Source organism: Klebsiella sp. CN_Kp104, from assembly GCF_040064515.1.
Lineage (GTDB): Bacteria > Pseudomonadota > Gammaproteobacteria > Enterobacterales > Enterobacteriaceae > Klebsiella > Klebsiella aerogenes.
Map to the genome: position 1 here is coordinate 115344 of NZ_JBEAII010000003.1, position 57671 is coordinate 173014.

A 57671-nucleotide genomic window follows, 5' to 3' on the forward strand; every position below is an offset into this window, starting at 1 on the left:
TTGCCGGGTTTCAAGTGCCTGTTGTTTGGTTTTTCGTGCCATAGGTTGATGACTTTACAGAGGTTGCGTTTACATACATTTGTGAATGTATGTACCATAGCATGACCATAATAGAAAGACTGTAGTGGGTTTGTGGACGTTTGAGCCACTAAAAAATTTGAAATTGGACACTCGAGGTTTACATATGAACAAAAACAGAGGGTTAACGCCTCTGGCGGTCGTTCTGATGCTCTCAGGCAGCTTAGCGCTAACAGGATGTGACGATAAACCGGCTCAACAAGGAGCCCAGCAAATGCCGGAAGTCGGTATTGTCACGCTCAAATCCGCACCTCTACAAATCACCACTGAACTTCCTGGTCGTACCAATGCTTATCGTGTCGCAGAAGTCCGTCCTCAGGTAAGTGGCATTATTCTGAAACGTAACTTCACTGAAGGCAGCGATATTCAGGCGGGGGTGTCTCTTTATCAGATCGATCCGGCAACCTATCAGGCAAGCTATGAAAGCGCTAAAGGCGACTTAGCGAAAGCCCAGGCCGCCGCAAACATCGCTCAGTTGACGGTCAAACGTTATCAGAAACTGGTTGGCACCAAATACATCAGCCAACAAGAATATGACTCAGCCGTTGCCGACGCTCAGCAAAGCAACGCCGCCGTCGTCGCGGCGAAAGCCGCAGTTGAAACCGCGCGTATCAACCTGGCTTATACCAAAGTGACGTCGCCAATCAGTGGACGCATCGGTAAATCCGCGGTCACCGAAGGCGCGCTGGTGCAAAACGGGCAATCTACCGCGCTGGCTACCGTTCAGCAGCTAGACCCTATCTATGTTGACGTTACCCAATCGAGCAACGATTTCCTGCGTCTGAAACAGGAACTGGCGAACGGTAAACTGAAGCAAGAAAACGGTAAGGCGAAGGTCGAACTGGTCACCAATGACGGTCTGAAATATCCGCAAGAGGGTACGCTGGAATTCTCCGACGTCACCGTTGACCAGACCACCGGTTCTATCACGCTGCGCGCTATCTTCCCGAACCCGGACCACACTCTGCTGCCAGGGATGTTTGTTCGCGCACGTCTGGAAGAAGGTATTAACCCGGATGCGCTGCTGGTTCCGCAACAGGGCGTTACCCGTACCCCGCGCGGCGATGCCAGCGTGATGGTGGTCGGCGAAGGCGACAAAGTTGAAGTGCGCCAGGTCACCGCGACTCAGGCTATCGGCGACAAGTGGTTAGTGACCGAAGGTCTGAAATCAGGCGATCGCGTGATCGTCGCTGGCCTGCAAAAAGTCAAACCAGGCGTACAGGTAAAAGCGCAGGAAGTAGCTTCAGACAACCAACAGCAAACCGCCGGCAACGCGAACGCTCAGTCTGAACAAACCAAGTCTTAACTTAAACAGGAGCCGTTAAGACATGCCTAATTTCTTTATCGATCGCCCCATATTTGCATGGGTGATCGCCATAATCATCATGTTGGCAGGGGGGCTTTCGATTATGAAACTCCCCGTGGCGCAATATCCAACGATTGCGCCGCCAGCAGTGACGATCTCGGCCACCTATCCGGGGGCTGATGCGAAAACGGTGCAGGACACCGTGACACAGGTTATCGAACAGAACATGAACGGTATCGATAACCTGATGTACATGTCCTCGAACAGTGACTCCACCGGTACGGTGCAGATCACCCTGACCTTCCAGTCCGGTACCGACGCAGATATCGCCCAGGTACAGGTGCAGAATAAGCTGCAGCTGGCGATGCCGCTGCTGCCGCAGGAAGTACAACAACAGGGCGTGAGCGTGGAGAAATCCTCCAGTAGCTTCCTGATGGTTGTCGGGGTTATCAACACTAACGGCACCATGACGCAGGAGGATATTTCCGACTACGTGGGCGCCAATATGAAGGATGCCATCAGCCGTACCTCCGGCGTCGGCGACGTTCAGCTGTTCGGTTCCCAGTACGCGATGCGTATCTGGATGGACCCGACGAAGCTAAACAACTTCCAGTTAACTCCGGTAGATGTCATCAACGCCATTAAAGCGCAGAACGCCCAGGTCGCGGCAGGTCAGTTAGGCGGTACGCCGCCGGTGAAAGGCCAGCAGTTGAACGCCTCGATCATCGCCCAAACGCGTCTGACTTCCGCTGATGAATTCAGCAAGATTCTGCTGAAAGTCAATCAGGATGGTTCACAGGTTCGTCTGCGCGACGTGGCGAAAGTTGAACTCGGCGGCGAAAACTACGACATCATCGCGAAGTTCAACGGCCAACCGGCTTCTGGTCTGGGGATTAAACTGGCCACCGGCGCTAACGCCCTGGATACCGCCAACGCCATCCGCGCAGAGCTGGCGAAGATGGAACCGTACTTCCCGTCAGGCCTGAAAATCGTCTACCCGTACGATACTACCCCGTTCGTGAAAATCTCTATTCATGAAGTGGTAAAAACGCTGGTGGAAGCGATCATCCTGGTGTTCCTGGTCATGTATCTGTTCCTGCAGAACTTCCGCGCCACGCTGATCCCGACCATTGCAGTACCGGTGGTATTGCTTGGGACATTCGCCATCCTGGCGGTGTTTGGCTTCTCGATAAACACCCTGACGATGTTCGGGATGGTGCTGGCCATCGGCTTGCTGGTGGATGACGCCATCGTGGTAGTAGAAAACGTCGAGCGCGTGATGGCGGAGGAAGGATTGCCGCCGAAAGAAGCAACCCGTAAGTCGATGGGTCAGATTCAGGGCGCGTTGGTCGGTATTGCGATGGTACTGTCGGCGGTATTTATCCCGATGGCCTTCTTCGGCGGTTCAACCGGCGCGATTTATCGCCAGTTCTCGATCACTATCGTTTCCGCGATGGCGCTGTCGGTACTGGTAGCGCTGATTCTGACGCCAGCGCTGTGCGCCACCATGCTGAAGCCGATTCAGAAAGGCGGCCATGGCGAGCACAAAGGCTTCTTTGGCTGGTTTAACCGCATGTTCGATAAGAGCACGCACCACTACACCGACAGCGTAGGCAACATTCTGCGTAGTACCGGTCGTTACCTGGTGCTGTATCTGATTATTGTCGTCGGTATGGCTTACCTGTTCGTTCGTCTGCCAAGCTCCTTCCTGCCGGACGAAGACCAGGGCGTGTTCCTGAGTATGGCGCAGCTTCCGGCGGGTGCGAGTCAGGAACGTACGCAGAAAGTCCTCGACGAGATGACTGACTACTACCTGACCAAAGAGAAGAACAACGTTGAATCGGTGTTCGCGGTTAACGGTTTTGGTTTTGCTGGTCGCGGTCAGAACACCGGTATCGCCTTCGTGTCGTTAAAAGACTGGAGCGAACGCCCGGGTTCAGAAAACAAAGTTGAAGCGATTACCGGCCGCGCGATGGCCCGTTTCTCGCAGATTAAAGATGCGATGGTCTTCGCGTTTAACCTGCCGGCGATCGTCGAACTGGGTACCGCTACCGGCTTTGACTTCCAGCTCATCGATCAGGGTGGTTTAGGGCATGAGAAATTAACTCAGGCGCGTAACCAGCTGTTTGGTATGGTTGCTCAGCATCCCGATCTGCTGGTTGGCGTGCGTCCTAACGGCCTGGAAGATACGCCGCAGTTCAAGATCGATATCGATCAGGAAAAAGCGCAGGCGCTGGGCGTTTCAATTAGCGACATCAACACCACCCTCGGCGCAGCGTGGGGCGGCAGCTACGTCAACGACTTCATCGACCGCGGTCGCGTGAAGAAAGTGTACGTCATGTCTGAAGCGAAATACCGTATGCTGCCAGAGGATATCGGCAACTGGTATGTACGCGGCAGCGATGGCCAAATGGTGCCGTTCTCCGCCTTCTCCACTTCCCATTGGGAATATGGTTCACCGCGTCTGGAACGTTACAACGGTCTGCCGTCAATGGAAATCCTCGGTCAGGCAGCGCCGGGCCGCAGTACGGGTGAAGCGATGGCGATGATGGAACAGCTGGCAAGCAAACTGCCTTCAGGCGTCGGTTACGACTGGACCGGTATGTCCTATCAGGAACGCCTGTCAGGCAACCAGGCCCCGGCGCTGTATGCTATCTCGCTTATCGTCGTCTTCCTGTGTCTGGCAGCATTGTACGAGAGCTGGTCGATTCCGTTCTCCGTCATGCTGGTGGTACCGTTGGGTGTTGTTGGCGCGCTGTTAGCGGCAACCTTCCGCGGGCTGACTAACGACGTTTACTTCCAGGTCGGCCTGCTGACGACCATCGGCCTGTCGGCGAAGAACGCGATACTTATCGTTGAATTCGCCAAAGACCTGATGGAAAAAGAAGGCAAAGGCCTGATTGAAGCGACGCTGGAAGCAGTACGTATGCGTCTGCGTCCAATCCTGATGACCTCTCTGGCGTTTATCCTCGGGGTAATGCCGCTGGTTATCAGCTCTGGCGCAGGCTCCGGCGCACAGAACGCCGTAGGTACCGGCGTAATGGGCGGGATGGTGACCGCGACGGTTCTGGCTATCTTCTTCGTGCCGGTGTTCTTCGTGGTGGTTCGTCGCCGCTTCAGTAAGAAAACTGAAGATATTGAGCATAACCATCCGGTTGAGCATCATTAATCTTGCTTAAGCTAAGGGCCGCATTTGCGGCCCTTTTTCTTTAGGGGTATTTAAACGCACACATTGTTATTGTTTATTTTACGTTCTGACATATAATATACATTGATGAACGTTGTTCTATTTTTATTAAGATTTCGGTTACCGGTTTTGCCATCAGGCCTCATTCAGAATATTCTTAATTACCAACAATCTCCCGACAACCTTCTCGCTGCAGGCAGGCGTCAATCAGATAAACTTATGATATATAAGGCTGACCTTCCAGTTTCGCCAAACATAAAAGGAATCAGTATAATAGGTCCTGTTTTTTTAAGATAAATTAACCGTATTTATTGTAATTTTTCGTAATAGCACGGTGAAATGTTTTTGAGACTGGATTATAGTTAAATCACAGGATTACAATGTTTGAGCCTGGTCTTCATCCCACAACGGTGTTTGTTAGTCGTCGTTTAAACCACTTACAAGGGGATGTGTTATGGACGAGTACTCGCCAAAAAGACATGATATCGCGCAGCTAAGATTTCTCTGCGAAACGTTGTATCATGACTGCCTTGCAAACCTGGAAGAAAGCAACCGCGGCTGGGTTAACGATCCCACCTCGGCGGTGAATCTTCAATTAAATGAATTGATCGAGCACATAGCAACTTACGCGCTTAATTATAAAATTAAGTACGCTGAGGATAATAAGCTGATTTCTCAGCTTGACGAATACCTGGATGACACTTTTATGCTGTTCAGTAGCTATGGCATAAACACAAGCGATCTCCAAAAATGGCGCAAATCCGGCAATCGGTTATTCCGATGCTTTGTGAACGCCAGCCGGGAGAACCCGGCAAGTCTTTCTTGTTAGAATTATTACATTCAAAAGGTGAAATGATGTCTGGTAAACCATTAACTAAAACAGACTATTTGATGCGTTTACGCCGCTGTCAGACAATTGATACGCTGGAGCGCGTAATTGAAAAGAATAAATATGAACTTTCCGACAATGAATTGGCGGTATTTTACTCAGCAGCCGACCATCGTCTTGCTGAATTGACCATGAATAAGCTATACGACAAAATCCCAACTTCAGTATGGAAATTTATCCGCTAGTTCATTTTCTGTCATTAATACAACAGCGCCTAAACAGGGATTACTCGGGATATTAAACGCCTGAGTCCCGTATTGCTGCATATGAAACCGGTTTCGCTTTATACTGTTTTTTCTTTAACCAGGAGAAGACCATGAGCGAAGAAAAAAGGAAAATGATCGCCGGCGAACCTTACCTTGCTGGAGACGCCACGCTAAAAGCAGACCGCCTGTATGCCAGGCAGGTACTGCACCGCTATAACCACTCAGCACCGGATGAACGCGAATCGCGCGCCGCTCTGCTGGCTGAACTATTTGGTAAGCCCACTGACGCGTATATCGAACCCACTTTCCGCTGCGATTACGGCTATAACATCAGCCTCGGCGCCAATTTTTACGCGAACTTTGACTGCGTGATGCTCGATGTTTGCCCGATCCGAATTGGCGATAACTGTATGCTGGCGCCGGGCGTTCATATCTATACCGCGACCCATCCGCTGGACCCAACGGAACGCAACAGCGGTATCGAGTATGGTAAACCGGTAACGATCGGCCACAACGTATGGATTGGCGGCCGGGCGGTCATCAACCCTGGAGTGACCATTGGCGACAATGCGGTTATTGCCTCCGGCGCAGTGGTGGTGAAAGACGTGCCGGCCAATGCGGTAGTTGGCGGTAATCCTGCCCAAATCATCAAGCTGCTATTAACCGAAAAATAGTAACTGTTATGCTTTTCTGTAACCAATCTGTTACTTTAACCCCGGTCTCCAGCAACATAAAATAACTGTCAGACTGAGCCGTAGAGCCTGAAATGCCGGGCTCTACGAAGAATTCGGGGACTAAAATGACAGAAATACAGCGCCTGCTAACCAATACCATCGAGGAACTGAACGAAAAAGAAAAGCGCGATAATCGCCCGCGTTTTAGTATCAGTTTTATTCGCAACCATCCATGGCTATTTGTCGCTATGTACGCCGCCTTTTTGGCTACTCTCATCGTCATGCTGCGCTCTGAGACGCTGGTGGATTCCGTGTGGCTGCTGATCGTTCTGTTTGTTCTGCTGAACGGTTTTTTCTTCTTTGACGTCTACCCGCGCTACCGTTATGAAGATATCGATGTGCTCGATTTTCGCGTCTGTTATAACGGTGAATGGTATAACACCCGTTTCGTCCCTGAACAGCTGATTGACGGCATTCTGCAATCGCCACAGGTCGCCCATGAGCAGAAAGCTCAACTGCAGAAAATGATCGCGACCAAAGGTGAACTCTCCTTCTACGATGTTTTCACCCTGACCCGCGTTGCTGCCTGATTAGCCTGTTCAACGTCCGCAGCGCCGGTACGAAATGCGCCGCGGACGTATTGCCATACCCCAGAACCAGACCGCTACGCGCCTTATGCGGGTTAAGATAAAAGCGGCTAAGCGCCGCTGGCGCCATTTGATACTGACGCGCCTGCTCGACAATTTGCACATCGTCAATGTCATCGACGGCAACCGTTAAATGCAAGCCGCCCTCTCCCCCCCAAATCTCATTCGCCAGCGTGAATTCGCTTGCCACAGCCTCGCGTAACTGCTGCTGACGCCGACGATATAATCGGCGCATTGAGGCCAGATGGCGAGCATAATGGCCCTCTTCGATGAACAGCGCCAGCGCACGCTGTTCCAGACGATGGCCGCCGCGCAACAGCGCGCCGATCGCGCCCTGAGCCGCCTCGGCCAGCGCCGACGGCATCACCGCGAAGCCTATTCTTAATGAAGGAAATAGCGTTTTGCTGAAGCTACCAAGGTAAACCACCGGTGCCTGCGCCACCATGCCGAGCATCGCCTGAATCGGCTCGCCGCTGTAGCGAAACTCGCTATCATAGTCATCTTCCACAATCCACGCGTCATGCTGGCGGGCATATTCCAGCAATGCCAGACGACGTCCGGCGCTCATCACCGCCCCGCTCGGATATTGGTGCGAAGGCGAGGTAAAGATAAGCCGCGGCGCTACCTCGTTAACGCTATCAGGACACATGCCATCACCGTCAACAGGTATCCCCTTCAGCTGTAACCCGGCTTTAATAAACACGCTTTTCGCGCCGAAATAACCGGGCTCTTCAACCCAGGCAGTATCCCCCGCGACGCTCAGCAGATGCGTGCAAAGGTTAACGCCCTCCAGCGCGCCTTCAGTGATCACAATTTGCCGCGCCGTGCAGCGTATGCCCCGGGATAAAGTCAGATGACGGGCTATCGCCTCGCGCAGCGCCGGTTCACCGGCCGCCTCCCCGTATCCAAGGATCGTGCTGCCATCCTCGCGCAGTACCCGATCGAGCAAACGACGCCAGATAGCCAGCGGGAAGTAGTTCACCGCGGGCATTCCGGTAGTCAACAACAGCGCCGGGGAGTCCCGTCGACCCGGCAGCGGTAGCGTGCGCAAGCGCTCAGGCAAAACAAACGTTGGTGGCGCCGGCTCGCTTTCCGCCAGCGTATTGAGCGCTGCCACATACGTCCCCTGACGACTACGGATCAGATATCCCTCTATCGCCAGCTGTTCCAGCGCGCTGTTTACGGTATTGCGCGATACGCCAGCACGCTGCGCAATAACGCGCGCGCCCGGCAACCAGCTATGGCTGAGTAACTCGCCCTGTAAAATGGCCTCGCGCAGCGCCTGATAGAGCGCGCGCTGTAGCGTCGCGTCTCCCCGTTGCTGTATCCCGCGCGTCAGTAGGGCAAAAAAAGCATCGTCCGGAATATTCATCATGGCTCCTCGTGGCACCCTAAAAATATAACTTTATGGCCCTTCTTATGGAACCAGCAGACGTTTAATCTCAGGATTCTTCCCGCAAACAGGACTTGACCGATGACGCAATACAACCAATTCAACCAACTCGTTGGCGACGCTTTACCTGACTGGCAGCCACGCCCCTGGCCGCAGCGCCAGACCTTGCAAGGACAGTTATGCCGCCTGGAACCGCTTGACGTCAAACACGCGCAAGCGCTGTTCAACGCCTATCGACAGGCGCCTGATACCCGCGCCTGGACCTGGCTTTTGCGTGAACCGGAAAACAGCGTTACCGAGTTCAGCGCCTGGATTGCCAGCATCAGCGAGCTGAACGATCCGCTTCACTTCGCGGTGATCGATGAACAAAGTGGGCAGCCGGTCGGCTCGTTAGCGCTGATGCGTATTGACGGCAAAAACGGCGTCGTTGAAGTCGGCCATGTTCACTTTTCGCCGCTACTAAGCCGCAAAGCGATGGCCACCGAGGCACAGTGGCTGCTGATGCGTTATGTCTTTGAGTCGCTCGGCTACCGCCGCTATGAATGGAAATGCAATAGCCTGAATGAACCGTCGCGGCGCGCGGCGCTGCGCTTAGGTTTTCAGTTCGAAGGGCGCTTTCGACAAGCGCTGGTGATAAAAGGCCACAATCGCGATACCGACTGGTTTTCCATTATTGATAGCGAGTGGCCACAGATAGATAGCGCAATGCGCCAGTGGCTGGCCGCCGGTAATTTTGATGCCAACGGCCAGCAATACCGCACGCTGGAAAGCTTTCGCAAACCAACGAATTAACGCCGTTTTTTACGTCCCTGCACCGCCTTAAAGCGCGGGTTACTTTTGCAGATAACATACAGCCGCCCTTTGCGTTTCACTATCTGGCAATCCGGGTGGCGCTGTTTAGCGCTACGCAATGAGTTCAGTACCTGCATGTTTAGCTCCTTTTGGCATCAATAAAACCACCGAAGCGCTGGCGGAAACGAGCGGCGCTGCCTTCGGTAGCATGTGTTTTCTGCTTACCGGTGTAATACGGATGGGATTTAGACGAAACATCTAAGGTGACATACGGATAGGTTACGCCATCTAGTTCAATCTCACGCTCGGTTTTAATAGTAGATCCCACTTTGAAGTACTCGTTTACGCTCGTATCGTGAAAAACGACGGTACGGTAGTGCGGATGAATATTAGCTTTCATGTCAAACCTCAATTTGTATGTTATAACATAACAATTAAAGTACACCGTTGACCGCCAAAGATCAACCACAGGAAATTCACGGTTTCAGCGGGAACCACGCGGTGGCTCAGAGGGCGATCATTTGCCCCCTTATCCTGAATCACAATATTCGCGACCCGGGTCTTTTCTTCGCTTTCGCGTATACTCAGAGCAATTCCCCGTAAAATAAGGACATACCCATGACGACTCGCCATTTAATGAGTCTGGTTACAGGGGTGCTTATTCTCGCCATCGTGCTACCCATCGCCTTAAGTATCTGGCTGGCAATGCGCCAGGCGCAGGCGCAGTTTTATAGCGAGCTCGACCACTACTCAAAACGCATTGTCATGCGCGTAGAACAAGTCGCCGCTCAGGCCAAAGAAGCATTACAAGAAGCCGATGCGCACAGCGCCAGCGCCTGTTCACCAGAACATTTGCTGAATATGCGCCGTATTGCCTACACCCATCGCTATGTGCAGGAAGTACTCTGGTTGCGTAATTCGGTGCCGATGTGCTCATCGCTTGAGGATCACCAGGTCTCGGTGACGTTTCCGCAACCCGACCACGTCACCGCCGACGGTTACAGCACCTGGCTTACCTCAATCAACGACCTCGGCCTGCAACATCGCATGACCGCGTTTGGCAACAAAAATCATATTGTGATGATCGACCCGGTGTCGTTTATTGATGTCATCGCCACCGGTCAGGAAAAGATCCATACGATATTATTCGGCACTGAGCACGATCAGGTAGTGATCAGCAGCCAGCCGCTCGATCCCGCGGTTTGGACGCGAATTAAAAACCTCCATAGCGAGACGCTAATGCTGAATGACACCGTCTATCGCGTGCATATCATCCCTGAACTGGGTCTTGGCGTCGCCAGTTGGTCGTCCACGCAGCCACTGGATGCGCGCCTTCGCCAGCAGCTGCTGCTATGGCTGCCGATAGGGCTCTTTACCAGCCTGTTGACCTCTTTTTTACTTCTACGCCTGCTGCGCAGATTACGCTCTCCGCGTTATGGCATGTTGGATGCGCTGCAATCCGATGCCATCCAGGTTTACTATCAGCCGATCGTCTCGCTGGAGGATGGCAAAATCGCCGGCGCCGAAGCGCTGGCCCGCTGGCAGCAGCCGGATGGCACTTTTTTATCGCCGGATATTTTTATCCCGCTGGCCGAGCAAACCGGGCTGATCACCCGGTTGACCGAGGATATCGTGCGTAAAATCTTTGCCGACCTCGGCCCCTGGCTGCGCCATCATCCGCAGATGCACATCTCTATTAATCTGTCGGTGGATGACCTGCGATCGCCTACGTTGCCAACGCTACTCAAGGAACAACTGGCGCGCTGGGGAATCAGTGCGGAACAGATCCCCCTTGAGCTTACCGAACGCGGCTTTGTCGATCCGCAAACCACTCTGCCGGTGATTATTGGCTATCGCCAGGCGGGACACCGGATCTCGATCGATGATTTCGGCACCGGCTATTCCAGCCTCAGTTACCTGCAAACGCTGGATGTCGATACGCTGAAGATCGACAAGTCATTTGTCGATACCCTGGAATATAAGCCGCTGACGCCGCATATCATTGAGATGGCGAAGGCGCTGAATCTGGCGATTGTCGCCGAAGGAGTGGAAACGCCCGCTCAGCGCGACTGGCTGCGCGCGCATGGCGTCAATTACGCGCAAGGCTGGCTGTACTGTAAGGCGCTACCGAAAGAGGAATTTATTCAGTGGGCGGAACATAATATTAAAACGCATTAATACCATGTGCGGCGCGCTGGCAACCAGTCGCGCCGCCGGATTTACTCGTCAAGAATCGGCGCAAACCCGCCGAAGATCATGCGCTTGCCGTCAAATGGCAAGCTATCGCTAAGCGCTTTGATCCGCGGGTCGCTCATCATTTTCGCATTGGCCGCATCCCTGATCTCCTTAGACGGGTACTCGATCCAACTGAAAACCACTTCCTCATCCGCCTGCGCTTTAACCGACATGCGGAAATCCGTCAGCTTTCCTTCCGGGACATCATCCGACCAACACTCCACGACGCGCGTGGCGCCAAACTCTTTAAACAGCGGCGCCGATTTTGCTGCCAGTTCGCGGTATGCCTCCTTATTTTCCGCAGGGACGGCAACGACAAAACCATCAACATACTTCATGAGTGAGTCTCCGAAGTGAACAGCGCCGGCGGCATATCCGTCGGCGTCTGAGTGATAAGTTTAGTCGCTGCTATCGCGAACGGCGATTTCAGGACGCCAGCCCCCGGCTTTTCGCCGCCGTACTGACTGCTCGCGGTTGACGGAACCAGGGTAAAAACAGCTGGATCAGCGGGCCGATAGCAAAGGCGTAAACCACGGTGCCAACCCCGACTTTGCCGCCCAGCAGCCAGCCAATCAGCAGTACCGAGACTTCGATAGCGGTACGGATACCACGCAAAGACCAGCCGGTTCGCGCATGCAATCCGGTCATCAAGCCATCACGCGGCCCGGGACCAAAACCGGCGCCGATATACATCCCGGTTGCTATCGCATTCATCACCACCGCGCCGGCGAGTAGCAGACTACGCGCGGGCAGCGATTCCAGCGGCGGAAGTACCGCGAGCGTGGCATCGGCCGCAAGGCCAAGCACGATGACATTGCTAATGGTGCCGAGACCCGGCATCTGACGCAGCGGGATCCACAGCAGCAGCACCGCGGCGCCGGTCGCAATAATCACCGTACCGAAACTGATATTAAGTTGTTTCGCCACCCCCAGATGAAACACATCCCACGGATCGGCCCCGAGGTTGGCATGGACGAATAACGCCGTCGACACGCCATAGAGCACCAGACCAATATAAAGTTGTAGCAAACGACGGACCATAAACACCTCAGTATGTATTGCGAACAACCCCATCATCAGCAAAAATGGATCGATAATTAATGGCCAGTTTTAGAAAAGTGGATCGCTATGTCAGTACGTCGTTTTGGAACACAATCGCTGGTACGCCTGCTCGGCAACTGGCAAGCCCCTTCCTCGCGCGCGCCGCTGTGGCGGCAGCTAGCGGAAGCGCTGCGTCTGTTGATCCTTGATGGACGGCTGGCGCTGGAGACCCGTCTGCCCGGCGAGCGGGAACTGGCGACGGCGCTAAATGTTAGCCGCACCACTATCGCCAGCGCGCTGGGGTTATTGCGAGAAGAAGGCTATCTGCAAAGTCGCCAGGGAAGTGGTTCACGCATTGCGCTACCTGCCGGCCCTCTGCTCCCCGGAGAGCAGACGCTTTCAGCGCCATCGGTCAATCTCGCCACCGCCGCCCTCAGCGCCGGACCGGAGATTCATCAAGCCTACAGCCACGCGCTGACGCTGATGCCGCAGTATTTGTCCTATACCGGCTACGATCAGCAGGGGTTAGTCGATTTGCGCGCAATCATTGCCCGCCGCTATAGCGAACGCGGCCTGCCGACGCAGGCGGATGAAGTGATGATTGTGAATGGCGCGCTGAGCGGATTTGCCCTGGTACTGCGTCTGTTAACCGGGCCAGGCGATCGGGTGGTAGTTGACGCGCCCTCTTACCCGATGGCGATTAACGCTATTCGCGGCGCCTCCTGCCGACCGATAGGCGTCTCTTTACCGGAAAAGGGCTGGGACTGCGACGGCCTGGCGGCGACCATTGCCCAAACTTCGCCGCGGCTGGCCTTTATGATGCCGGATTTTCATAATCCCACCGGTCGCTGCATGGATAGCGAGACCCGGCAGCGCGTCGCCGATCTGGCCGCCAGCACGCGAACGACGCTGGTCGCCGACGAAACGATGGTCGATTTATGGTACAACGCCCCACCGCCTCCGCCGCTGGCGGCTTTCAACCCTGAAGCACCGATAATCACTATTGGTTCAGCGGGTAAAACGTTCTGGGGAGGACTGCGAATTGGCTGGATCCGCGCCCCGGCGAGGACTATTGCCTCGCTCATCCAGGCGCGGGATACGCTCGATCTCGGTTCGCCGCTGCTGGAACAGCTGGCTTGTTGTTGGCTACTGGAGAACGAACAAACACTGTTGCCGCAACGGCGGGCAATGCTGGCCGCGCGTCGTGATATGTGCGCTGCGTTGATGGCGGAATATTTTCCCCACTGGCGCTTTTCCGTCCCCGAGGGCGGGCTATCGTTTTGGGTGGAGCTGCCGGAGATGTTGGCAACGCAGTTCTCGGTGCGCGCTGAGAATGCCGGCATTCATATCGGCACCGGTACGCGATTCGGTCTGGAAGGTGCCTTCGACCGTTATTTACGTTTGCCTTTCACGCTACCAGATACGGAATTGCGCAACGCCTTCAGCATTTTACAACCGCTGTGGCAGACTCTTACGCAACAGAAAGAAATGGCGAGAACACGTAAAATTATATAATAAAATATCGACGGGCTGCGATCAGCCCGTCAAAAAACACCATCCATGATGAATATGAGATGTTTTATAAAATTGCAGTACCATCTTGCCCACGCCGCATGTCATTACGATGACAGCGGTGTAGTGATTTCATTAATGCTGGCGCGGAATAGGAAAACCTTTTAGCGAAATAATAAAGCCATCGTCATCTTTTTTAATTTTTGCGCCGGTTTCACACCAGTCGGAAGCAATGCGAAAAAACTCATCACTACCGATATTCCAGTTCAGGCGCACGTGCTTAACGTACCCGGAACGAAGCAGATCACAGGCTTCACTGTAACTGCTGGCTGTAGAGAATTGTTGTTTCATCTTTTCTTCTTCAGAAGTTTCCGTAATGCTTTGATTTCTTTAGGGGTTAACGGCGACGCTTCCTCTTCGGTATGCTGGTTATCAATATCCTCATGCGAAACCCCCGCCTCGTCTGCTGAATCAATGGCCGCCAGCGCCAATTGCAGCAGCTTCTCCGTTGCCGTGCCTAAATTCTCGTTATTCACTTCCGCATAATGACGCAGTTTATCTTTTAACTCTGCGTCAATTTTCACATTCAGAACTACTGTGGTCATGATCACGCTTCCCGTGCAATAAAATCATCATAATTAATACACGAAGTTAACATCTTGATCCAGAGATATTATTTATCCTTAATAATATCTGGTAATTCCAGGGAATAATTTGCCCATTATATATGACATGAAAATGACATTAGTATGTCATTATTATTTCATATTTATGACAATGCAAAATTAAGGTATAGAAAAGAGTCGTTTTAGTAACGTAAAACAATAAATGAAGTGAAGCTGCCTATAATAGTAGCAGAGAATAAAAGCACAACAAATGAAGGGATTTTAAATCAGGACCGCCAGAAATGGGTGGGGGCCCTGCCAGCTACATCCCGGCACACACGTCGTCTGCTCTGGCTGCTTCCTTCCGGACCTGACCTGGTAAACAGAGTAGCGTTGCGGGAGAACCAACAGAGCCCCCATTGAGAGCGTTGATAACCAACGCGCTGGCGCATTATCCCTATAGCACTCCTGAATTGCAAGCCACTCGCGTCCAGCTGCTGGTTTATTATGCAAAACGTAGGTTTTCCCGGCAAATAGTGCCTTTATCCGGCCGAACGCCCCAGCAATGAGAGAGATTGCGAGCCCCATCGCGGCACAGTTTACCGCAACCCGCCATACTTATTCGTCCTGTGTTTTTTCAACGTGTTGTCGCTACGGTAATCGCATGACTCAATCACCACGCTCCACCACTACCTTGCCCATGCCCGCCATTGATGGCGTAACCGTACCCTTTCACGGCATGAATTTTCTACGCCCCGAGCTGCTGCTGGATTTCGTCAGCGTCAGTCCCGCGCCGTTGTTATCGGTGACCCCCGTTGCCCTGCTCTTTTCCACGGTGGGCGTATTGCAACACGTCGAGCTGCGTAAGCTGCCCGTTGAGGTTAAAGGCCGGGTGGTTTATCCCATTTCATCGCTCAAATACCCGACGCTGCGCGGCAAACTGATTATCAATGCGCAATCGCAGCGGCTGAAGTTTCTTGAAAGCCTGATTGCCAACAGCCCGCATGACAATATTCATGGTATGCAGATCCTCGGGCTGGCGCTGGAATTCACCGTCCTTTGACGGCTGTACAGTATGGGGGCAAGCGCTTATTCTGAGCTTTTCTCGCGCGAAGGAGTGATGATGGAGGACGCCCACGACAGCTTTCCCCAGCGGGTCTGGCAGATAGTCGCCTCAATTCCGGAAGGGTATGTCACCACCTACGGCGATGTCGCTCTGCTGGCGGGTTCGCCGCGCGCGGCGCGTCAGGTGGGCGGCGTGTTAAAGCGCCTACCGGAAGGCTCAACGCTGCCATGGCACCGGGTGGTGAATCGCCACGGCGATATTTCGCTGACCGGCCCCGACCTACAGCGCCAGCGTCAGGCGCTGCTGGCGGAAGGCGTCCAGGTCTCCGGCAGCGGTCATATCGACCTGCAACACTATCGCTGGGTTTATTAAGGGCAAAAAAATGCCCCTGAACAGGGGCATGGAGACGTTTATTGCGCCATCGGCGCCATATCATTAGCCACCGGCACTGGCGCATGCTGCACAGGCACCAGCACCAGATCGGCGCGATTACCGCCCTGGGTTACCACGGTCTGCACGGTATCGGTGATAAACATCAGTTGGCCATTTACGGTAATCGCCGAACTCAGCAGGATCCGCGCGTTCGGTTTGATATCCGCCTGGTTGTAAGGCAGCACAAAGTTGAACGGCGCCTGCTTACCTTCAGTACGGACCGCTTTTTGCGACAATACACGCGCTGGCGCATCGGCAAGCGACGCATCGGACAGCGTCACGGTCAGTACCGCATCCGGCGGTAACGCTACGCGTTGGCGAATATTGATTGTCCCGGAAACATTAGGCTGTTGCTGCGAGGAGCTCAGTGAGGCAATGCCGTAAGGATCGGGTGCCGTCGTCTGATGAGCGGCGTTGCTGTTCGGGTTATTCGCACAGGCGGATAAGGCCGCAGCAACGGCGATAGCACTTAACATATAGGCAAATTTCATTATGTTCTCCTTTTCATCCCTTTAGTCACAGGAGTACGTCCTGCCATCACGATGGCTAAGACATTAGTATCGTGAATAAGTGTGGCACAGATCTCAGAATAATTCCCGGAAAGGGGCATTTATTCAGATTATTACACCCATCGGACCACTTGAGATTCCAGGTTATACTTGCCCACAATACGCGCTGCGTCAGCGCCGCTATCATTAATTGAGGGTAACTATGAGTCAGGCTCTAACCAATCTGCTGGCATTATTAAATCTGGAAAAAATTGAAGAAGGGCTATTTCGCGGGCAGAGCGAAGATCTCGGCTTACGTCAGGTCTTCGGCGGCCAGGTGGTCGGTCAGGCGCTGTATGCCGCTAAAGAAACCGTGCCTGAGGAACGCCTGATTCACTCCTTTCATAGTTACTTCCTGCGTCCCGGCGATAGCCAAAAACCCATCGTTTACGATGTTGAAGTGCTGCGCGACGGCAATAGCTTCAGCGCTCGTCGGGTGGCGGCCATCCAGCACGGTAAACCTATCTTTTACATGACCGCCTCGTTCCAGGCCCCGGAACCGGGCTACGAACATCAAAAAGCAATGCCGTCAGCCCCGTCACCGGAAGGCCTGCCCTCTGAAACCGATATCGCCCGTAAACTGGCGCATCTGCTGCCGCCGCAGGCGAAAGAGAAGTTCCTCAGCGACAAACCGCTGGAAATTCGCCCGGTGGAGTTCCATAACCCGCTGAAAGGCCACGTTGCCGAACCCACCCGCCAGGTGTGGATCCGCGCCAACGGCGTAGTGCCGGATGATATTCGCGTCCACCAGTCGCTGCTGGGCTACGCGTCTGATTTTAATTTCCTGCCGGTAGCGCTACAGCCGCACGGCGTCGGCTTCCTTGAGCCGGGTATGCAGGTTGCCACCATCGACCACTCAATGTGGTTCCACCGCCCGTTTAACATCAACGAATGGCTGCTATACAGCGTCGAAAGCACTTCCGCCTCCAGCGCCCGTGGCTTTGTTCGCGGCGAATTCTATACCCAGGACGGTATTCTGGTCGCCTCGACGGTGCAGGAAGGCGTCATGCGTAACCGCAATAACTAATTCGCGACGGGCCCACAACGGGCCCGCTTACCTTTAACGGCCAAGCAATTCGCGCGCACCGGCAATAAAATCACCCAATAGCCCGTTGCGACTCTCCCGCCGCCAGCACAGCGTAAGCGTCGTCACGGCAAAAGTCTCTTCCAGCAGGCAATAACTGACCTCCGACACCAGCATGGCGCTTTGCGTCTCGGGCACCAACGTCACGCCCATTCCCATCGATACCTGGCCTATCGCCGTGGAGACATCACGCGAGTACTGAATCTTACGGGGCGTAAAACCCGACTGCCGACAGGCGCTGATGGCTGACCAGCCCAGCCCGACGCCGCAAGGATCTTGCTGAATAAAAAACGTCTCTTCCGCCAGCGCCGCGAGTGGAATAGTGCGCCGGCTGGCGAGCGCATGATGGCGAGGTACCACCGCCACCAGCGGCCGGGTCGCAATATCCAGCGACTCCAGTTCATCATATTGCGCTCCTGGCGAGCGGATAAACGCCAGGTCGACCGTTTCGCTTAATAGCCCGGTTATCAGGTCGTTAACGTTATGCTCTTCAATCAGCAGATCGGCTTCAGGTTTACGTTGACGATAATTTCCTATTAACACGCTCAACGCCGGGTCGAAAATAGCCGAGCCAACGTAGCCAATTTTCAACTGCCCTTTGCGCCCCTGCCGCAAACTGCGCGCATTCTCGCGAAATTTATCGCAGTGGCCGAGGATCATCCGCGCCTCGGCCAGCAAAAATTGCCCTTCGGCGGTCAGCGCGACGTTGCGTCGATCGCGGGTAAATAGCCGCAATTCCAGCGCGTTCTCAAAACTTTTAATCTGCTGCGTCAGCGCCGGTTGCGTGATATGCAGACGTTGCGCCGCCCGACCAAAGTGCAATTCTTCCGCCAGAACCGTAAATGCCTGTAACTGTCGATAATCCATCACGCCCTCCCGAAAACACTGATAATAATCTCTTATTAAAATGAGGGGAAATGTGATTGGACTCTTATCGGTATCTGGTGAGAATGAATAGCCATTGCCAGAAACCTGAAGGAAGTACGATGTCTGAACAACAAATGAAAGTAACCGATCTGCGTTCTGCTTTGGCGCTATTAAGCCAGTACGATGATGAACTTATCTACACCGACGAACCCGTTGACCCCATTGCCGAGCTCTCCGGGGTGTACCGCTATGTCGGCGCCCACGGCACCGTTCAGCGCCCGACCCGCGTTGGCCCGGCGATGATCTTTAATAAGGTCAAAGGCTACGATGATGTCAGAGTGCTTATTGGCCTGCTGTGTTCACGCCAGCGCGTCGCCCGCCTGTTTGGCACCACGCCGGAAAACCTGGCGTTTATGCTCAAAGACTCCGTGGCGAATCCTATCGCGCCAATCACCATCCCGCGCGACCAGGCGGCCTGCCAGGAGGTGGTACATCTGGCAAGCGATCCTGATTTCGATATTCTCAAAATTTTGCCTGCGCCGACTAACACCCCGGAAGACGCGGGTCCCTACTTTACCCTCGGCATGTGCTATGCCGCGGATCCGGAAACCGGCGATCATGATGTCACCATCCACCGCCTGTGCGTACAGAGCAAAGACGAAATCTCGATGTATTTCGTACCGGGACGTCATCTCGATACTTTCCGGCAAAAAGCCGAGGCGGCCGGGAAAGCGTTGCCTATCTCGATTAGCATCGGCGTGGATCCGGCGATTGAAATTGGCGCCTGCTTTGAGCCGCCGACCACCCCTCTCGGGTTTGATGAACTCTCCATCGCCGGCGCTCTACGTAATCAGGCCGTCGAGCTCAGCGAATGCGTGAGCGTCAACGCCCGCGCCATCGCCAACGCCGAAATCGTTATTGAAGGTGAACTGCTGCCGGGCGTGCGGGTACGCGAAGATCAGAATACCAACAGCGGAAAAGCCATGCCGGAGTTCCCCGGCTACACCGGTAGCGCTCAGGCGGAAGTGCCGGTGATCAAAGTCAAAGCAATTACCCACCGCCGTCACCCGATTCTGCAAACCTGTATCGGGCCGAGCGATGAACATACCAATCTTGCCGGGATCCCGACCGAAGCCAGCATTCTGCAAATGGTAGAGCGCGCGCTTCCAGGCTTTGTGCAAAACGTCCACTGTCCTTCGCCAGGCACCGGTAAATATCTCGCCGTGCTGCAGGTGAAGAAACGCACCCCCAGCGATGAGGGCCGTCAGCGTCAGGCCGCGCTACTGGCGTTTTCCGCCTTCTCGGAGCTAAAGCACGTAATGCTGGTCGATGAAGACGTCGACGTTTTCGACATCAACGACGTCATGTGGGCGATGACCACCCGCTATCAGGGCGATGTCAGCACCGTGTTTATCCCCGGCGTGCGCTGCCATCCGCTGGATCCATCATCCGACCCGGCCTTCAGCCCATCGATTCGCGATAGCGGTATTGCCTGCAAAACCATTTTCGACTGCACCGTCCCGTGGAATATGAAAGCCCACTTCCAGCGCAGCCAGTTTATGGAAGTGGATGTTGACCGCTTTATCCCTGGCTTCAGTAAGAAATAAATTCCACGCAAAGAAAAAGCCTCCCATGCGGGAGGCTTTGACGCTTATGGAGATTGCACAATATATCAGGCGTTGTAGGCGTTTTCGCCGTGGCTGTTGACGTCCAGCCCTTCGCGCTCCTGCTCTTCCGGAACCCGCAGGCCGACGGTCATCGCCGCCACTTTGAAGCCGATCCAGGCGACGACGGCGGACCAGACCACGGTAATGCCGATACTTTCCAGCTGTACCAGCAGCTGATGCCCCATCGTGACGCCTTCCGCATAGCCGACGCCGCCAAGGGTAGTGGAAGCGAAGATGCCAGTCAGGATACAACCGATGATGCCGCACACGCCGTGAACGCCAAACACATCGCATGGGTCATCGACGCGCAGCCAGCGCTTCAGCACCGTGACGCCCCACAGCCCGGCCAGGCCGGCGATGATACCGATAATCAGCGAACCGCCAACGCCAACATAACCGCACGCCGGAGTAATGCCGACCAGACCGGCAATCGCGCCGGAGCAGGCGCCCAGCAGCGACGGTTTGCCGCGGGTGGCCCATTCGCCGAAGGTCCAGGCCAGAATCGCGCCAGCGGTTGCCACGACGGTATTTACGAAGGCCAGGGCGGCAATTTCGTTGGCCGCGCTTGCGGAACCAGCATTAAAGCCGAACCAGCCGACATACAGAATCGCCGTACCGGTGAAGACCATCGGCAGGTTATGCGGTTTAAACGCTTCTTTGCCAAAGCCCACACGTTTGCCCATCATATAGGCGCCCACCAGCCCCGCTACCGCAGCGTTAATGTGTACGACGGTACCACCGGCGAAGTCCAGCGCACCATGGGTCGCCAGCAGGCCGCCGCCCCACACCATATGCGCAATCGGCACGTAGGAGAGCGTGAGCCAAACCACCACGAAAATCAGTACCGCGGAGAAACGAATACGTTCCGCCAGCGCGCCGACGATCAGGCCCACGGTGATACAGGCGAAAGAGCCCTGGAAAGCAACGTGGATATATTGATAGAACGAGCCCATCAGCGCTTTCAGTTCAATATTCTTCAGCATCACCCAGTCGAAGCTGCCGAAGAAGCTACCGCCGCTACCGAAGGCAAGCGTATAGCCATAGATAACCCACAGCACGCAAACCAGGCCAAAAGTCACAATGACCTGAGTCAGCATTGAGAGCACGTTTTTACCGCGAATCAGGCCGCCGTAGAACAACGCAATGCCGGGGATTGTCATAAACAGCACCAGCGCGGTGCAAATCATCATAAAAGCGTTGTCGGCTTTATCCGCCACCGCCGGTTCGGCCGCCAGCGCCAGTCCCGGAAGCAGCGCCAGCGCTCCCAGAGCCGTTTTCATCGTCGTTCTCATCATCTCTTCATCCCCATCGCTGTGTGGTCAGGCAATTACAGTGCCGCTTCGTCGGATTCGCCGGTACGAATACGAATCACGCGCTGCAGTTCGGCGACAAAAATTTTGCCGTCGCCAATTTTTCCGGTCCAGGCGGCCTTGCCTATCACCTCGACAACCTCATCCAGCTGATCGTCGGCAATCGCAATATCAATTTTTACTTTTGGCAGGAAATTGACGCTGTATTCGGCGCCGCGATAGAGCTCGGCATGGCCTTTCTGGCGGCCGAAGCCTTTCACTTCCGTGACCGTCAGGCCCTGAATGCCGATGGAGGACAACGCTTCGCGAACGTCTTCCAGTTTGAATGGTTTGATTACCACGGTAACCAGCTTCATAAATCCCCTCCAGTCAGTATTTGATAGTGGCCGCAGCTAACACAGGAGATAAAGCAAGGGATATGCCAAAAATGAAAACGGGCCGTGAATCGGCCCGTTTAAGGAGAAAAAAACGCGAGGATGTTACTGGCGAGACGGCAAATGACCGCTAATGCACAAAAATGCACCAATACGGTGCACACCCAGTGAGCAAGTTGCACCACTTCACGTCACCCCTGCACCAATGCCTGCTGATGGTGCATCAGGCGCTCAGCGACTCCTCCTCAACGCTGGCGGCTAGCTCTTCGCCAGCCAGCTGTAGCTGGTACATCTGCCAGTAACGGCCCTTCGCCGCCAGCAATTGCTGATGGTTCCCGCGCTCGACGGCTTGGCCACGGTGCAGCACCAGGATCGTATCCGCTTCGACGATGGTCGACAGACGGTGGGCGATAACTACCAGCGTGGTGTGCTCGCGCACTTTCGCCAGCGCCTGCTGGATAGCCTGCTCGGTACCGGAATCGATGTTAGCTGTCGCTTCATCGAGAATCAGCACCTGCGGCGTCTCGACCAGCACACGGGCCAGCGCCAACAGCTGTTTCTGCCCCACCGACAGGTTGTTACCCTGCTCGCCCAGTTGGGTATAAATCCCGTCGCTCATTTCACGGGCAAGGTCAGCGAGCTGCACCGCTTCCAGCGCTTCCCAGACCTGCTGCTCGCTAATATCGCGGCCCAGCGTCACGTTGGCATAGAAGGTATCGGCTAATACCACCGGATCCTGTTGCACCATCGCGACGCCCCGACGTAAAGCGCTGTGGCTTAACGACGACAGCGGGCGGCCATCAAGACGAATTTCGCCTTTGGTCAACGGGTAGTAGCCCATCATCAGGCTGGCCAGCGTGCTCTTGCCGCTACCGGTATGGCCAACCAGCGCCACAAAACCGCGCGAAGGAATATCCAGATTGATATCCTGCAGCACCAGCCGATCGTCGCGATAGGCAAAAGAGACGTTATCAATCGCCACCGCACCGCTGCGTAACGGCGCGCTATCGTTACCCCAGCTCTGGCGTGGACGGTCCATCAGCTCAAACACGCGTTCGCCCGCCACCACCGCTTGCTGCAGCATCGACTGTTGAGTGGTGAGTTCGATCAGCGGTTCGTTAAGCCGCCCGAGGTAGCTAATAAAGGCATATAACACGCCGACTTCGATACTTCCGGAAGCGCTAAAACCAAACAGCATCAGCAGGCCGCAGAGGATCAGCGATGAAAACAGGCTTAACAGCGGTCGCAGCAGGAAACCATCCAGACGCAGCGTCTGCATGCGCGCCAGATAGTGGCCGTAACTGGCTTCACGCATTCGCTCGCCGAATCGCGCCTGCTGGCGGAATTGCTGAATAACGCCCATGCCGTTGATCACTTCGTTGAAGCCATCATTGATATCGGCAAGCCAGGCGCGCATGCGACGCACGATCGGCGTGCTGTAACGCTGATAGATAGCCATCACGATCAGCACCGCCGGGAAGATAGCCACCGCCACCAGCGCCATTCGCCAGTCGAGACTGAACATTGCCACCAGCATCGCGCCTATCAGCGCCGCGCTGCGAAGCACCGTCGCCACGACCGTCACGTACAGGTCGCGGATCACTTCGGTATCGTTGGTAACACGTGATATCAACTGGCCTACAGGTTGCGTATCAAACTCGCTTAACGGCTGACGCAGCGCAGCGTCCATCACATCGCTGCGCAACTGCTGCACCACGCCGACCGCCGCCCGGTTAAACAGCAGCGCCTGGTTATAGTGCAGCGTAGCGGCAAGGATCTGCAGGCAGATATAGGCCGCCGCCAGGCCGCTGACCAGCTTCACCGGTAGCGACTGTTTCGCCACCATGTTATCAATGAAATAGCTTATCAGCAGCGGGCCGCTGACTTCCGCCGCCGCCGCTATCCACATCATGATAACGGCAATGATAAGCGGCTTACGCCACGGCGAACCGTAGGCCAGCAGACGTTTCAGGGTCGGCCAGAGATCGGCGAAATTACGCATCTGTCGCCTCCTCATCCTGCGGCGCATCGTCGAGCGCTGCTTCCAGTTGCTGATAGCGGTACATATCGCGATACCATCCCGACTGGGTGGCAAGCTGCTCATGGCGGCCGCGCTGGGCAATATGGCCGTGTTGCAGAACCAAAATTTCACTGGCTTCGGTTAATGCTGAGAGGCGGTGGGCGCTGATAATCACCGTCCGCCCTTCTCCCCACTGCCGCAGGTTATGCAAAATATCATGCTCCGTCCGCCCATCAACCGCCGACAGCGCATCATCGAGGATCAGAATTTCCGCCTCCAGCAGCAGCGCGCGGGCAATGGAAATACGCTGTTTCTGACCGCCTGAGAGCATGACGCCGCGTTCGCCGACTTCCGTTTCATAGCCCTGTGGCAGGCGCAGAATATCATCATGAACGCTGGCCAGCCGCGCGACATGTTCGATTTGTTCCCGCGTCGCGTCCGGTTTACCCAAGGCAATGTTATTGGCCACGGTATCGGAGAACAGGAATGGGGTTTGATTGACCACCGCCAGCCGCCCGCGCCAGCTATCAAGCTGCAGGCGAGCCAGCGGAATATCATGGAAACGGATATCCCCCTCGGTAACATCAAAATGGCGCTGAATAAGGGAAAGTATGGTGCTTTTCCCGGCTCCCGTCGGGCCGCAGATACCGAGCATTTGCCCCGGCTGCAGGGTGAAGTTAACCTTCTCCAGCGACGGTTTCGTCGCCTGCGGATAGATAAATTCGCGCACCGCCACGTTAAGTGCCCCGCGACCCTCCGGCACCGTTTCGCTACCATCGTTGACCACCGGCGCTTCTTCCAGCATCGAACGAATACGTCCATAGGCGGCGCTACCGCGCTCAACGATGTTAAACATCCACGCCAGCGCCAGCATTGGCCAAATCATCAGGCCGAGATACATGACAAAACTGGTTAACTGACCCAGGGTCAGCTCGCCCTGCAACACCAGCCAGCTGCCGCCGCCGATTGCCAGCAGGTTGGCCGCGCCAATGGCAATATAGATTGTCGGGTCGAAACGGGCATCGATACGCGCAACCCGCATGTTCTTCGCCCCGGTATCCGCCGCATCGGCGGCAAACTGCGCCGACTGGCGATCCTCAAGGCCGAACGCTTTAATCATCCGTATGCTGGTCAGGCTTTCCTGTGTGCGATCGTTGAGGCTGGAAAAAGCCGCCTGCGCCACGCGGAAACGCTCATGCAGGGCATCGCCATTACGCTTGATCGCCAGCGCCATAAACGGCATCGGCACCAGCGCCAGCAGCGTTAACTGCCAGCTGATTTGCGTCGACATCACAATCAGCACCGCGCAACCCATCACCAGTGAGTCCACCAGCGTCAGGACCCCCTCGCCAGCGGCGAATACGACGCGGTCAACATCGTTGGTCGCGCGGGCAATAAGATCGCCGGTACGGTGACGCAGATAAAAGGCCGGATGCTGGCGGCTGAGCTGACGATAAAAGTCTTCACGCAGTTCAACAGCCAGTTGATAAGAGGCGCCGAAGAGCAGCACGCGCCAGACATAGCGCAGTAGATAAATCATCACTGCGATAACCACCAGCGCGCCGATCCACATCCACACCTGCTCTGCGGTGTAATGTTCTTTAGTCACGCCATCGACCACAATCCCCACTACTTTCGGCGGGATTAGCTGGAGTACGGCAATAACGGCAAGCAGAGCGACGGCGCCGAGATAGCGGCGCCACTCCCGGCGAAAGTACCAGCTAAGTTGAGCAAATAATCGCAAACGGTAAAATCCTGAATGTATAATTCGTGGCGGCAAAAAGCCGTTAATCAATAGGCAAGGCCGTGGTGTATTTTATCTGTTCCATGGCAAAACTCGAAGTGACATCCGACAGCCCCGGCACGCTGTTCACCAGACGTTTATAAAAGTCGTCATAGCGCTTCATATCCGCGACCTGTACCCGTAGCAGGTAGTCGTACTCGCCGGCCATACGCCAGAAACCCAGCACTTCCGCCATTTGCGACACTTCGCTGACAAAACGGCAGTACCAGTCACTGCTGTGGTGCTGGGTTTTTATCAACACAAAGGCGGTTAATCCGAGCCCCAGCTTTTCCGCATCCAGGATGGCCACGCGCTCGCGCAGGATGCCTTCGTCCTCAAGACGCTTGAGCCGTTTCCAGCAGGGCGTGGTGGTCAGATTAACGGCATCCGCCAGCGCCTGCAAAGAGAGGGTGCAGTCAGTTTGCAGCAATGAGAGCAGCTTACGGTCAATTTTATCTAGCATAAGGCCACCAGAGAGAATAATTTACTCCCGTAATTGTAATTGAAAGGCCAAATAGCAACAATTTTTCCCGCACAATCCGCTAAGCTGGGCACAAAATGACAAACAGGAATCCGAGATGAACAGCGCCTGGGTAAAACATGCCATTAGTGAAATTAACGCCGACTATCAGCGTTCCGCCGATACACACCTGATCCGCCTGGCGTTGCCTGGTTTTCCGGGGATCCCTATTTATCTAAAGGATGAAAGTACGCATCCAACCGGTAGCCTCAAGCACCGACTGGCGCGCTCGCTGTTTCTCTATGGTCTGTGCAACGGATGGATCAAAGAAGGCACCACGATTATCGAATCGTCTTCGGGTTCGACGGCGGTCTCAGAAGCCTATTTTGCTCGCCTGCTGGGCCTGCCGTTTATTGCCGTGATGCCCTCCTGCACGGCGAAACGTAAAATCGAACAGATTGAATTTTATGGCGGACGCTGTCATTTCGTCGACAACGCCTGCGAAATCTATGCTGCTTCCGAAATGCTGGCGCGCGAGTTGAATGGCCACTATATGGATCAGTTCACCTTCGCCGAGCGCGCCACCGACTGGCGCGGCAATAACAATATCGCCGACAGCATTTTCCGCCAGATGACCCATGAGCCGTATCCGCAGCCGTCGTGGATCGTCATGAGCGCCGGTACCGGCGGTACTTCTGCAACCATCGGCCGCTATATTCGCTGCCAGGGTTACGAGACGCAACTGATGGTCGTCGACCCGCAGAATTCGGTGTTCCTCGATTACTGGCAAAGCCGCGACGCCAGCCTGCGCAGCCCGGTCGGCAGCAAGATCGAAGGGATTGGCCGTCCGCGCGTCGAGCCATCGTTTATTCCTGACGTCGTCGATGAGATGCTGCGCGTTCCGGATGCCGCTAGCGTCGCTACCGCCCTGTGGCTGGAAAAGCAGCTTGGAAGAAAAGTCGGCGCCTCCACCGGTACCAATATGTGGGGCGTGCTGCAACTGGCCACGCGCATGCGCGATGAAGGACGCCAGGGTTCCATCGTCACCCTGTTGTGCGACAGTGGCGAACGTTATCTCGAAAGCTATTACAACCCGCAGTGGGTCGCGGCAAATATCGGCGATATTAGCCCGTGGCAGACGCAGATTATGCAACTGAGCGGCGCACAATAAAAAAAGCCGGATAGAACGCTATCCGGCTTGCTGGTAGGGTCTCTCTATTCGGGGGAATAAGGAAGATCAGGATTATCCAGCCAATGTGTTAAAAAATGGGAAACAGCCTGATGACGGCAGTCTCCGATGATCGGTAGATGCGGCAGTTCAGCTTTGAGCTGCGGCATCGCGTTGCCCATAATGAACCCTCGCCCTACGCTACCAAGCATCTCGCGATCGTTCATTGCATCACCAAATGCCATGCAGTCCTGCAAAGTGAAACCTAAGTGCTTGCTCAGCACCGCCAGCGCAGCCCCTTTATTACAGCCGACCGGCAGCACCTCCAGGCAATCCATCGCCGAGAAACAAAGAAACGCGCGATCGCCTAGCACTTCATTTAGCTGGATCCGCAGACGGCGCAGATCGTCATGATCGCCGCAGAAACAGATCTTGGTGACGTGGTGCGCCGGTATCCGTTTTAGATCGCGCAGTTGATAATGAAAGCCGCTGAAGGCGTGAGCCCGGAGCAGTTCCGGCCTTGCCTGGCCGGTAAACCAGCCGCCATCATTGAAAACGTGCATACTCGCCTGAGTATCCCACACGCTGTGCAGCACCTCTTCCGCCACTTCCGGATTCAAATCCTGGCGATACAGCTCTTCACCTCCCAGTGAATGAATGCGCGTGCCGTTACCGGTAATCAGAAAAGCATCAAGGGAAAACTCGCCGATCACATGGTGCATTTCCAGAGCATGGCGACCGGTGGCAAAGGTCAGGGCGATATCGCGTTCACGCAGCCGTCTCAGCGCCGTCAGAGTCTGTTCTCCGAGACGATGGTCCGGCATCAGCAGGGTGCCGTCCATATCAAATGCCGCTAATTTTGCCATGGTATTTTCCCCGATGTGTGATGGGTTTCGCTTGTGTTGCAGTATCGCCTGAGATATACGGAAGTAATAGTGAATAGATATTTTTTATTGTTCCGGGTTTTCGGGAAATGAGATTATTAAATCGTTTAAATCAGTACCAGCGCCTTTGGCAGCCGACGTCCGGCGCTCCGCAGCAGGTGACCGTTGGCGAGCTGGCTGAACGCTGCTTTTGTAGCGAGCGCCATATCCGTACGCTGTTGCGCCAGGCTCAGGAGGCCGGCTGGTTAAGCTGGCAGGCCAGCTCCGGGCGCGGCAAGCGCGGAATGCTCTGTTTTTACAAAACCCCGGAAAGTTTGCGTAACGAGATGATGGAACAGGCGCTGAATAAGGGTCAGCAACAAAACGCGCTGGAGCTGGCGCAGCTGGCGCCGGTTGAGCTGAAAGCGTTGTTGCACCCCTTCCTCGGCGGCCAGTGGCAAAACAATACCCCGACGCTGCGTATACCTTACTACCGTCCACTGGAACCGCTGCGCCCCGGCTTTCTGCCCGGTCGTGCGGAACAACATTTGGCCGGACAGATCTATTCCGGCCTGACGCGTTTCGACGATAGCGACAATACGCCGGTGGGCGATCTGGCACACCACTGGCAGGTATCACCCGATGGGCTGCGGTGGCACTTTTATATCCGCTCTACCCTGTGTTGGCATAACGGCGATACCGTGAAAACCTCACAGCTGCAGCAAAGACTACTGTTGCTCCTGGAACTCCCGGCACTACGCACCCTCTTTGCCAGCATCAGCCGTATCGATGTCACCCACGCCCAATGTTTGACGATTACGCTGCATCGCCCGGACTACTGGCTACCGTTCCGTTTAGCCAGCTATTGCAGCGTGCTGGCGCATCCTGACGATCCGGCGCTCGGTAGCGGTCCGTTCCGAATAAAGCTTTTTGGCCCGGATCTGGTTCGGCTGGAGAACCATCCCCGCTACCATTTACAGCATCCGCTGATCCAGGCGGTAGAATACTGGATCACGCCGCAGCTATTCGAAAGCGATCTCGGCACCAGCTGTCGCCATCCGGTACAGATCACCATCGGCGATCCCGAAGAGCTCAATAATTTGCGCCAGGTGAGCAACAGCATCAGCCTCGGCTTCTGCTATTTGACCCTGCGTCAGAGTCCACGTCTCAGTAAAGCGCAGGCCCAGCGGATAATTTCGATTATCCACCGCTCGTCGTTGCTGGAAACGCTACCGCTGGACGAAGATCTGATTACGCCGAGCCATGAAGTGCTACCGGGCTGGTCCATTCCCCAGGGCCCGGAAAACCATGAGGTGCCGCTGCCTCGCCAGCTCACCCTGCTCTATCATTTGCCGGTCGAATTACACACAATGGCTGAGCAACTGAAACTACGCCTCGCCACTCTCGGCTGCGAACTGACGCTCATTTTTCACGACGCCAAAAATTGGGACGGCTGCCGGTATCTGGCGCAGGCCGATATGATGATGGGCGACCGCCTGATTGGCGAAGCGCCGGAATATACCCTTGAGCAGTGGCTGCGCTGCGATACGCTATGGCCCCATTTGCTGACCGGGGCGCAATATGCGCACCTGCAGGCAACGTTAGATGCCGTGCAGGCGCAGCCCGAAGCGCGTAGCCGCAACGATGCCCTGCGCAACGTCTTCAATACGCTGATGGATGACGCCATCATGACGCCGTTATTCAAATATAATTACCGCATCAGCGCGCCGCCTGGGGTTAACGGCCTGCGCCTTAATGCCAGAGGGTGGTTCGACTTTGCCAGCGCCTGGCTACCAGCATCATCGGCGTGAGAGAGCTGGTCGCCGCGAGCGTCTGACGGTACCATAACGCTCTCACTTATTTAGTCAGGAATTGCCATGAAACGCGCCGTAGTTGTCTTCAGCGGAGGACAAGACTCAACAACCTGCCTGGTGCAGGCACTGGAACAGTATGATGAAGTGCATTGCGTCACTTTTGATTATGGCCAACGCCACCGCGCCGAGATTGACGTGGCTCGCGAGCTGGCGCTAAAACTGGGCGCGGTAGCGCACAAAGTGCTGGACGTTACCCTGCTTAACGAACTGGCGGTGAGCAGCCTGACCCGCGATAGCATTCCGGTACCGGATTACGAGCCGGATGCCAATGGTATTCCAAATACCTTCGTTCCAGGTCGCAATATTCTGTTTTTAACCCTGACGGCGATCTACGCCTATCAGGTTAAGGCCGAAGCGATTATTACCGGCGTTTGCGAGACCGACTTCTCCGGTTACCCGGACTGCCGCGACGAATTTGTTAAAGCGCTGCACCACGCGGTTAGCCTTGGTATGGCGAAAGACATTCGCTTTGAAACGCCGCTGATGTGGCTCAACAAAGCCGAGACCTGGGCGCTGGCCGATTATTGGGGCCAGTTGGATCTGGTTCGCCGCGAAACGCTCACCTGCTATAACGGCATCAAGGGCGACGGCTGCGGCCAGTGTGCGGCCTGCAACCTGCGCGCCAACGGCCTGAATCAGTATCTGGGCGATCAGGCCGGCGTGATGGCACTAATGAAGCAAAAAACCGGTCTGGGCCAGGGGCACGAAGCTTAAGTTCAACGTCCCCGGTGGCGCTTCGCTTACCGGGGCTACGGATGCACAACTCTCCGCGGTCCGACTGTTATTAGCGCAAATTCATCTGGTCGAGCTTTTCGCGCAACTCCCCTTCCAGCGGCTGCGCCTTCTGCGTTTTCAAATCAATGCAGACAAAGGTAATCAGCGCATCGGCCACCACTTCACCGTTAGGGTTAAGGGTCACAACCTGACTAAGGGTGCCGCTTTTGCCGTTCAACTGCTCAAGCTTACTGGTCACGGTGAGCACGTCTCCAAGTACCGCCGGGCGACGATAATTGATATTGATATTGACCACCACAAAAGCGATGTTATGGCTGGTCATCCAGTGAAACGCCGGACTGCTCTCCAGCCCATCCCAGCGCGCCTCTTCGAGAAACTCCAGATAACGAGCATTGTTAACGTGCTGGTAAACATCCAGGTGATAACCGCGAACTTTAATTTGAGTCTGCATAGCGCACATGCCTTACTATTATTGTTGTTAATCAGGTAAGAGGTCACACCAGATGATGTAACCTCTTTAGCATGGCAAAGATTTGCCACTGTGCAAACCAACAGGCGAAAATTACAGCGTCAGATGTGACAGATTTCTCTCTACCAGTGAACTGCCCATCCCAGGGACCTGTTTAAGATCGTCGAGAGTCTTAAACGGCCCATATTCATCGCGGTAGCTGACGATTGCCTGCGCTTTCTTGAGCCCAACGCCGTTCATAGCCTGTGCTAACTCCTCCGCGCTGGCATTATTGATGCTAACCCGCGCGCCGTGGGTATCCGCCGTTTTGGCCTCCTCCGGCATTTTCGTCTGCGGCGCCTGAATAGTTTCTTTTGCCGATGCCGCCTTGCCGCTCGCCGATGCCGCCAGCGCCCCCTGAGAACCCGCCGCACAAGCCAGTAACACGGCGACAATAACCATTTTCATTCCTCTGTTCATGCTGTTATCTCCTTGTTTGTAGACAGCAAGGTCACGATAGCGGCTGCAAAAAAGGAGTACAAAAGGCAGATTGCGGAAATGGAAAAGGCCGCGAAAGCGGCCTTTAAGTATTGCATCGCGTTACCTCGTTTTGCGAGGCGGCGCGAAATTATTGCTGCTGGTCGATGATGTCGCCGAGCTTGATTTTGGCTTCTTTACGCAGATTACTCATCAACGCTTCGAATGCGATTTGCGCATTATTCTGGGTAATACCCTGCACCATCGCTTTCTTCTGCTCTTCTGGCATAGCGCCCGCTTTTACTTCATCCAGCGCCAGCAATACTACGTTGCCTTTAGCATCGCTGCCTACGCCGTAGCTGGCTTTATCTTTCTGCGGCAGCGGCAAAGAGAATGCAGCCTGACTCAGTGGATCCTGGCCGGTACGGGACAGCGTCTGCGCTGCACCGAAGCTCAGCCCTGCGGCTTTCATCGCTTCATCACCTTTGCCCGCTTTCAGGGCAGCTAACAGTTTGTCAGCATCCAGTTTCGCCTGCTGTTCCGCTTTATTGCGCTTCACGATATCAGTCACCTGCGCTTTCACTTCCGCCAGCGGCTTAACGCTTTCCGCTTTGTGCTCGCTAATGCGCAGAACAAAGGCGCGATCGCCGTCAACGGTAATGATATCGGAGTTACTGCCCGGCGCGCCGTTTTCACCCACCAGACCGCCATTAAAGATAGCATCGGCAACCGGCTTGAAGTTCAGCTCCTCCGGCAGGTTGTCACGGCCGAACCAGCCGGTCTCAACCACTTTCAGGCCGGCAACCTGCGCCGCGCCCGCCAGGGATTCGTTATCATTGCTGGCCGCGTCGCTGACCTTCTGCTGTAGCGCGTAGTACGCGTCCAGCGCTTTTTCCTGTTTTACTTTAGCCGCGATGTCGTTACGCACATCGGCCAGCGGTTTTACCTGTGCCGGCTGAACATCGTCAAGGCGCGCCACCAGGAAGCCTACGGAAGATTTGATCACTCCGGAAAGCTGACCTTTGTCTTTCAGGCCGGCATCTTTGAGTTCAGGCACGGTAGAGGCCTCTTCCATCCAGCCCATATCGCCGCCGTTACGCGCAGAGATGATGTCGGTAGATTTCTCTTTTGCCAGCGTGGCGAAATCGGCGCCTTTTTGCAGTTCGGCGAGCACCGCTTTCGCATCAGCTTCAGTTTTAGTCTGAATCACGCTGTAGCGATTACGCTGCGGCTGAGTGAACTGATCTTTATGCTGGTCATACCATGACTGGATTTCTTCGTCAGAGGCGTTTTCCTGCATGCTGGCGGCATCCATCTTGATGTAGCTCACGCGGAACTGCTCTGGCGCCATAAAACGGGCCTGGTTCTGCTGCCAGAAGGCGTTAATCTCTTCATCACTAACGGTCTGTTTCGCCGCCAGCGCGTTAACGTCGATAGTCGCTTCACGAACCACGCGCTGTTGGGATACCAGCGCCGCCAGTTGGTCGGACTCGCCCGGCAGCATGAAATCGGTACCGGCTACCGCATTGATCAGCTGTTGCGTCGTCAGTTGGTTACGCAGCGCTTGCGCGTATTGATCGGTGGTCATACCCATTTGATTCACGATGGCGCTGAAGCGTTCGTTATCAAATTTGCCGTTCGACTGGAAGGCCTGGGTCTGGAAGATGGCCTGTTTCACCTGGTCGTCGCTGATGCTCAGGCCCAGTTCACGGGCATACTGATCCAGCAGCGATTCATCGATCAGACGGTTCAGCACCTGCTGACGCATGGTCTTCATGTAGTTTTCATTGGCCGCCAGCTCGGAGAACTGATCGCCTAGCTGCTGCTGCATGCGGTTACGCTCGCTGGCAACGGCATTTTCAAACTGCGCGCGGCCAATCTCCTGACCATTCACTTTTGCGGCATAGTTGTTGCCGCCGCCAATCAGGTAACCACTCACCCCGGTCAAAATGAACGAGACGATAATGATACCGAAAATAATCTTGAGCACGACGCTGTTGGCGGCCGTGCGTAGGTTGTCCATCATGGTGTAACAACGCTCCGCTGTAGATGACTTTAGCTCGCGCAGCATAGCACGTGATGGCTGCCGCGCGTGAGGACGTATTTTGACAAGAAAACGGGGCAATTGTCAGCCCACAAGTGCGCATAAACACACATAAAGTCGCGTTCTGGACAAATAAAAAAGGCACATCTCGCGATGCGCCCTTGTACTTCGTCACATTCCCTGACGGGAGTGCCGATTAGTTTACCGCGTCTTTCAGCGCTTTACCTGCACGGAAGCCCGGTACTTTAGCGGCAGCAATGGTAATTTCTTTACCTGTTTGTGGGTTGCGACCAGTACGGGCAGCACGCTCTTTAACAGCAAAAGTACCGAACCCTACCAGCGCAACATCATCCCCAGCTTGCAGAGATTCAGTAACAGAAGCGATCAAAGCATCTAACGCACGTCCAGCTGCAGCTTTAGAAATGTCCGCACCCGCAGCAATTTTGTCAATCAGTTGAGATTTATTCACTGTTCTCTTCCTCTCTTTATAATTTATATCGCACCAGAATCCTTCATGGCGCGACCGCGCAGCAGTTATATCAGGACTGTCATGCCCTTACAACAGAGTTGTCGATGACCCCTGCCAGCGATCTAAGTTAGCTACACAAAAAAAGGCTGGCAAGTACGAATTTACTTACCAGCCCCACTTTTCTTAACGCTATTTGCGCGATATCACTATTTTGCGCTTACAACCTGCATGCCAAACGGTTCATTTTGCAGGGCAAGTGTCAGAACTTCCTCGATTCGCTGTACCGGATGAATATCCAAATCGGCGATAACGTTTTCCGGAATTTCTTCAAGGTCACGCTTGTTTTCGTAAGGAATCAGAACAGTCTTAATCCCCCCACGATGCGCCGCCAGCAGTTTTTCCTTCAGACCGCCGATTGGCAGCACCTGGCCGCGCAGGGTGATTTCCCCTGTCATCGCCACATCGGCGCGTACCGGGTTACCGGTCAGGCAGGAAACCAACGCGGTGCACATCGCCGTACCGGCGCTCGGGCCATCTTTTGGCGTTGCCCCTTCCGGTACGTGCACGTGAATATCGCGTTTTTCGTAGAAGTCCGGATTGATACCGAGCTTCTCAGCACGCGCGCGTACCACGGTCAGCGCTGCCTGAATCGACTCCTGCATGACTTCGCCAAGTGAACCGGTGTAGGTTAACTTGCCTTTGCCCGGAACGCAGGCGGTTTCGATGGTCAGCAGATCGCCGCCCACTTCCGTCCACGCCAGACCGGTCACCTGACCTACGCGGTTTTCGCTATCCGCGCGGCCGTAGTCAAAGCGCTGCACGCCAAGATAATCGTGCAGGTTTTCACCGTTAATCTCGATGTGTTTCAGCGACTTATCCAGAAGAAGCTGTTTAACGGCTTTACGGCACAGCTTGGAGATTTCGCGCTCCAGGCTACGTACGCCTGCTTCACGGGTGTAGTAACGAATAATGCCGATAATGGCGCTATCGTCGACCGTCAGCTCGCCCTTTTTCAGCGCGTTGCGTTCGATCTGCTTCGGCAGCAGGTGGCGCTTAGCAATGTTCAGTTTTTCATCTTCGGTATAACCGGAGAGACGAATCACTTCCATACGGTCCAGCAACGGAGCCGGGATATTCATGGAGTTGGAGGTCGCCACGAACATCACGTCGCTGAGATCGTAGTCCACTTCCAGATAGTGGTCGTTAAAGGCCACGTTCTGTTCCGGATCCAGTACCTCCAGCAATGCTGAAGCCGGGTCACCGCGCATGTCGGAGGACATTTTGTCGATCTCATCCAGCAGGAACAGCGGGTTTTTCACCCCCACTTTCGCCATTTTCTGGATCAGTTTCCCCGGCATCGAGCCAATATAGGTACGGCGGTGACCACGGATTTCCGCTTCATCACGCACGCCGCCCAATGCCATGCGCACGTACTTACGCCCGGTAGCTTTGGCAATAGACTGACCAAGCGAGGTTTTACCCACCCCCGGCGGCCCAACCAGGCACAGGATCGGCCCTTTCAGCTTGTTAACGCGACTCTGTACCGCAAGATACTCAAGGATGCGGTCCTTGACTCGCTCCAGACCATAGTGATCGGTATCGAGGATCTCTTGCGCCTGACGCAGATCTTTTTTGACCTTGCTGCGGGCATTCCACGGCACCTGCACCATCCAGTCGATGTAGCCGCGCACGACGGTGGCTTCCGCCGACATCGGGGACATCATCTTCAGCTTTTGCAGTTCCGCTTCGGTTTTTTCTTTCGCCTCTTTCGGCATCTTCGCCGCGTCGATCTTACGCTTCAGCGCTTCGTTTTCGTCCGGGGCATCATCCATCTCGCCGAGCTCTTTCTGGATGGCTTTCATTTGCTCATTCAGATAGTACTCACGCTGAGATTTTTCCATCTGCTTTTTCACGCGGTTGCGAATGCGTTTCTCAACCTGCAGCAGATCGATTTCAGATTCCATCATCGCCATCAGATATTCCAGACGCTCGTTCACGTCGGACATCTCCAGCACGGACTGTTTGTCCGCCAGCTTAAGCGGCATATGCGCAGCGATGGTATCCGCCAGACGCGCGGGATCGTCGATGCTATTCAGCGACGTCAGCACTTCCGGTGGGATTTTTTTGTTCAGCTTGATGTAGCCTTCAAACTGGCTGATAGCCGTACGCACCAGAACTTCCTGCTCCCGCTCTTCAATGACCGGAGAAGCAAGGTACTCTGCTTTGGCGGAGAAGTGCTCGCCGTTATCAGACAGCGCAGTAATACGCGCACGCTGTAAGCCTTCCACCAGCACTTTCACAGTGCCGTCCGGCAGCTTCAGCATTTGCAAAATTGACGCCACGGTCCCGACGGTGAAAAGATCGTTTACACCCGGCTCATCCGTCGACGCTTCTTTCTGCGCGACCAGCATGATTTTTTTATCATGGTCCATGGCCGCTTCCAGACAACGGATAGATTTTTCCCGCCCTACAAACAGGGGTATGACCATGTGCGGATAAACCACCACATCGCGCAACGGCAATACGGGGATTTCAATGCGTTCAGAACGCTCAGGATTCATAGAGCTCTCTCTTAGTTTAAAGTCCGCCAGGTAGCCGACGACACCTTCATTAACGCGTCGCCGTTAATATGTAATCCAGTATATGGGGATGTATTCCATACATTCAACGGCGGGAACACAGGAAAAATAAAAGGGGGGATAAAATCCCCCCTTTTTGCTTAACTGCTTGTGTCGATTGGCGAATTATTCGCCAGATGCCTGCTGCGCTTCCGGCTTGCCGTAGATCAGCAGCGGCTTGCTCTGACCTTCGATCACCGACTCGTCAATCACCACTTTTTCGACATCTTCCATGGACGGCAGATCGTACATGGTGTCGAGTAGCGCGGCTTCAACGATCGAACGCAGACCACGGGCGCCGGTTTTACGCGCCATCGCTTTCTTGGCGATCGCATCCAGCGCTTCATCACGGAATTCCAGCTCAGCGCCTTCGAGGCCAAACAGCGCCTGATACTGCTTAGTCAGGGCGTTTTTCGGCTCTTTCAGGATCTGAATCAGCGCTTCTTCACTCAGTTCATTCAGCGTCGCGACAACCGGCAGACGGCCGATAAATTCCGGGATCAGACCAAACTTGATCAGATCTTCCGGCTCGACCTGCGCCAGCAGTTCGCCTTCGCTAGCTTTATCGGATTTAGCTTTTACCGTCGCGCCAAAACCAATGCCGGAGCCGGTTTCAACACGGTGGGAAATCACTTTGTCCAGACCAGCGAACGCGCCGCCGCAGATAAACAGAATCTTGGAGGTATCAACCTGCAAGAACTCCTGTTGCGGATGTTTGCGCCCGCCCTGTGGCGGAACAGCGGCTACGGTACCTTCGATAAGCTTCAATAGCGCCTGCTGAACGCCTTCGCCGGACACGTCGCGGGTAATCGACGGGTTATCCGATTTACGGGAAATTTTGTCGATCTCATCGATGTACACGATGCCGCGCTGCGCTTTCTGCACATCGTAATCGCATTTCTGCAGCAGCTTCTGGATGATGTTTTCCACGTCTTCACCCACGTAACCCGCTTCGGTCAGGGTGGTGGCATCGGCCATGGTAAACGGAACATCCAACAGACGCGCCAGCGTTTCAGCCAGCAGCGTTTTACCGGAACCGGTCGGCCCGATCAGCAGAATGTTGCTTTTACCCAGTTCTACGCCATTGCTGGTGTCGCCGTTGCGCAGACGTTTGTAGTGATTGTATACCGCCACTGCCAGCACTTTTTTCGCCTGTTCCTGACCGATAACATAATCGTCCAGATGGTGGCGAATTTCGTGCGGCGTCGGCAGCGCGCTGCGCTCGCGGTGCGGAGCGACTTCTTTAATCTCTTCGCGAATGATGTCGTTACATAAATCAACGCATTCGTCGCAGATATACACGGATGGCCCGGCGATCAGCTTACGCACTTCATGCTGGCTTTTGCCGCAAAAAGAGCAGTACAACAGTTTGCCCGAACCATCTTTGCGTTTATCTGTCATGAGTCCAAACCTCTTCTTAAGTTCTTTGTGCCGCAGATGACGACGCAAATGCCATTCTCAGGCGCAAGTCGCGATCACGCGTTGTGCCGCCCAGTTGTTAAAACAAGTATAGCGGCACCCTTACGCCACGGGCATCAATTACGATGGGTCAAGATGGAATCGACCAGGCCGTATTCCACCGCTTCCGACGCCGACAGGAAGCGGTCACGCTCGGTATCGCGCTCGATCTGCTCAAGGGATTGACCCGTATGATGCGCCATCAGTTCATTCATACGCCCTTTCACTTTCAGAATTTCACGGGCGTGGATTTCGATATCCGTCGCCTGACCCTGATAGCCGCCCAGCGGCTGGTGAATCATCACGCGGGAGTTCGGCAGACAGAAACGCTTGCCTTTCGCCCCGGCGGTCAGCAGGAAGGCGCCCATTGAAGCCGCCTGCCCCATACAGATAGTGCTGACATCCGGCTTGATGAACTGCATGGTGTCGTAAATTGACATCCCGGCGGTGATCACGCCGCCCGGAGAGTTAATGTACAGGTAAATATCTTTTTCTGGATTTTCCGCTTCCAGAAACAGCATCTGCGCCACGATCAGATTAGCCATGTGGTCTTCCACCTGGCCGGTCAGGAAAATAACGCGTTCCTTGAGCAGACGGGAATAGATATCAAAAGAACGTTCACCGCGTGAGGTCTGTTCAATGACCATCGGCACCAGGGCCATATGGGGTGCAAAGTTATCTCGTTCGCCACTGTATGACATTTCCGTCTCCTGGATTAATTTTGAAAAAACCTGCTGCACTGATTGTAACCTTATGGACGGATTATCAGCCAGAGTTTCTATCCGCAGGGCACTGATACGTTGACCTGGTCATTATTCCTGACGCTGCGGATGCAGATACGTCACCCGGTTATGGGGATGGCGCAGCCATAATTCAAGCATAACAACCTTTTGGAGTAACGCTATCACTGAAAATGTGTTTTAGCACTCATCCTAAGCCTATCATTGCAATAAAAAAAACCCGCCGCCTTTCGGCAACGGGCTTTTGCGCGAACTTTAAACAGCCGGGCTAAATTACGCCTGCTGGTTCATCAGTTCGTTGAAGGAAGTGGCTTTTTCAGACACTTTAGCTTTCGCCAGCACGGCTTCAACAGCCTGCTCTTCCAGCGCCACGTTGCGCATGTTGTCCATCAGCTCTTTGTTCTTGCTGTAGAACTCAACCACTTCTGACGGATCTTCGTACGCGGAAGCCATCTCTTCGATCAGGCCTTTCACGCGCTCTTCGTCAGCTTTCAGCTCGTTGGTGCGAATCACTTCGCCCAGCAGCAGGCCAACAACTACGCGACGTTTAGCCTGCTCTTCGAACAGTTCGCGAGGCAGTTCCAGAGCCTGTTTCTCGTTACCGCCGAAACGCTGAGCAGCCTGACGACGCAGTACGTCGATTTCACTGTCGATCAGAGCAGCCGGAACGTCGATGTCGTTCGCTTTCACCAGGCCTTCGATAGCCTGAGATTTAACGCGGTTACGCACGGCGCCTTTCAGCTCGCGTTCCATGTTTTTACGCACTTCCGCACGCAGACCTTCAACGGAACCATCTTCAACGCCGAAACGCTTGATGAATTCAGCAGTCAGTTCCGGCAGCTCGCGTTCTTCAACTTTTTTCAGGTTGATAACGAACTTAGCGGCTTTACCTTTCAGGTTTTCAGCGTGGTACTCTTCCGGGAAGGTCACGTCGATGGTGAACTCTTCGCCAGCTTTGTGGCCTTTGATACCGTCTTCGAAGCCCGGGATCATTCGACCCTGACCCATCGCCAGTACGAAGTCAGACGCTTTACCGCCTTCGAACTCTTCGCCGTCTACAGAACCGGTGAAGTCGATGGTAACGCGATCTTCAGCGTCAACAGCGCCTTCTTTTTCTTTCCAGTTCGCCTGCTGCTTACGCAGGGTGTCCAGCATGCCGTCAACGTCAGCGTCGGTGACTTCAACAACCGGTTTTTCAACTTCGATTGCGTCCAGACCTTTCAGCTCAACTTCCGGATACACTTCGAACTCTACCGCGTAGGTGAAGTCTTCGCCCAGCTTGTATTCGCCCGGAACGTAGTTCGGCGCGCCGGCCGGATTAATTTTCTCTTTGATGATCGCGTCAACGAAATGACGGCTCATCAGGTCGCCCAGCACGTCCTGGCGAACGGAAGCGCCATAACGCTGAGCAACAACATTCATCGGCACTTTGCCTTTACGGAAGCCGTCAATGCGAACTTTTTTCGCTACGTTGACCAGCTCGCTTTTGACAGCATTCTCGATGCTGTCAGCGGCGATAGTAATCGTTACACGGCGCCCAAGGCCCTGAGTGGTTTCAACTGAAACTTGCATCTTGTTACCTCAAAAAAATCACAGTGCTCGGTCAACTCTGGAAGCGCGTGTAGGTGGCTTCGCAGAACCGGGATGCCCTCTTCAAATCAGAAACACATTCCCTGTCGTCAGAATCATCCCGAAGACATTCATATATAAGACGCGGCATTATAGCGGCATCACTTTTGTGAGTCGAGAACGGTTGTCACCCACTGCTGCGGCGTTTTTCACATTTCCCGCTCAAATTTGTCTGCAAAAGCGCGAACTTTGCGCATTTTCCAGGCAAAAGAAAACGGCCCGCAGGCCGTTTTTGCTAAATCTTCACGCAACATACTGGAAAAGCGCCAGCGGTTGCAAATGTGATTTTTACGCGATGCTACCCGCTCCGCGGCATGGCGGAGAGGCAAAGACGGTATCCTGTAGCCCTTCCCACTCTTTAATCGTGTAAGTATGCAGCGCCAGCGCGTGCACGGTGCTTGACAGCTCCTCGGTCAACGTACCGTAAATCATACGATGACGATTAAGGAAACGTTCGCCGGTGAAGCGGTCGCTCACCAACACCACTTTAAAATGACTTTCAGAGCCCGCAGGGACGTTGTGCCGATAGCTTTCATCCACGACTTCCAGATACATCGGGTCGAACGCTGCTCTAAGTTTTGCTTCGATCTGCTCACGTATCATCATGAATTTTCTCCTCCGACAACGCTGAGATGCCGCCTTTCCCTTTAAATGTTAGCCGCTTTTACCGCTTCCATTGGCAGAAAACAACAAAAAATTAGCATTCCTCTGATATTTTCACGCAAAAGTATCAGGTTTACTGATGATGAACGCTAAATCTCCCTGCTAAATCGCCACCGGAAATGGGACGAGGTCATAAAACGCACAACACGATGATTTTCCACTCGTAGCCACTTCCCCTCACCGTTGGCGATGTTATGATGGCGGGAATTTTCCTTAAACACCCTAACTACTTCGAGTTGCAGAAAAAAGCGCCCGCGATTCCCCGCGGCGTCTGAAACCTGAATTATGACGGGTATAACAACACCGTGCGTTGAGACCCTGAACATGCTGAAGAAAATTCTATTCCCGTTGGTCGCGATGTTTGTACTCGCAGGATGCGCCACCCCGCCGACGACCATTGAAGTATCGCCGAAAATCACCCTGCCACAGCAGGATCCGAGCCTGATGGGCGTTACCGTCAGCATCAACGGCGCAGACCAGCGTACCGATCAGGCGCTGGCGAAGGTCACCCGTAACAACCAGCTGGTTACGCTGACCGCCTCTCGCGATCTGCGCTTCCTGTTGCAGGAAGTGCTTGAGAAGCAAATGACGTCGCGCGGCTACATGATTGGCCCGAACGGCGCCGTCGACCTGCAGATCATTGTTAACAAACTGTATGCTGACGTCTCGCAGGGCAACGTGCGTTACAACATCGCCACTAAAGCGGATATCGCCATCATCGCGACCGCCGCTAACGGCACCAAGATGACCAAAAACTATCGCGCCAGCTACTCCGTTGAGGGCGCTTTCCAGGCTTCCAACGAGAACATTGCGAACGCGGTTAATAGCGTGCTGACCGATACCATCGCCGACATGGCGCAGGACACCAGCATTCACGACTTCATCAAACAAAACGCTCGTTAATAAAATAGCAGACCCGGTATCATACCGGGTCTGCTCTATATGCCATGTCCAATCACTACTTGCGTATTTTTCAGCAGCCCAAATCAGCTATTTTGCTGATCCTTGGCTTTGCTTCTGGTTTACCTCTCGCGCTGACCTCCGGCACGCTGCAAGCGTGGATGACCGTTGAAAATATCGATTTAAAAACTATCGGCTTCTTTTCTCTCGTCGGTCAGGCCTACGTATTTAAGTTTTTGTGGTCGCCATTAATGGACCGCTACACGCCGCCGTTTTTAGGCCGCCGCCGCGGCTGGCTGCTGACGACTCAGCTTGCGCTGCTTATCGCCATCGCCGCGATGGGCTTTCTTGAACCCGCAACGCAGTTGCGCTGGATGGCGGCGTTGGCTGTGGTTATTGCTTTTTGCTCCGCATCGCAGGATATCGTCTTTGACGCCTGGAAAACCGACGTCCTCCCGGCGGAAGAGCGCGGCGCCGGTGCGGCGATAAGCGTGCTCGGTTATCGTTTGGGAATGCTGGTTTCCGGAGGGTTAGCGCTCTGGTTGGCCGACCGTTGGCTGGGCTGGCAAGGTATGTACTGGCTGATGGCCGCGCTGCTTATTCCTTGTATTATCGCCACGCTGCTGGCGCCGGAGCCCAGCGACGTCATTCCGGTGCCTAAATCGCTTGAGCAGGCCGTCGCCGCGCCGTTGCGCGATTTCTTCGGTCGCAACAACGCCTGGCTTATTCTGCTGTTAATTGTCCTTTATAAGCTCGGCGATGCCTTCGCCATGAGCCTGACCACCACTTTCCTTATTCGCGGCGTCGGTTTTGATGCCGGCGAAGTCGGAATGGTGAATAAAACGTTGGGCCTGTTCGCCACCATTGTCGGCGCACTCTACGGCGGCGTGCTGATGCAGCGCCTGACGCTGTTCCGCGCCCTGCTGATCTTTGGCTTGCTGCAGGGGGCCTCCAACGCCGGATACTGGATCCTCTCGGTCACCGATAAACACCTTTATTCGATGGCGGCGGCGGTATTTTTTGAGAACCTGTGCGGCGGGATGGGCACCGCGGCGTTTGTTGCGCTGTTAATGACGCTGTGTAACAAGTCGTTTTCCGCCACTCAGTTTGCGCTACTGTCGGCGCTGTCGGCGGTGGGTCGCGTTTACGTTGGGCCGATTGCCGGCTGGTTTGTCGAAGCGAACGGCTGGCCGACGTTTTATCTTTTCTCCGTCGTTGCCGCCGTGCCGGGGATTTTGCTCCTGCTTCTGTGTCGCCGTACGCTGGAATATACCCAACGCACGGAAAGCTTCTTGCCGCGCACGCAATACCCTCAGACTTACGCCCTGGCGCTGCTTATCCTGGCGGTAGGTTGCTTGATGCTGGCGATATGGCTGCTGCTGTTGGCGATGAACGCGCTGGATTACACCTCTTTCTCCTTCCTGCCTGGCCTGCTGGAAGTCGCCGCGCTGACCGCTATCGGTGGTATTTTGCTCGGCGCGATTCTGGACTATATGGCGCTACGCAAAACGCAGCTGATTTAATTTTCGCCAAACCGTTAATAGCCGTTTTAATTACCCGAGGTAATTATAACGGCTTATTAGCGATTTTATTTTCCCTGGGAGCTGATTTGTTGTTTTGTGCGTTTTAGATTTCTGGAAATTATTGACAATTTTTACGCGATTCTTTAATTAATTTAACCGATTCAGCAGCGTTACGTTATTTTAACGTTTTCTTTATGTCTTTTATTTGATAATTAATTGTTAATTATTTGTGTTATTTTAACCATGTTTATACCCGTACACCCATAAGCATTCCCTTTCTTATCCCTTTCGTTATAGATCCAGCGTAAATCAGGCTTTGCAAGCAATTACGTCACATTCCGTAACATATGTGACAATCCAAGCAGAACCCGCTAACACAGAACTGACACAGATCCAATCGTGTTTACAGTAATGCAACCTTACCGTAAAATGCCCATACACTTTAAACGCCACCAGATCCCGTGGAATTGAGGTCGTTCAATGAGACTCAGGAAATACAATAAAAGTTTGGGATGGATGTCATTAATCGCAGGTACTGTATTACTCAGTGGTTGTGATTCTGCGCTCCTTGACCCAAAAGGACAGATTGGACTGGAGCAACGCTCTTTGATTCTGACGGCATTCGGCCTGATGATGATTGTCGTTATTCCCGCCGTCTTAATGGCAGTAGGATTTGCCTGGAAGTATCGCGCGAGCAATAAAGATGCGAAGTATAGCCCGAACTGGTCACACTCCAACAAAGTTGAAGCTGTGGTCTGGACGGTTCCTATTCTGATCATCTTGTTCCTGGCCGTTCTGACCTGGAAAACCACTCACGCTCTGGAGCCAAGCAAACCGCTTGTCCACGACGAGAAAGCAATCACCATCGAAGTTGTATCGATGGACTGGAAATGGTTCTTTATTTACCCGGAACAGGGTATCGCTACCGTCAACGAAATCGCCTTCCCGGCGAACGTACCGGTACACTTTAAAGTCACTTCCAACTCCGTGATGAACTCGTTCTTTATTCCGCGCTTAGGTAGCCAGATTTATGCGATGGCCGGGATGCAGACTCAGCTGCACCTCATCGCTGATGAAGCAGGCACTTATGACGGTATCTCCGCAAGCTATAGTGGCCCGGGCTTCTCTGGTATGAAGTTCAAGGCTATCGCCACCCCGGATCGTGCAACCTTCGATCAGTGGGTAGCAAAAGCGAAACAGTCCCCGAACTCCATGGACTCCATGGCTGCATTCGACAAAGTGGCTGTGCCTAGCGAAAACAACAAAGTGGAATACTTCTCTAACGTGAAACCGGATTTGTTCAAAGATGTTGTTAACAAATTCATGTCTCACGAGAGCATGAACATGTCTAAACCTGAAGGCGAGCACGCTGCGCACGAAGGGATGGAAGGCATGGACATGAGCCACGCGGAAACCGCTCACTAAGGGGCCGAGGAAGAAAACGATGTTCGGAAAACTTACACTGGATGCAGTGCCCTACCACGAACCTATTATCGTGGTAACGGTTGCTGCAATCATCGTCGGGGGACTGGCGATACTGGCAGCGATCACTTACTTCGGTAAGTGGTCCTACCTATGGAACGAGTGGCTGACGTCCGTCGACCACAAACGTCTCGGTATCATGTACGTTATCGTGGCAATCGTCATGCTGCTGCGTGGCTTTGCTGATGCCGTTATGATGCGTAGCCAGCAGGTGCTGGCCTCAGCCGGGGAAGCAGGATTCCTGCCACCTCATCACTACGATCAGATCTTTACCGCCCACGGCGTTATCATGATCTTCTTCGTGGCAATGCCATTCGTTATCGGCCTGATGAACCTGGTGGTTCCGCTTCAGCTCGGTGCGCGTGACGTTGCGTTCCCGTTCCTCAACAACCTGAGCTTCTGGTTCACGGTTGTGGGCGTGATTCTGGTTAACCTGTCTCTGGGCGTCGGTGAGTTCGCACAGACCGGTTGGCTGGCGTATCCGCCGCTTTCGGGAATTGAGTACAGTCCTGGCGTAGGGGTCGATTACTGGATTTGGGCGCTGCAGCTCTCCGGTATCGGTACTACCCTGACCGGTATCAACTTCTTTGTGACCATTATCAAGATGCGTGCCCCTGGCATGACCATGTTCAAGATGCCGGTATTCTCCTGGGCATCTCTGTGCGCCAACATCCTGATTATCGCCTCCTTCCCAATTCTGACCGTCACCGTCGCGCTGCTGACCCTGGACCGCTACCTGGGCACCCATTTCTTTACCAACGATATGGGTGGCAACATGATGATGTACATCAACCTGATTTGGGCCTGGGGTCACCCGGAAGTGTACATTCTGGTTCTGCCGGTATTCGGGGTCTTCTCCGAAGTCGCAGCGACCTTCTCGCGTAAACGTCTGTTTGGTTACACCTCGCTGGTGTGGGCAACCGTCTGTATTACCGTTCTGTCGTTCATCGTTTGGCTGCACCACTTCTTCACCATGGGTGCCGGCGCGAACGTAAACGCCTTCTTCGGTATTACCACTATGATTATCGCAATCCCGACCGGGGTTAAGATCTTCAACTGGCTGTTCACCATGTACCAGGGCCGCATCGTCTTCAACTCGGCGATGATGTGGACTATCGGCTTCATCGTTACCTTCTCCGTTGGTGGGATGACAGGTGTTCTGCTGGCGGTACCGGGTGCGGACTTCGTACTGCACAACAGTCTGTTCCTGATTGCGCACTTCCATAACGTCATCATCGGCGGCGTGGTATTCGGTTGCTTCGCAGGCCTGACCTACTGGTGGCCGAAAGCCTTTGGTTTCACCCTGAACGAAACCTGGGGTAAACGCGCATTCTGGTTCTGGATCATCGGCTTCTTCGTAGCATTTATGCCGCTGTACGTGCTGGGCTTCATGGGCATGACCCGTCGTCTGAGCCAGGACATCGATCCGCAGTTCCACTCCATGCTGGTTGTTGCAGCATGCGGCGCGGCGCTGATTGCTTGCGGTATCCTGTGCCAGCTGATCCAGTTCTACGTTTCTATCCGCGATCGCGATCAGAACCGTGACCTGACAGGTGACCCATGGGGCGGTCGTACTCTGGAGTGGGCAACCTCTTCTCCACCGCCGTTCTATAACTTCGCTGTCGTTCCTAACGTTCACGAGCGTGATGCGTTCTGGGAAATGAAAGAAAAAGGCGAAGCGTACAAGCAACCTGCGCATTATGAAGAAATTCATATGCCGAAAAACAGCGGCGCGGGCATCATCATTGCTGCATTCGCAACGGTGTTTGGCTTCGCGATGATCTGGCATATCTGGTGGATGGCGATTGTTGGTTTCGCCGGCATCGTAGTGACCTGGATTATCAAGAGCTTTGACGAGGACGTGGATTACTACGTACCGGTTGCAGAAGTCGAAAAACTGGAAAATCAGCATTTCGATGAGATTAACAAAGCAGGGCTGAAAAATGGCAACTGATACTCTTGCGCACAATGCCCACGCGCATGAACACGGGCACCATGATACAGGACCGATGAAAGTCTTCGGTTTCTGGATCTACCTGATGAGCGACTGCATTATCTTCGCTACGCTGTTCGCAACCTATGCCGTTCTGGTGAACGGCACGGCTGGCGGCCCGGCGGGTAAAGATATCTTTGAACTGCCGTTCGTTCTGGTTGAAACCGCACTGCTGTTATTCAGCTCCATCACCTATGGCATGGCGGCTATCGCCATGTACAAGAACAACAAGAGCCAGGTCGTTTCCTGGCTCGCCCTGACCTTCCTCTTCGGTGCAGGGTTCGTTGGGATGGAAATCTATGAATTCCATCACCTGATTGTTGAAGGTATGGGTCCGGACCGTAGCGGCTTCCTGTCAGCGTTCTTCGCGCTGGTTGGTACCCACGGTCTGCACGTCACCTCTGGTCTGCTGTGGATGGCGGTATTGATGGTTCAGGTATCCCGTCGCGGCCTGACCAGCACTAACCGTACCCGTATTATGTGCCTGAGCCTGTTCTGGCACTTCCTGGACGTGGTGTGGATCTGCGTGTTCTCTGTTGTTTATCTGATGGGGGCGATGTAATGAGTCATTCTACCGATCATAGCGGCGCTTCTCACGGCAGCGTGAAGAGCTACATGACAGGGTTCATCCTGTCGATCATTCTGACGGCAATCCCGTTTGCAATGGTTATGAGTGGCTCTGCCTCGCATGCAGCGATTCTGGGAACCATCCTGGTCACGGCTGTAGTGCAGATTCTGGTGCACCTGGTGTACTTCCTGCACATGAACAGTAAATCTGACGAAGGTTGGAACCTGACCGCGTTTATCTTCACCGTAATCATCATTGCTATCGTTGTTGTCGGCTCCATCTGGATTATGTGGAACCTCAACTACAACATGATGATGCACTAAGAGCGGCGAGTATGTTTAAGCAATACCTGCAAGTAACGAAACCAGGCATCATTTTTGGCAACCTGATCTCCGTGATCGGCGGTTTCCTGCTGGCCTCCAAAGGCCACATCGACTATCCGCTGTTCGTCTGGACGCTCCTCGGAGTATCCCTGGTGGTCGCCTCGGGTTGTGTTTTCAACAACTACATCGACCGTGATATCGATCGTAAGATGGAACGGACGAAAAACCGGGTGCTGGTCAAAGGGCTGATCTCGCCAGAATCATCGCTGGTATACGCCACCTTGCTGGGTATTGCTGGCTTCATGCTGCTGTGGTTCGGCGCTAACCCGCTGGCCTGCTGGCTTGGCGTGATGGGGTTTGTGGTTTATGTCGGCATCTATAGCCTGTATATGAAACGCCACTCTGTCTACGGCACGCTGATTGGCTCACTCTCCGGCGCTGCGCCGCCGGTGATTGGCTACTGCGCAGTTACCGGTGATTTTGACAGCGGCGCGGCGATTCTGCTGGCGATCTTTAGCCTGTGGCAGATGCCTCACTCTTACGCCATCGCGATCTTCCGTTTCAAGGATTATCAGGCGGCGAATATTCCGGTTCTGCCGGTAGTGAAAGGCATCTCAGTCGCGAAAAACCATATCACGCTGTACATCGTGGCCTTTGCCGTGGCAACGCTGATGCTTTCTCTGGGGGGTTACGCCGGATATAAATATCTGGTCGTAGCGGCCGCGGTAAGCGTCTGGTGGCTTGGTATGGCGCTGCGCGGATACAAAGTGGCGGATGATAAAGTCTGGGCACGTAAGCTGTTCGTCTTTTCCATCGTTGCCATTACCGCGCTGTCGGTGATGATGTCAGTCGATTTCATGGTGCCGGATTCACATAATCTGCTGGCTTACGTCAGATAAGATTACGCTAAATCTGAATGAAAAGAGCCTCCGCTAGTCGGGGGCTTTTTTATGCAACCAACATAGAACAATTTCATAAATACTGCCCTCCCCTCACCTTGGTACTTCATTTTCTTCACTCATCACTCAGTTAAAAATTGAGGAAAAATTGAGTATTGCTAACCGCCAGCCATCTCGCGCCATTAGCGGAGGGGTGCTAGCCTTGTGCAGTAGGCAAACGCCTACGGATAACATGGATTTAACAGCAAGGAATAACAATGAAAGAATTAACATTCAACGAAATGGAATCTGTCTCAGGTGGTTTTAACCTGGTGAGCGCTGCAACTGGCTTCGCTAGCTTTGTCGCTAATTCTGCAGCAGGTTTCGCCTCATTTGCGCTGACTTCCGGTCTGGCTTTCGCCTCTTTCGTTGGCGATAGCGCGATTGAATTTGGCAAGTTCCTCCTTGGTCAGGCAAACTGGGAAAGCGTCGTTAGCACAGGTCAAGAGAACTGGGCAAACTTCGTTTCTACCGCTGGTAACAGCTGGAACACATTCGTGAACAACGCCGCTACCGACTGGAATAGCTTCCTGGAGCAGGCCGCTTCCTAATCGAAGCTATATTAAGGGCAGATTTTTCACGCTGCCCTTTCTGTTGTTTTACATTATTTATTAAGCTCCTCACCATTTTATCGTCTGGTTCTCATCCCTTCTTCTATTACGCAACACAGTCGTAATATCTGCTAAACAAACATTTATTTACGCGTCCTTATCCCCCCACTACACTAGTCGCAGTTTTTATATTGAGGTGGTAATGAACGATAACAAAATGACGCCAGGAGAACTGCGCGCAACCTGGGGTTTAGGGACCGTATTTTCACTGCGCATGCTCGGCATGTTTATGGTCCTGCCCGTTTTGACCACATATGGCATGGCGCTGCAGGGGGCCAGTGAAGCGCTGATTGGTTTGGCCATTGGCATTTACGGGCTTGCTCAGGCTATCTTCCAGATCCCGTTTGGTCTACTGTCTGACCGAATTGGCCGCAAACCGCTAATTGTCGGAGGGCTGCTAATCTTCGTCATTGGCAGCATCATCGCTGCCCTGACAGACTCCATTTGGGGCATTATTCTTGGCCGCGCATTGCAGGGCTCTGGTGCTATTGCCGCTGCGGTCATGGCCCTCCTTTCCGATTTAACCCGTGAGCAGAACCGCACCAAGGCTATGGCCTTCATTGGCGTCAGTTTTGGCGTGACATTTGCCATCGCTATGGTGCTTGGTCCTATTGTCACTCACCAGTTAGGGTTGCATGCGCTATTCTGGATGATCGCTATTCTGGCCAGCCTCGGTATTTTGCTGACTTTGTGGGTAGTACCAAATAGCCACAATCATGTACTGAACCGTGAATCTGGCATGGTAAAGGGCTGTTTCAGCAAAGTGCTTGCTGAACCTAAACTCCTCAAGCTGAACTTCGGCATTATGTGCCTGCACATCATGTTGATGTCGACTTTTGTTGCGCTACCTGGACAGTTGGAGGCCGCAGGTTTCCCGGCAGCCGAACACTGGAAAATTTACCTGGTGACCATGGTCATTTCCTTTATCGCAGTGGTGCCGTTCATCATCTATGCGGAAGTGAAGCGCAAGATGAAACGTGTGTTCCTGTTCTGCGTCGCTCTGCTACTGATAGCGGAAATTGTACTCTGGGGAGCAGGTGGCTATTTCTGGGAGTTGGTCGCTGGTGTTCAACTATTCTTCCTCGCCTTCAATCTGCTGGAAGCGTTATTGCCTTCGTTAATCAGTAAGGAGTCTCCAGCAGGCTACAAAGGCACAGCAATGGGGATTTATTCTACCAGCCAGTTTATCGGTGTGGCCATCGGTGGCGCCCTGGGCGGCTGGGTAGATGGATTCTTTGACTCGCAGACCGTGTTTTTACTGGGTGCGCTACTGGCGATGCTGTGGCTACTAGTGGCCAGCACCATGAGTGAACCGCCTTATGTCAGCAGTCTTCGTGTTGAGATCCCGGATGATGTCATCATTAATGATGAACTACAGCGCCGTCTGCAGTCGAAACCAGGCATCGAGCAGGTTATGATTGTCGCTGAAGAACGTTCAGCCTACATAAAAATTGACAGCAAAGTGACCAACCGCTTCGAGGTTGAACAGGCCATCATTGCAACTTCATAATAGACCTGAATTTCTGACCTCTAAACAATAACTCGAACGACTGTACACACAGAAGATACTCTCGGGTATCTTCTGTTATCAAATATGAAGTTGCGAAATAATACCCATCGCTTATCTAAGCGTCGTTTGTGAAGTTTAATTCACATTAAAATTAATAGATCATTTAAATATTCACTATTATATAAAAAACCCTCTGATTAGTATATTGCCCGGTGTGCAAAGGTACATCATTAACAATTCATTAATCTAGGATGGAATTAAAAATGAAAGAATTAACCGCAAACGAAATGGAATATATCTCTGGTGCAGGCATTATCGACCTGCCTTGTGCTTTGGTTGATTTCACGATTCAATCTGCACTGGGTCTGGTTGCTGCGGGTATTAATGCTGGAATGATTCTGGCCTCCTCCGCTCTGGAAACCACGATTGACCTGGTTTCCAATATTCTTGGTGGGTCGCCATCTAGCCTGGGAAGCATTCTAACCGACCATATCAACTCCCTGCTGTATGCAGAATCTGGGGTTTGGTCTAATTTTGTTTATAATGCTGCCACTGACTGGGGTGGTGTTGTTGATGCCCTCCAGAGCTAAATAGTATAAGGCCAGTCAGTTTTCTGACTGGCCTTATTTCAATTCTTAATTCTTATCTTCACCACACCTGAGATACATATCGCACGCTGTCATGTAATCATCATGCCAACGCCAGTAAACATGCAAATAAAAATATCCTATCGCAGGTATCATGCAGACAATAAGATATGCATAAAAGTATATTCCCCAACCTAATAATTTCAACAACAGACTCATGGCCACAATCCAGAATAACTGAAGAGTGAAGAAAATAAATAATCTTAACCACAAGGGTTTTCTATATATCCCTGGAAGAACCATCGTATTCACAAGGTTTACATCAAACTCTTTTTGAAATAGTCTGCCTAAAAATGTGTAACGCCTTGAAGGGTAAGCAAAAACCAGATTGACCATCAGTATCGCTGAACACAGAATCAACATGGCAACGATCAACTTTGCCGAAAAAAAACCATTAGATAAAGAAAAATCATTATCAGCAACCAATGGACTGACAACCACAAAACTGGTCAAAAAAGTCATAGCGACGTTCAGGCAAGTATAATAATGAAGATTACGGTATTTAAGCGTAAATGCAGTTTCCTGCTGTAACTGCTTGACGTAACAATTCCTGGCAAACCAGCACATTAGATAAACAATGATCGGCACAAAAAAGGCAATACAGGCCATTGCGGTAATGGTCGGCAAAAACAGACACGCCTTTACTGCCAGATAGCACACGATGAAACAGCATCCAGTTGCGACAAGTGGATGCCACAGCAGAACCTCAAAACGCGAGGCGATTTTCCCCTGAAACCAGGAGAAATTGATATTTCTTATCTCATATTTATAAGCCCAGTACCCCTTTAGCTCATAAACAAAGCTGAACATTGTTAACGAAAAAATGGCACTTATGGGAAATGCATCCTCCTGGGTCAACAAATACCCTCTATTTTTAACATATAGCGCAATAAGTAATATACAAATAAAATAAAGATACGGGAGAAGCGACCGATCCTGACGACGAATGAAAGTTAAATAATCCGGGATCATATTAACCTCGTGGCGCCACCAATAGTTTTCTACAGTGTCTATAATACTCTGCAGAGAAACCGTTGAAATCATTTAGCAATTGTCCGAGATACGCCTTATTGCTGATTTCAACAAACCTGGCAGAGGGGATATGTTGTAAAAAAGCGCTCATAGATGCTGTCCACTGTACCCTATGGGTCAAATGCAAAGATAAGTTCTCTTTAATTTTCTCCGGATTATTTTCTTCACGCCCGGTGACATTCATCAGTACAGGATGATTTGGCCGGAGAATTTCCACCGTCTTCAGCGCATCCCGCATGGGTTGAACCCCCTCAGACATAAGAGGTGTATGCCAGGCTCCGCTAACGCCAAGTTTGACAGCTTCCAGGCCAGCCCCCATTAGTCTCCCGGTGAATTCACTTAAATCTGGTAGCGTACCGCCAACTACCTGCTGGTAGGGGCTATTATCACAACTCACCACAACTTGACTTCCGGAGTCGTTAATCAACTGGCTTATCATTTGAAAATCAGCGCCCCTTACCGCTAGCATTGCGCCTTTATGGATATTGCTTAAATCATCCATAATGGTTGAGCGCACCAATATTAGCTTGAACACATTTTCCAGCGTTAAGGCGCCGGCCGCGTATAATGCGCTATATTCACCAACGCTATGCCCGCACGAACCAATAACATTCGCATCAGAGAATTGCTCGACATACAGACTATATAGCGTGACATTGATAGCCGTCACCGCTGCCTGCTGCGTCGTCGTTTTCACCAGACGATTCATCGGCCCTTTCTGACACAACCGGCGCAGATCTAACCCTGTCACATCGCTGGCACAGTCCCAGATTTCCCTGGTAGTTGTATTCAGATCCCATAAATCTGCTCCCATTCCGACAACAGGGTTTCCCTGACCGGCGAAAATAAGCACCGTAGGTTGCACTGATTGTTTTGTCATAAGCAATATATCCTTATAAATAGTATTTAAATCCGACGTAAACTCCGAGGGTCTCGCCAAAAAGTGCGAACTCAGAATCATTACTACCGAATGCGCTATACAACCCCGTATAAATCTCCGCTTGGTCACTCAATCCTTTTAACGGATTGATATAATGAGTCCCTATTAAGGCACTACCATCAACTAAGTTCATCACCAGATAGGGCTGAAGCGTTGAATGATCTGTATTCTGTAAACTTAGCCATGAAGTAATATAATGCCGTCCCTGCAGCATTCCTTTATTCCCTGTATTACTTATTTCTGAGCCCATCAGATACTTATAATCATCAAACACTTTGTCTAAGCTGGCAAAACCGGTTTTTTTACTTAATAACTTAATAAAGTCAACCTGTTCCCGCCATGCCGATTTTGAATAACCTTCACTTTGATAGTAGTACTCGATGCCCAACACACTAAAAAGGTCGGTGGTATACTGCCCACCAATGGCTACTTCATAGCCACTTTTGTCATTCTGCGCATAGAGCGATGAAGGATATAGCCCAGAAAGCACCTCATCCTTTTTTTCATGAGAAAAATGCCGCCATTGCTGCGTTTTGTGAAGCGCAACTTCTACATTGACTACAAACTGAGGTGTTAAGTTGTAGCCATCTGCTAGTGCCAATGAAGTAGAATCACCAAGCATCACATTCGCAGCCAGTCGATGATTAACAAGGTGATAATCGGTGTAACTTAATAAATAGTATTCATTGCTGTTAGCCCTTTGATTGGCCGTCCAGTTGCTTGATGACTCATAGTATTTATCAATACTTGCTAATTTTGGTATAACTGTGAGTGAGAATGCATAATCACGAAATTCTTTCGCTAACCGCCCTCCCCAATACGACTCGCTATAGGCAGACTCCAGCTTCGGATCGTATATCCGTGTCGGTTTAAAACCTGCATAATAGGTGGTCACCAGTGAAGCCGGGGATCTTAAATGAAAGGCTCCTGGAAGTGAATTTAGCTTTCCACCCTCAAGACTGACATTTTCAGATAACGACAAGTTAAGCTTAAGTCTGTCTATTAACATTTTGGCGCGATGTTCATCTTTTTCGAATAATCCCACGCCATGTATTGGATAAAATCCTAAATTATATAGTGAAAAATCCAACCCCAGCTCATCATCAACTAAGTAACAAGCACTTGAGAAGTTAATGGCAATATCATTATATACGTTGTTAGTTGTATACGGATTGGCTCCATTGATGCGCCAGATCGAGCCGCTTTTGTGCGCAACAGATGTCTGACCGGTCAAAATAAACTGACTATTAGAACGTATTTCATCACCTGACAAACAATTAGCCCCTCCCCATAATGGAGTTATTAATATAGAAAGCAGCAAAGTAACCAGATGGCCTTTCACTTCACGCCTCTCTGAATAAACTCTTTAGTGAAGTGAAATTCAGGTAACGACTCCAGGCGGACATCACTATACTTCATGACAGAATACCCCTTTTCATAGCGCGCATTCTGCACAATGATCTCTGTTGGACGGTATTTCCCTAATACCATCTGATAGTTTGTATATAAGACACTTTTGAGAAGTTTATTATCGAGAGTGTAATATGATGCTTTGAATGGCCGGCATTCTGCATTTTTTTCCACCAGGTAGATCACTTTAGGATAAGTAATGGCCTCAGAGTTACGAGTGAGAGACAGTCGATAGCAAATTTTATCGCCGCAGGGTTCCTCCCCTTCCAGGGTCGAATCATAGGCATACTCGAAGTTCGTGACGATAACATCCCCATTGGAGATCTGACCAATTAATCGTTGTGAGCGCGAAATAGGAATAGGTCTGCGTAGTTCGGGTGTATAAAACCATAAATCATACCAATCAGATAACATGATCTTGCCTTTATCTCGCGGAGGATAGGTAAAACGTATAAGTGAACGAGCATCAGCTTTCAAACCGTTTACCGGCTTAATAAATCGCATCGATATATCCAGCGATTGCTTATTTTCAGGCTCTGTTCTACCTTCTTTATACTCAAGTACAGTCACGTTATAGCGGAAAGGTTCATTTGGTGAGCGAACATCATCAGCTTTGCGAATAATCTCCAGGGCTTGCTGGCTATCACTCGTCGCCTGTCCAGGAACTGAATACGAAAATATAGCTATTATGAATAAATACCATGCAGTGCTTTTCATACTGTCCTCTATGAAAATTTGAATGCATCGGTAATGTTGAGGCGCGATGCACGATATGCGGGAATAATGGAAGCCACGGCAGATGTTAAAATTGGTAATATCAAGGTTATCCAAATCAATCCCACATCATTCGTTTTAATAAATGCGGTATAACCTACTGATTGTCCAGGCGAAGGCGGCATGGCAATACCTGAGATATTAATTATAGCGGCAATAGTGAATCCAAAGAGAAGACTCCCCAATGCGCCAAAGATACCGATATATATACCTTCCAGCCAGAATAAACGCGTAACACGGTTTGATTGTAAGCCAATTGCGCGTAGCGTAGTAATTTCTCGGGTTCGCTCAACAATACTCATCGTCATTGAATTGCCGATCATAAACACTACGATAAGTGCCACGATAAGTTTGATAAAAAAATAGATACCGGACAGCATACCTTCTACCTGCTGGTAAAAAATAGAATTCTCCCTCCAATCCTTAACGATCAAAGGTAAATGCTGGTCTGCTATATATCTCCTCATTTTCTTAACAAACGACGTTACATCATCGTTATTCAGCAAGATGACTATCTTACTAACACCATTAGTACCCATGATTTGCTGAGCAGTCTCAAGGGGCATTTTGATTACGACATCATCATAATCCTTTATACCTGATTCAAATATTCCACGTAATTTGACAGATATCGCTCCCTGACCTCCTGCCACATTAACGGTCATGATATCAAGCCAGTCCCCGTAGTGGCTATCTAAGGTTTTTGCCAGGCCGCTGCCAATAGTAATCTCATCATGTTTGACTCGAGATAAGTCGCTACCAAAAATTATCTTATCAAAAGCTCCCAACTTCAGGGCCGGTAATGGCTCAACGCCCTGTGCTGAAAAATAATTGGATATTTCCGTTTCGTAATGTGAGATTATTCCGGTAAACTCAAGTTGCCCGGAAATTGTAGAAATCACATCAGAAAAATCGGCGTTCTGCAAAATTTTATTTTTCAGTGTAATATAATCAGATATCAGACTCTTATTTTTGTTAGCAGTTTCAAAGTAGGTACTATTATAAATCTGTACATGACCAATATTTGTACGTATTGTTTGCTCTTTGAGTATCCAAAAAGAGTAGTTGATAAAACCACCATACAAAAATATAGCGCAACCACCTAATATAATGGCGAAAATGGTAGAAAACGTTCTTCGCCGGTGCCGTAGTAAGTTCAAAAATGAAAATTTAGCATCGCCAAAATTAAAAACGATGTTATAAACAACAAATACTAATAGCAATACCACAATTGAATTAATAAATATCATACCCTTTGACATTCATTCACCTTTAATAACGGGAACAATAACCTGTAAGACTTCAGCCATTTCCCAAGCCGGCATTTCGTTATTTTCAAAATCAATTTCTCGCTGCTGATTAACTCTCCGCAGATGGTCAGCGAGCTGTTTTTCTTGCTGTTTCATATGGCAATTATGAAGGGCCCTTAAACGCATTGTCAGTATATTACCAATGATCTCACTGCTAAATTTATCTTTATTATTCAGCAGCAGGTCAGTATCTTCGATGGTAATCACACAGCGCCCTAACCCCACTGGTAGCCAGGCATCAACTCTGGCACGTAAGTATCGAATCAGCATGTTGTCTTCATTGGTATCTACCGCTTCATCAAGATAAAAAAAGCCCGTCTTTGCATATTCTGAAGCGTTAATGAGATC

At 52.6% G+C, this 57671-nt stretch carries 57 protein-coding genes and 1 other RNA gene (2 of these 58 cut by a window edge); 26 read left to right on the forward strand and 32 right to left on the reverse strand.

The window, feature by feature from the left end:
- On the reverse strand, positions 1-42 hold the 5' end (the start) of the coding sequence (gene acrR, locus ABLU80_RS06365) for a multidrug efflux transporter transcriptional repressor AcrR (protein WP_015704611.1). Its footprint begins 609 nt before the window's first position; only the first 42 of its 651 coding nucleotides appear in the window; its start codon is at positions 40-42; its stop codon lies off the left edge, out of view.
- Positions 43-184: 142 nt separating this feature from the next.
- Here acrR and acrA point away from each other — a divergent pair, with 142 nt between their 5' ends.
- From acrA to ABLU80_RS06395, 6 genes are all read left to right on the forward strand, one after another.
- Positions 185-1384 carry a multidrug efflux RND transporter periplasmic adaptor subunit AcrA gene (gene acrA, locus ABLU80_RS06370; protein WP_020079451.1) on the forward strand — a complete coding sequence of 400 codons (1200 nt, stop codon included), beginning with the start codon at positions 185-187 and terminating at the stop codon, positions 1382-1384.
- 22 nt (positions 1385-1406) lie between these two features.
- Entirely contained in the window at positions 1407-4553 is a 3147-nt protein-coding gene (gene acrB / locus ABLU80_RS06375) for a multidrug efflux RND transporter permease subunit AcrB (RefSeq protein WP_015704610.1), read from the forward strand.
- A 472-nt stretch (positions 4554-5025) separates the two neighbouring features.
- On the forward strand, positions 5026-5400 hold the full coding sequence (tomB, locus tag ABLU80_RS06380; protein WP_015367917.1) for an Hha toxicity modulator TomB: 375 nt from the start codon (positions 5026-5028) through the stop codon (positions 5398-5400).
- A 26-nt stretch (positions 5401-5426) separates the two neighbouring features.
- Positions 5427-5645 (forward strand): HHA domain-containing protein, encoded by a 219-nt coding sequence (locus ABLU80_RS06385; protein ID WP_015367918.1) that lies wholly within the window; start codon positions 5427-5429, stop codon positions 5643-5645.
- Between the two features lie 131 nt (positions 5646-5776).
- Positions 5777-6340 (forward strand): maltose O-acetyltransferase, encoded by a 564-nt coding sequence (maa, locus tag ABLU80_RS06390; RefSeq protein WP_047081009.1) that lies wholly within the window; start codon positions 5777-5779, stop codon positions 6338-6340.
- 125 nt (positions 6341-6465) lie between these two features.
- Positions 6466-6930 (forward strand): YlaC family protein, encoded by a 465-nt coding sequence (locus ABLU80_RS06395; RefSeq protein ID WP_015367920.1) that lies wholly within the window; start codon positions 6466-6468, stop codon positions 6928-6930.
- Here ABLU80_RS06395 and ABLU80_RS06400 read toward each other — a convergent pair.
- The gene (locus ABLU80_RS06400; RefSeq protein WP_348849849.1) at positions 6905-8359 is read right to left on the reverse strand and encodes a PLP-dependent aminotransferase family protein; all 1455 of its coding nucleotides are present in this window, start codon (positions 8357-8359) and stop codon (positions 6905-6907) included. The two genes, ABLU80_RS06395 and ABLU80_RS06400, sit on opposite strands and share 26 nt — an antisense overlap.
- A gap of 102 nt (positions 8360-8461) precedes the next feature.
- On the opposite strand from ABLU80_RS06400, the gene ABLU80_RS06405 reads away from it, so the two are divergent.
- A complete protein-coding gene (locus ABLU80_RS06405) occupies positions 8462-9172 on the forward strand; it encodes a GNAT family protein (RefSeq protein WP_042893760.1) in 711 nt (236 codons plus the stop codon).
- On the opposite strand, the gene ykgO is transcribed toward ABLU80_RS06405, so the two are convergent.
- Together ykgO and ABLU80_RS06415 are read right to left on the reverse strand one after the other, a co-directional pair.
- Positions 9169-9309 carry a type B 50S ribosomal protein L36 gene (gene ykgO, locus ABLU80_RS06410; protein WP_003859006.1) on the reverse strand — a complete coding sequence of 47 codons (141 nt, stop codon included), beginning with the start codon at positions 9307-9309 and terminating at the stop codon, positions 9169-9171. The genes ABLU80_RS06405 and ykgO overlap by 4 nt on opposite strands.
- A 2-nt stretch (positions 9310-9311) precedes the next feature.
- The gene (locus ABLU80_RS06415; RefSeq protein WP_015367923.1) at positions 9312-9572 is read right to left on the reverse strand and encodes a type B 50S ribosomal protein L31; all 261 of its coding nucleotides are present in this window, start codon (positions 9570-9572) and stop codon (positions 9312-9314) included.
- A 218-nt stretch (positions 9573-9790) separates the two neighbouring features.
- On the opposite strand from ABLU80_RS06415, the gene ABLU80_RS06420 reads away from it, so the two are divergent.
- On the forward strand, positions 9791-11350 hold the full coding sequence (locus ABLU80_RS06420; RefSeq protein ID WP_042893762.1) for an EAL domain-containing protein: 1560 nt from the start codon (positions 9791-9793) through the stop codon (positions 11348-11350).
- Between the two features lie 41 nt (positions 11351-11391).
- Here ABLU80_RS06420 and ABLU80_RS06425 read toward each other — a convergent pair whose 3' ends face one another.
- Together ABLU80_RS06425 and ABLU80_RS06430 are read right to left on the reverse strand one after the other, a co-directional pair.
- A complete protein-coding gene (locus ABLU80_RS06425; RefSeq protein WP_015367925.1) occupies positions 11392-11745 on the reverse strand; it encodes a DUF1428 family protein in 354 nt (117 codons plus the stop codon).
- 88 nt (positions 11746-11833) lie between these two features.
- Complete coding sequence (locus ABLU80_RS06430) at positions 11834-12448, reverse strand: membrane protein (protein WP_015367926.1); 615 nt, start codon at positions 12446-12448, stop codon at positions 11834-11836.
- Positions 12449-12535: 87 nt separating this feature from the next.
- Between ABLU80_RS06430 and ABLU80_RS06435 the strand changes: the two genes are divergently transcribed.
- Entirely contained in the window at positions 12536-13963 is a 1428-nt protein-coding gene (locus ABLU80_RS06435) for a PLP-dependent aminotransferase family protein (RefSeq protein ID WP_348849839.1), read from the forward strand.
- 132 nt (positions 13964-14095) lie between these two features.
- On the opposite strand, the gene ABLU80_RS06440 is transcribed toward ABLU80_RS06435, so the two are convergent.
- The 3 genes from ABLU80_RS06440 to ffs form a co-directional block, all read right to left on the reverse strand.
- Complete coding sequence (locus ABLU80_RS06440) at positions 14096-14311, reverse strand: hypothetical protein (protein WP_015367928.1); 216 nt, start codon at positions 14309-14311, stop codon at positions 14096-14098.
- Positions 14308-14565, reverse strand: a complete 258-nt coding sequence (locus ABLU80_RS06445; RefSeq protein ID WP_015367929.1) for a hypothetical protein — start codon at positions 14563-14565, stop codon at positions 14308-14310. The genes ABLU80_RS06440 and ABLU80_RS06445 overlap by 4 nt, the downstream gene beginning before the upstream one ends.
- 313 nt (positions 14566-14878) lie before the next feature.
- An RNA gene (ffs, locus tag ABLU80_RS06450) (signal recognition particle sRNA small type) lies at positions 14879-14975 on the reverse strand.
- A gap of 254 nt (positions 14976-15229) precedes the next feature.
- On the opposite strand from ffs, the gene ABLU80_RS06455 reads away from it, so the two are divergent.
- Complete coding sequence (locus tag ABLU80_RS06455) at positions 15230-15628, forward strand: hypothetical protein (protein WP_032707556.1); 399 nt, start codon at positions 15230-15232, stop codon at positions 15626-15628.
- A 57-nt stretch (positions 15629-15685) separates the two neighbouring features.
- Positions 15686-16003 (forward strand): MGMT family protein, encoded by a 318-nt coding sequence (locus ABLU80_RS06460; protein WP_285812764.1) that lies wholly within the window; start codon positions 15686-15688, stop codon positions 16001-16003.
- A gap of 38 nt (positions 16004-16041) precedes the next feature.
- Here ABLU80_RS06460 and ABLU80_RS06465 read toward each other — a convergent pair whose 3' ends face one another.
- A complete protein-coding gene (locus ABLU80_RS06465) occupies positions 16042-16554 on the reverse strand; it encodes a YbaY family lipoprotein (protein ID WP_015367932.1) in 513 nt (170 codons plus the stop codon).
- A 220-nt stretch (positions 16555-16774) separates the two neighbouring features.
- Between ABLU80_RS06465 and tesB the strand changes: the two genes are divergently transcribed.
- Positions 16775-17638: an acyl-CoA thioesterase II gene (gene tesB, locus ABLU80_RS06470; RefSeq protein WP_045366568.1), complete on the forward strand. Its 864-nt coding sequence runs from the start codon at positions 16775-16777 to the stop codon at positions 17636-17638.
- Between the two features lie 33 nt (positions 17639-17671).
- Here the strand turns inward: tesB and ABLU80_RS06475 are convergent, their stop codons facing one another.
- A complete protein-coding gene (locus ABLU80_RS06475; protein ID WP_348849840.1) occupies positions 17672-18562 on the reverse strand; it encodes a LysR substrate-binding domain-containing protein in 891 nt (296 codons plus the stop codon).
- Positions 18563-18681: 119 nt separating this feature from the next.
- On the opposite strand from ABLU80_RS06475, the gene ABLU80_RS06480 reads away from it, so the two are divergent.
- Positions 18682-20169: a UbiD family decarboxylase gene (locus tag ABLU80_RS06480; protein ID WP_213795629.1), complete on the forward strand. Its 1488-nt coding sequence runs from the start codon at positions 18682-18684 to the stop codon at positions 20167-20169.
- 65 nt (positions 20170-20234) lie between these two features.
- On the opposite strand, the gene amtB is transcribed toward ABLU80_RS06480, so the two are convergent.
- The 5 genes from amtB to ABLU80_RS06505 form a co-directional block, all read right to left on the reverse strand.
- Positions 20235-21524 carry an ammonium transporter AmtB gene (gene amtB, locus ABLU80_RS06485; protein ID WP_020079462.1) on the reverse strand — a complete coding sequence of 430 codons (1290 nt, stop codon included), beginning with the start codon at positions 21522-21524 and terminating at the stop codon, positions 20235-20237.
- Between the two features lie 32 nt (positions 21525-21556).
- Complete coding sequence (glnK, locus tag ABLU80_RS06490) at positions 21557-21895, reverse strand: P-II family nitrogen regulator (protein WP_015367937.1); 339 nt, start codon at positions 21893-21895, stop codon at positions 21557-21559.
- A gap of 241 nt (positions 21896-22136) precedes the next feature.
- A complete protein-coding gene (locus ABLU80_RS06495) occupies positions 22137-23915 on the reverse strand; it encodes a SmdB family multidrug efflux ABC transporter permease/ATP-binding protein (RefSeq protein WP_047076842.1) in 1779 nt (592 codons plus the stop codon).
- On the reverse strand, positions 23908-25677 hold the full coding sequence (locus ABLU80_RS06500) for a SmdA family multidrug ABC transporter permease/ATP-binding protein (RefSeq protein ID WP_285198773.1): 1770 nt from the start codon (positions 25675-25677) through the stop codon (positions 23908-23910). The genes ABLU80_RS06495 and ABLU80_RS06500 overlap by 8 nt, the downstream gene beginning before the upstream one ends.
- A gap of 43 nt (positions 25678-25720) precedes the next feature.
- A complete protein-coding gene (locus ABLU80_RS06505) occupies positions 25721-26179 on the reverse strand; it encodes an Lrp/AsnC family transcriptional regulator (RefSeq protein WP_015367940.1) in 459 nt (152 codons plus the stop codon).
- Between the two features lie 115 nt (positions 26180-26294).
- Here ABLU80_RS06505 and ABLU80_RS06510 point away from each other — a divergent pair, with 115 nt between their 5' ends.
- Positions 26295-27347 (forward strand): PLP-dependent cysteine synthase family protein, encoded by a 1053-nt coding sequence (locus ABLU80_RS06510; protein WP_032707549.1) that lies wholly within the window; start codon positions 26295-26297, stop codon positions 27345-27347.
- A gap of 44 nt (positions 27348-27391) precedes the next feature.
- Here ABLU80_RS06510 and cof read toward each other — a convergent pair whose 3' ends face one another.
- Positions 27392-28210, reverse strand: a complete 819-nt coding sequence (gene cof, locus ABLU80_RS06515) for an HMP-PP phosphatase (protein ID WP_348849841.1) — start codon at positions 28208-28210, stop codon at positions 27392-27394.
- Positions 28211-28317: 107 nt separating this feature from the next.
- Here cof and ABLU80_RS06520 point away from each other — a divergent pair, with 107 nt between their 5' ends.
- Both ABLU80_RS06520 and queC read left to right on the forward strand, forming a co-directional pair.
- A complete protein-coding gene (locus ABLU80_RS06520) occupies positions 28318-30018 on the forward strand; it encodes an SgrR family transcriptional regulator (RefSeq protein WP_285198776.1) in 1701 nt (566 codons plus the stop codon).
- Between the two features lie 66 nt (positions 30019-30084).
- Positions 30085-30795, forward strand: a complete 711-nt coding sequence (gene queC / locus ABLU80_RS06525; RefSeq protein WP_063446434.1) for a 7-cyano-7-deazaguanine synthase QueC — start codon at positions 30085-30087, stop codon at positions 30793-30795.
- 70 nt (positions 30796-30865) lie between these two features.
- Here queC and ABLU80_RS06530 read toward each other — a convergent pair whose 3' ends face one another.
- The 9 genes from ABLU80_RS06530 to bolA all read right to left on the reverse strand — a co-directional run bounded on the left by ABLU80_RS06530 (position 30866) and on the right by bolA (position 41305).
- Positions 30866-31267, reverse strand: coding sequence for a YbgC/FadM family acyl-CoA thioesterase (locus tag ABLU80_RS06530; RefSeq protein WP_020079469.1), 402 nt, complete (start codon positions 31265-31267; stop codon positions 30866-30868).
- 111 nt (positions 31268-31378) lie between these two features.
- Complete coding sequence (locus tag ABLU80_RS06535) at positions 31379-31744, reverse strand: helix-hairpin-helix domain-containing protein (protein ID WP_047081000.1); 366 nt, start codon at positions 31742-31744, stop codon at positions 31379-31381.
- A gap of 148 nt (positions 31745-31892) precedes the next feature.
- Complete coding sequence (gene ppiD / locus ABLU80_RS06540; RefSeq protein WP_348849842.1) at positions 31893-33767, reverse strand: peptidylprolyl isomerase; 1875 nt, start codon at positions 33765-33767, stop codon at positions 31893-31895.
- Between the two features lie 214 nt (positions 33768-33981).
- Positions 33982-34254 (reverse strand): nucleoid-associated protein HU-beta, encoded by a 273-nt coding sequence (hupB, locus tag ABLU80_RS06545; RefSeq protein ID WP_002444653.1) that lies wholly within the window; start codon positions 34252-34254, stop codon positions 33982-33984.
- 206 nt (positions 34255-34460) lie between these two features.
- On the reverse strand, positions 34461-36815 hold the full coding sequence (gene lon / locus ABLU80_RS06550) for an endopeptidase La (protein ID WP_015367948.1): 2355 nt from the start codon (positions 36813-36815) through the stop codon (positions 34461-34463).
- 183 nt (positions 36816-36998) lie between these two features.
- The gene (gene clpX, locus ABLU80_RS06555) at positions 36999-38273 is read right to left on the reverse strand and encodes an ATP-dependent protease ATP-binding subunit ClpX (RefSeq protein ID WP_015704591.1); all 1275 of its coding nucleotides are present in this window, start codon (positions 38271-38273) and stop codon (positions 36999-37001) included.
- Between the two features lie 134 nt (positions 38274-38407).
- On the reverse strand, positions 38408-39031 hold the full coding sequence (clpP, locus tag ABLU80_RS06560) for an ATP-dependent Clp endopeptidase proteolytic subunit ClpP (protein ID WP_003021624.1): 624 nt from the start codon (positions 39029-39031) through the stop codon (positions 38408-38410).
- Positions 39032-39343: 312 nt separating this feature from the next.
- Entirely contained in the window at positions 39344-40642 is a 1299-nt protein-coding gene (gene tig / locus ABLU80_RS06565) for a trigger factor (protein ID WP_015367952.1), read from the reverse strand.
- Positions 40643-40987: 345 nt separating this feature from the next.
- Positions 40988-41305: a transcriptional regulator BolA gene (bolA, locus tag ABLU80_RS06570; protein ID WP_015367954.1), complete on the reverse strand. Its 318-nt coding sequence runs from the start codon at positions 41303-41305 to the stop codon at positions 40988-40990.
- Positions 41306-41686: 381 nt separating this feature from the next.
- On the opposite strand from bolA, the gene ABLU80_RS06575 reads away from it, so the two are divergent.
- From ABLU80_RS06575 to ABLU80_RS06620, 10 genes are all read left to right on the forward strand, one after another.
- Entirely contained in the window at positions 41687-42265 is a 579-nt protein-coding gene (locus tag ABLU80_RS06575; protein WP_015367955.1) for a lipoprotein, read from the forward strand.
- Positions 42266-42309: 44 nt separating this feature from the next.
- The gene (ampG, locus tag ABLU80_RS06580; protein WP_015367956.1) at positions 42310-43785 is read left to right on the forward strand and encodes a muropeptide MFS transporter AmpG; all 1476 of its coding nucleotides are present in this window, start codon (positions 42310-42312) and stop codon (positions 43783-43785) included.
- Positions 43786-44265: 480 nt separating this feature from the next.
- Positions 44266-45210, forward strand: coding sequence for a cytochrome o ubiquinol oxidase subunit II (cyoA, locus tag ABLU80_RS06585; protein WP_015704588.1), 945 nt, complete (start codon positions 44266-44268; stop codon positions 45208-45210).
- A gap of 19 nt (positions 45211-45229) precedes the next feature.
- Complete coding sequence (cyoB, locus tag ABLU80_RS06590) at positions 45230-47221, forward strand: cytochrome o ubiquinol oxidase subunit I (protein WP_015704587.1); 1992 nt, start codon at positions 45230-45232, stop codon at positions 47219-47221.
- Positions 47211-47822: a cytochrome o ubiquinol oxidase subunit III gene (locus tag ABLU80_RS06595; RefSeq protein ID WP_015704586.1), complete on the forward strand. Its 612-nt coding sequence runs from the start codon at positions 47211-47213 to the stop codon at positions 47820-47822. Before cyoB ends, ABLU80_RS06595 begins: the two co-directional genes overlap by 11 nt.
- A complete protein-coding gene (locus tag ABLU80_RS06600; protein ID WP_015704585.1) occupies positions 47822-48151 on the forward strand; it encodes a cytochrome o ubiquinol oxidase subunit IV in 330 nt (109 codons plus the stop codon). The genes ABLU80_RS06595 and ABLU80_RS06600 overlap by 1 nt, the downstream gene beginning before the upstream one ends.
- Positions 48152-48162: 11 nt before the next feature.
- Positions 48163-49050 (forward strand): heme o synthase, encoded by an 888-nt coding sequence (cyoE, locus tag ABLU80_RS06605; RefSeq protein WP_015367961.1) that lies wholly within the window; start codon positions 48163-48165, stop codon positions 49048-49050.
- Positions 49051-49307: 257 nt separating this feature from the next.
- Positions 49308-49640 carry a hypothetical protein gene (locus tag ABLU80_RS06610; RefSeq protein ID WP_032713987.1) on the forward strand — a complete coding sequence of 111 codons (333 nt, stop codon included), beginning with the start codon at positions 49308-49310 and terminating at the stop codon, positions 49638-49640.
- Positions 49641-49842: 202 nt separating this feature from the next.
- Positions 49843-51210 carry an MFS transporter gene (locus ABLU80_RS06615; protein ID WP_032713986.1) on the forward strand — a complete coding sequence of 456 codons (1368 nt, stop codon included), beginning with the start codon at positions 49843-49845 and terminating at the stop codon, positions 51208-51210.
- A gap of 263 nt (positions 51211-51473) precedes the next feature.
- Positions 51474-51800, forward strand: a complete 327-nt coding sequence (locus tag ABLU80_RS06620; RefSeq protein WP_015367964.1) for a hypothetical protein — start codon at positions 51474-51476, stop codon at positions 51798-51800.
- Between the two features lie 45 nt (positions 51801-51845).
- On the opposite strand, the gene ABLU80_RS06625 is transcribed toward ABLU80_RS06620, so the two are convergent.
- The 6 genes in view from ABLU80_RS06625 to ABLU80_RS06650 are tightly spaced (at most 13 nt apart) and all read right to left on the reverse strand, a layout consistent with a single transcriptional unit that may run on beyond the window.
- On the reverse strand, positions 51846-52829 hold the full coding sequence (locus tag ABLU80_RS06625; protein ID WP_348849843.1) for a hypothetical protein: 984 nt from the start codon (positions 52827-52829) through the stop codon (positions 51846-51848).
- A 1-nt stretch (position 52830) separates the two neighbouring features.
- Complete coding sequence (locus ABLU80_RS06630) at positions 52831-53769, reverse strand: ACP S-malonyltransferase (RefSeq protein ID WP_047064191.1); 939 nt, start codon at positions 53767-53769, stop codon at positions 52831-52833.
- A gap of 13 nt (positions 53770-53782) precedes the next feature.
- On the reverse strand, positions 53783-55171 hold the full coding sequence (locus ABLU80_RS06635; RefSeq protein WP_052767597.1) for a hypothetical protein: 1389 nt from the start codon (positions 55169-55171) through the stop codon (positions 53783-53785).
- On the reverse strand, positions 55168-55956 hold the full coding sequence (locus ABLU80_RS06640; protein WP_047064193.1) for an outer membrane lipoprotein-sorting protein: 789 nt from the start codon (positions 55954-55956) through the stop codon (positions 55168-55170). The genes ABLU80_RS06635 and ABLU80_RS06640 overlap by 4 nt, the downstream gene beginning before the upstream one ends.
- An 8-nt stretch (positions 55957-55964) precedes the next feature.
- Positions 55965-57275 carry an ABC transporter permease gene (locus ABLU80_RS06645; protein WP_348849844.1) on the reverse strand — a complete coding sequence of 437 codons (1311 nt, stop codon included), beginning with the start codon at positions 57273-57275 and terminating at the stop codon, positions 55965-55967.
- Positions 57276-57671: the 3' portion of a hypothetical protein gene (locus ABLU80_RS06650; protein WP_285178066.1), read on the reverse strand. Its footprint extends 207 nt past the window's final position; 396 of the gene's 603 nt are visible here — the last part of the coding sequence; its start codon lies beyond the right edge, outside the window; the stop codon is at positions 57276-57278.

Coding starts and splice junctions, on each gene's coding strand:
- tig (WP_015367952.1), bottom strand. CDS start 40,642: ATGCAAGTTTCAGTTGAAACCACTCAGGGCCTTGGGCGCCGTGTAACG.
- ABLU80_RS06505 (WP_015367940.1), bottom strand. CDS start 26,179: ATGCTAGATAAAATTGACCGTAAGCTGCTCTCATTGCTGCAAACTGAC.
- maa (WP_047081009.1), top strand. CDS start 5,777: ATGAGCGAAGAAAAAAGGAAAATGATCGCCGGCGAACCTTACCTTGCT.
- ABLU80_RS06630 (WP_047064191.1), bottom strand. CDS start 53,769: ATGACAAAACAATCAGTGCAACCTACGGTGCTTATTTTCGCCGGTCAG.
- ABLU80_RS06520 (WP_285198776.1), top strand. CDS start 28,318: ATGAGATTATTAAATCGTTTAAATCAGTACCAGCGCCTTTGGCAGCCG.
- cyoB (WP_015704587.1), top strand. CDS start 45,230: ATGTTCGGAAAACTTACACTGGATGCAGTGCCCTACCACGAACCTATT.
- amtB (WP_020079462.1), bottom strand. CDS start 21,524: ATGATGAGAACGACGATGAAAACGGCTCTGGGAGCGCTGGCGCTGCTT.
- ABLU80_RS06610 (WP_032713987.1), top strand. CDS start 49,308: ATGAAAGAATTAACATTCAACGAAATGGAATCTGTCTCAGGTGGTTTT.
- ABLU80_RS06575 (WP_015367955.1), top strand. CDS start 41,687: ATGCTGAAGAAAATTCTATTCCCGTTGGTCGCGATGTTTGTACTCGCA.
- ABLU80_RS06530 (WP_020079469.1), bottom strand. CDS start 31,267: ATGCAGACTCAAATTAAAGTTCGCGGTTATCACCTGGATGTTTACCAG.
- ABLU80_RS06435 (WP_348849839.1), top strand. CDS start 12,536: ATGTCAGTACGTCGTTTTGGAACACAATCGCTGGTACGCCTGCTCGGC.
- ABLU80_RS06620 (WP_015367964.1), top strand. CDS start 51,474: ATGAAAGAATTAACCGCAAACGAAATGGAATATATCTCTGGTGCAGGC.
- acrA (WP_020079451.1), top strand. CDS start 185: ATGAACAAAAACAGAGGGTTAACGCCTCTGGCGGTCGTTCTGATGCTC.
- ABLU80_RS06395 (WP_015367920.1), top strand. CDS start 6,466: ATGACAGAAATACAGCGCCTGCTAACCAATACCATCGAGGAACTGAAC.
- ABLU80_RS06510 (WP_032707549.1), top strand. CDS start 26,295: ATGAACAGCGCCTGGGTAAAACATGCCATTAGTGAAATTAACGCCGAC.
- ABLU80_RS06405 (WP_042893760.1), top strand. CDS start 8,462: ATGACGCAATACAACCAATTCAACCAACTCGTTGGCGACGCTTTACCT.
- ABLU80_RS06495 (WP_047076842.1), bottom strand. CDS start 23,915: ATGCGTAATTTCGCCGATCTCTGGCCGACCCTGAAACGTCTGCTGGCC.
- cyoA (WP_015704588.1), top strand. CDS start 44,266: ATGAGACTCAGGAAATACAATAAAAGTTTGGGATGGATGTCATTAATC.
- ABLU80_RS06460 (WP_285812764.1), top strand. CDS start 15,686: ATGATGGAGGACGCCCACGACAGCTTTCCCCAGCGGGTCTGGCAGATA.
- ABLU80_RS06455 (WP_032707556.1), top strand. CDS start 15,230: ATGACTCAATCACCACGCTCCACCACTACCTTGCCCATGCCCGCCATT.
- ampG (WP_015367956.1), top strand. CDS start 42,310: ATGTCCAATCACTACTTGCGTATTTTTCAGCAGCCCAAATCAGCTATT.
- ABLU80_RS06645 (WP_348849844.1), bottom strand. CDS start 57,275: ATGTCAAAGGGTATGATATTTATTAATTCAATTGTGGTATTGCTATTA.
- ABLU80_RS06535 (WP_047081000.1), bottom strand. CDS start 31,744: ATGAACAGAGGAATGAAAATGGTTATTGTCGCCGTGTTACTGGCTTGT.
- ABLU80_RS06625 (WP_348849843.1), bottom strand. CDS start 52,829: ATGATCCCGGATTATTTAACTTTCATTCGTCGTCAGGATCGGTCGCTT.
- ABLU80_RS06445 (WP_015367929.1), bottom strand. CDS start 14,565: ATGACCACAGTAGTTCTGAATGTGAAAATTGACGCAGAGTTAAAAGAT.
- queC (WP_063446434.1), top strand. CDS start 30,085: ATGAAACGCGCCGTAGTTGTCTTCAGCGGAGGACAAGACTCAACAACC.
- cyoE (WP_015367961.1), top strand. CDS start 48,163: ATGTTTAAGCAATACCTGCAAGTAACGAAACCAGGCATCATTTTTGGC.
- ykgO (WP_003859006.1), bottom strand. CDS start 9,309: ATGCAGGTACTGAACTCATTGCGTAGCGCTAAACAGCGCCACCCGGAT.
- ABLU80_RS06400 (WP_348849849.1), bottom strand. CDS start 8,359: ATGAATATTCCGGACGATGCTTTTTTTGCCCTACTGACGCGCGGGATA.
- lon (WP_015367948.1), bottom strand. CDS start 36,815: ATGAATCCTGAGCGTTCTGAACGCATTGAAATCCCCGTATTGCCGTTG.
- ABLU80_RS06465 (WP_015367932.1), bottom strand. CDS start 16,554: ATGAAATTTGCCTATATGTTAAGTGCTATCGCCGTTGCTGCGGCCTTA.
- ABLU80_RS06430 (WP_015367926.1), bottom strand. CDS start 12,448: ATGGTCCGTCGTTTGCTACAACTTTATATTGGTCTGGTGCTCTATGGC.
- ABLU80_RS06480 (WP_213795629.1), top strand. CDS start 18,682: ATGTCTGAACAACAAATGAAAGTAACCGATCTGCGTTCTGCTTTGGCG.
- ppiD (WP_348849842.1), bottom strand. CDS start 33,767: ATGATGGACAACCTACGCACGGCCGCCAACAGCGTCGTGCTCAAGATT.
- clpP (WP_003021624.1), bottom strand. CDS start 39,031: ATGTCATACAGTGGCGAACGAGATAACTTTGCACCCCATATGGCCCTG.
- cof (WP_348849841.1), bottom strand. CDS start 28,210: ATGGCAAAATTAGCGGCATTTGATATGGACGGCACCCTGCTGATGCCG.
- clpX (WP_015704591.1), bottom strand. CDS start 38,273: ATGACAGATAAACGCAAAGATGGTTCGGGCAAACTGTTGTACTGCTCT.
- ABLU80_RS06440 (WP_015367928.1), bottom strand. CDS start 14,311: ATGAAACAACAATTCTCTACAGCCAGCAGTTACAGTGAAGCCTGTGAT.
- bolA (WP_015367954.1), bottom strand. CDS start 41,305: ATGATGATACGTGAGCAGATCGAAGCAAAACTTAGAGCAGCGTTCGAC.
- ABLU80_RS06475 (WP_348849840.1), bottom strand. CDS start 18,562: ATGGATTATCGACAGTTACAGGCATTTACGGTTCTGGCGGAAGAATTG.
- ABLU80_RS06600 (WP_015704585.1), top strand. CDS start 47,822: ATGAGTCATTCTACCGATCATAGCGGCGCTTCTCACGGCAGCGTGAAG.
- ABLU80_RS06415 (WP_015367923.1), bottom strand. CDS start 9,572: ATGAAAGCTAATATTCATCCGCACTACCGTACCGTCGTTTTTCACGAT.
- ABLU80_RS06425 (WP_015367925.1), bottom strand. CDS start 11,745: ATGAAGTATGTTGATGGTTTTGTCGTTGCCGTCCCTGCGGAAAATAAG.
- ABLU80_RS06640 (WP_047064193.1), bottom strand. CDS start 55,956: ATGAAAAGCACTGCATGGTATTTATTCATAATAGCTATATTTTCGTAT.
- ABLU80_RS06615 (WP_032713986.1), top strand. CDS start 49,843: ATGAACGATAACAAAATGACGCCAGGAGAACTGCGCGCAACCTGGGGT.
- tomB (WP_015367917.1), top strand. CDS start 5,026: ATGGACGAGTACTCGCCAAAAAGACATGATATCGCGCAGCTAAGATTT.
- ABLU80_RS06420 (WP_042893762.1), top strand. CDS start 9,791: ATGACGACTCGCCATTTAATGAGTCTGGTTACAGGGGTGCTTATTCTC.
- acrB (WP_015704610.1), top strand. CDS start 1,407: ATGCCTAATTTCTTTATCGATCGCCCCATATTTGCATGGGTGATCGCC.
- glnK (WP_015367937.1), bottom strand. CDS start 21,895: ATGAAGCTGGTTACCGTGGTAATCAAACCATTCAAACTGGAAGACGTT.
- ABLU80_RS06385 (WP_015367918.1), top strand. CDS start 5,427: ATGTCTGGTAAACCATTAACTAAAACAGACTATTTGATGCGTTTACGC.
- tesB (WP_045366568.1), top strand. CDS start 16,775: ATGAGTCAGGCTCTAACCAATCTGCTGGCATTATTAAATCTGGAAAAA.
- ABLU80_RS06595 (WP_015704586.1), top strand. CDS start 47,211: ATGGCAACTGATACTCTTGCGCACAATGCCCACGCGCATGAACACGGG.